The organism is Cyclobacterium xiamenense (genome assembly GCF_009467825.1).
Taxonomy (GTDB): domain Bacteria; phylum Bacteroidota; class Bacteroidia; order Cytophagales; family Cyclobacteriaceae; genus Cyclobacterium; species Cyclobacterium xiamenense.
Genome location: NZ_WIOK01000028.1, coordinates 1 through 57,671 on the forward strand (window position 1 = coordinate 1; position 57,671 = coordinate 57,671).

The 57,671-nt window shown below is 48.5% G+C and carries 48 protein-coding genes (1 of these 48 running past the window's edge); 37 read left to right on the forward strand and 11 right to left on the reverse strand.

All coding sequences use genetic code 11. The features are described from left to right. Nucleotides 1-92 precede the first annotated feature (92 nt). Nucleotides 93-296, reverse strand: coding sequence for a hypothetical protein (locus GCU44_RS17915; protein WP_154858293.1), 204 nt, complete (start codon nt 294-296; stop codon nt 93-95). Between the two features lie 391 nt (nt 297-687). Between GCU44_RS17915 and GCU44_RS17920 the strand changes: the two genes are divergently transcribed. The 9 genes from GCU44_RS17920 (at nt 688) to GCU44_RS17960 (ending at nt 9,171) form a co-directional block, all read left to right on the forward strand. After that, on the forward strand, nt 688-1,311 hold the full coding sequence (locus GCU44_RS17920) for a Crp/Fnr family transcriptional regulator (RefSeq protein ID WP_154858295.1): 624 nt from the start codon (nt 688-690) through the stop codon (nt 1,309-1,311). A gap of 464 nt (nt 1,312-1,775) precedes the next feature. After that, on the forward strand, nt 1,776-2,351 hold the full coding sequence (locus GCU44_RS17925) for a DUF4256 domain-containing protein (RefSeq protein ID WP_154858297.1): 576 nt from the start codon (nt 1,776-1,778) through the stop codon (nt 2,349-2,351). 213 nt (nt 2,352-2,564) lie between these two features. Then, a complete protein-coding gene (locus GCU44_RS17930; protein ID WP_154858299.1) occupies nt 2,565-3,377 on the forward strand; it encodes an HpcH/HpaI aldolase family protein in 813 nt (270 codons plus the stop codon). Continuing rightward, on the forward strand, nt 3,374-4,324 hold the full coding sequence (locus tag GCU44_RS17935) for an aldo/keto reductase (protein WP_154858301.1): 951 nt from the start codon (nt 3,374-3,376) through the stop codon (nt 4,322-4,324). Before GCU44_RS17930 ends, GCU44_RS17935 begins: the two co-directional genes overlap by 4 nt. Nucleotides 4,325-4,330: 6 nt before the next feature. Continuing rightward, complete coding sequence (locus tag GCU44_RS17940; RefSeq protein WP_241685009.1) at nt 4,331-5,266, forward strand: Gfo/Idh/MocA family protein; 936 nt, start codon at nt 4,331-4,333, stop codon at nt 5,264-5,266. Between the two features lies 1 nt (nt 5,267). Further along, complete coding sequence (locus tag GCU44_RS17945; RefSeq protein ID WP_154858303.1) at nt 5,268-6,044, forward strand: SDR family oxidoreductase; 777 nt, start codon at nt 5,268-5,270, stop codon at nt 6,042-6,044. Between the two features lie 254 nt (nt 6,045-6,298). Then, nucleotides 6,299-6,688 (forward strand): RidA family protein, encoded by a 390-nt coding sequence (locus GCU44_RS17950; RefSeq protein ID WP_092178367.1) that lies wholly within the window; start codon nt 6,299-6,301, stop codon nt 6,686-6,688. After that, on the forward strand, nt 6,685-7,770 hold the full coding sequence (locus GCU44_RS17955; RefSeq protein ID WP_154858305.1) for a dipeptidase: 1,086 nt from the start codon (nt 6,685-6,687) through the stop codon (nt 7,768-7,770). The genes GCU44_RS17950 and GCU44_RS17955 overlap by 4 nt, the downstream gene beginning before the upstream one ends. A gap of 36 nt (nt 7,771-7,806) precedes the next feature. Further along, on the forward strand, nt 7,807-9,171 hold the full coding sequence (locus GCU44_RS17960) for a hypothetical protein (protein ID WP_154858307.1): 1,365 nt from the start codon (nt 7,807-7,809) through the stop codon (nt 9,169-9,171). 70 nt (nt 9,172-9,241) lie between these two features. Here GCU44_RS17960 and GCU44_RS17965 read toward each other — a convergent pair whose 3' ends face one another. Further along, entirely contained in the window at nt 9,242-9,649 is a 408-nt protein-coding gene (locus GCU44_RS17965) for a c-type cytochrome (protein ID WP_241685010.1), read from the reverse strand. A 146-nt stretch (nt 9,650-9,795) separates the two neighbouring features. Between GCU44_RS17965 and GCU44_RS17970 the strand changes: the two genes are divergently transcribed. Next, nucleotides 9,796-11,094, forward strand: coding sequence for an amidohydrolase (locus GCU44_RS17970; RefSeq protein ID WP_154858311.1), 1,299 nt, complete (start codon nt 9,796-9,798; stop codon nt 11,092-11,094). Nucleotides 11,095-11,227: 133 nt separating this feature from the next. Here GCU44_RS17970 and GCU44_RS17975 read toward each other — a convergent pair whose 3' ends face one another. Then, the gene (locus GCU44_RS17975) at nt 11,228-12,910 is read right to left on the reverse strand and encodes a LamG domain-containing protein (protein ID WP_161993968.1); all 1,683 of its coding nucleotides are present in this window, start codon (nt 12,908-12,910) and stop codon (nt 11,228-11,230) included. A 240-nt stretch (nt 12,911-13,150) separates the two neighbouring features. Here GCU44_RS17975 and GCU44_RS17980 point away from each other — a divergent pair, with 240 nt between their 5' ends. The 11 genes from GCU44_RS17980 (at nt 13,151) to GCU44_RS23090 (ending at nt 30,518) form a co-directional block, all read left to right on the forward strand. Beyond that, nucleotides 13,151-16,321 (forward strand): SusC/RagA family TonB-linked outer membrane protein, encoded by a 3,171-nt coding sequence (locus GCU44_RS17980; protein WP_241685011.1) that lies wholly within the window; start codon nt 13,151-13,153, stop codon nt 16,319-16,321. A 13-nt stretch (nt 16,322-16,334) separates the two neighbouring features. Then, nucleotides 16,335-18,104, forward strand: a complete 1,770-nt coding sequence (locus GCU44_RS17985; RefSeq protein ID WP_092178355.1) for a RagB/SusD family nutrient uptake outer membrane protein — start codon at nt 16,335-16,337, stop codon at nt 18,102-18,104. 130 nt (nt 18,105-18,234) lie between these two features. Then, nucleotides 18,235-19,698 (forward strand): neutral/alkaline non-lysosomal ceramidase N-terminal domain-containing protein, encoded by a 1,464-nt coding sequence (locus GCU44_RS17990; RefSeq protein ID WP_154858315.1) that lies wholly within the window; start codon nt 18,235-18,237, stop codon nt 19,696-19,698. Nucleotides 19,699-19,750: 52 nt separating this feature from the next. Then, nucleotides 19,751-21,151 carry a neutral/alkaline non-lysosomal ceramidase N-terminal domain-containing protein gene (locus tag GCU44_RS17995; protein ID WP_154858317.1) on the forward strand — a complete coding sequence of 467 codons (1,401 nt, stop codon included), beginning with the start codon at nt 19,751-19,753 and terminating at the stop codon, nt 21,149-21,151. Between the two features lie 272 nt (nt 21,152-21,423). Beyond that, entirely contained in the window at nt 21,424-24,090 is a 2,667-nt protein-coding gene (locus tag GCU44_RS18000) for a heparinase II/III family protein (RefSeq protein WP_154858319.1), read from the forward strand. A gap of 86 nt (nt 24,091-24,176) precedes the next feature. Beyond that, nucleotides 24,177-25,520, forward strand: a complete 1,344-nt coding sequence (locus GCU44_RS18005) for a DegT/DnrJ/EryC1/StrS family aminotransferase (protein ID WP_154858321.1) — start codon at nt 24,177-24,179, stop codon at nt 25,518-25,520. 161 nt (nt 25,521-25,681) lie between these two features. Continuing rightward, nucleotides 25,682-26,602 (forward strand): amidohydrolase family protein, encoded by a 921-nt coding sequence (locus GCU44_RS18010; protein WP_241685012.1) that lies wholly within the window; start codon nt 25,682-25,684, stop codon nt 26,600-26,602. Further along, complete coding sequence (locus GCU44_RS18015; RefSeq protein ID WP_154858323.1) at nt 26,592-27,377, forward strand: amidohydrolase family protein; 786 nt, start codon at nt 26,592-26,594, stop codon at nt 27,375-27,377. Before GCU44_RS18010 ends, GCU44_RS18015 begins: the two co-directional genes overlap by 11 nt. A 72-nt stretch (nt 27,378-27,449) precedes the next feature. After that, nucleotides 27,450-28,853 (forward strand): neutral/alkaline non-lysosomal ceramidase N-terminal domain-containing protein, encoded by a 1,404-nt coding sequence (locus tag GCU44_RS18020; RefSeq protein WP_241685013.1) that lies wholly within the window; start codon nt 27,450-27,452, stop codon nt 28,851-28,853. A gap of 45 nt (nt 28,854-28,898) precedes the next feature. After that, entirely contained in the window at nt 28,899-30,200 is a 1,302-nt protein-coding gene (locus GCU44_RS18025; RefSeq protein WP_154858325.1) for an SMP-30/gluconolactonase/LRE family protein, read from the forward strand. A 78-nt stretch (nt 30,201-30,278) separates the two neighbouring features. Then, the gene (locus tag GCU44_RS23090; protein WP_162533412.1) at nt 30,279-30,518 is read left to right on the forward strand and encodes a hypothetical protein; all 240 of its coding nucleotides are present in this window, start codon (nt 30,279-30,281) and stop codon (nt 30,516-30,518) included. A 285-nt stretch (nt 30,519-30,803) separates the two neighbouring features. On the opposite strand, the gene GCU44_RS18035 is transcribed toward GCU44_RS23090, so the two are convergent. Then, nucleotides 30,804-31,862, reverse strand: a complete 1,059-nt coding sequence (locus tag GCU44_RS18035; protein WP_154858329.1) for a substrate-binding domain-containing protein — start codon at nt 31,860-31,862, stop codon at nt 30,804-30,806. Nucleotides 31,863-32,319: 457 nt separating this feature from the next. Between GCU44_RS18035 and GCU44_RS18040 the strand changes: the two genes are divergently transcribed. The 3 genes from GCU44_RS18040 (at nt 32,320) to GCU44_RS18050 (ending at nt 34,603) form a co-directional block, all read left to right on the forward strand. Continuing rightward, a complete protein-coding gene (locus GCU44_RS18040) occupies nt 32,320-32,940 on the forward strand; it encodes an RNA polymerase sigma factor (protein ID WP_092178339.1) in 621 nt (206 codons plus the stop codon). Next, entirely contained in the window at nt 32,921-33,709 is a 789-nt protein-coding gene (locus GCU44_RS18045; protein ID WP_154858331.1) for a hypothetical protein, read from the forward strand. Before GCU44_RS18040 ends, GCU44_RS18045 begins: the two co-directional genes overlap by 20 nt. A 114-nt stretch (nt 33,710-33,823) precedes the next feature. Continuing rightward, the gene (locus GCU44_RS18050) at nt 33,824-34,603 is read left to right on the forward strand and encodes a hypothetical protein (RefSeq protein ID WP_241685014.1); all 780 of its coding nucleotides are present in this window, start codon (nt 33,824-33,826) and stop codon (nt 34,601-34,603) included. 9 nt (nt 34,604-34,612) lie between these two features. Here GCU44_RS18050 and GCU44_RS18055 read toward each other — a convergent pair whose 3' ends face one another. Both GCU44_RS18055 and GCU44_RS18060 read right to left on the reverse strand, forming a co-directional pair. After that, a complete protein-coding gene (locus GCU44_RS18055) occupies nt 34,613-37,351 on the reverse strand; it encodes a CHAT domain-containing protein (RefSeq protein ID WP_161993969.1) in 2,739 nt (912 codons plus the stop codon). Nucleotides 37,352-37,434: 83 nt separating this feature from the next. Next, nucleotides 37,435-38,271, reverse strand: coding sequence for a hypothetical protein (locus GCU44_RS18060; protein WP_154858335.1), 837 nt, complete (start codon nt 38,269-38,271; stop codon nt 37,435-37,437). 295 nt (nt 38,272-38,566) lie between these two features. On the opposite strand from GCU44_RS18060, the gene GCU44_RS18065 reads away from it, so the two are divergent. Then, a complete protein-coding gene (locus GCU44_RS18065) occupies nt 38,567-39,484 on the forward strand; it encodes a mechanosensitive ion channel family protein (RefSeq protein ID WP_161993970.1) in 918 nt (305 codons plus the stop codon). A 163-nt stretch (nt 39,485-39,647) separates the two neighbouring features. On the opposite strand, the gene GCU44_RS18070 is transcribed toward GCU44_RS18065, so the two are convergent. Then, a complete protein-coding gene (locus GCU44_RS18070) occupies nt 39,648-39,845 on the reverse strand; it encodes a CsbD family protein (RefSeq protein WP_154858340.1) in 198 nt (65 codons plus the stop codon). 79 nt (nt 39,846-39,924) lie between these two features. Between GCU44_RS18070 and GCU44_RS18075 the strand changes: the two genes are divergently transcribed. The 7 genes from GCU44_RS18075 to GCU44_RS18105 all read left to right on the forward strand — a co-directional run bounded on the left by GCU44_RS18075 (nt 39,925) and on the right by GCU44_RS18105 (nt 46,728). Then, a complete protein-coding gene (locus tag GCU44_RS18075) occupies nt 39,925-41,010 on the forward strand; it encodes an AI-2E family transporter (RefSeq protein WP_154858344.1) in 1,086 nt (361 codons plus the stop codon). After that, nucleotides 41,000-41,926 (forward strand): tetratricopeptide repeat protein, encoded by a 927-nt coding sequence (locus GCU44_RS18080; protein WP_154858346.1) that lies wholly within the window; start codon nt 41,000-41,002, stop codon nt 41,924-41,926. The genes GCU44_RS18075 and GCU44_RS18080 overlap by 11 nt, the downstream gene beginning before the upstream one ends. A 330-nt stretch (nt 41,927-42,256) precedes the next feature. Further along, complete coding sequence (locus GCU44_RS18085) at nt 42,257-42,583, forward strand: rhodanese-like domain-containing protein (protein WP_092178323.1); 327 nt, start codon at nt 42,257-42,259, stop codon at nt 42,581-42,583. 81 nt (nt 42,584-42,664) lie between these two features. Further along, on the forward strand, nt 42,665-44,086 hold the full coding sequence (locus GCU44_RS18090) for an MBL fold metallo-hydrolase (RefSeq protein ID WP_154858348.1): 1,422 nt from the start codon (nt 42,665-42,667) through the stop codon (nt 44,084-44,086). Nucleotides 44,087-44,192: 106 nt separating this feature from the next. Beyond that, nucleotides 44,193-45,590: a hypothetical protein gene (locus tag GCU44_RS18095; RefSeq protein WP_154858350.1), complete on the forward strand. Its 1,398-nt coding sequence runs from the start codon at nt 44,193-44,195 to the stop codon at nt 45,588-45,590. A gap of 24 nt (nt 45,591-45,614) precedes the next feature. After that, nucleotides 45,615-46,196: a YeeE/YedE family protein gene (locus GCU44_RS18100; RefSeq protein WP_154858352.1), complete on the forward strand. Its 582-nt coding sequence runs from the start codon at nt 45,615-45,617 to the stop codon at nt 46,194-46,196. Between the two features lie 43 nt (nt 46,197-46,239). Next, nucleotides 46,240-46,728 carry a DUF6691 family protein gene (locus GCU44_RS18105; RefSeq protein ID WP_092178315.1) on the forward strand — a complete coding sequence of 163 codons (489 nt, stop codon included), beginning with the start codon at nt 46,240-46,242 and terminating at the stop codon, nt 46,726-46,728. A gap of 66 nt (nt 46,729-46,794) precedes the next feature. Here GCU44_RS18105 and smc read toward each other — a convergent pair whose 3' ends face one another. Further along, nucleotides 46,795-50,358 (reverse strand): chromosome segregation protein SMC, encoded by a 3,564-nt coding sequence (gene smc, locus GCU44_RS18110; RefSeq protein ID WP_154858354.1) that lies wholly within the window; start codon nt 50,356-50,358, stop codon nt 46,795-46,797. A gap of 136 nt (nt 50,359-50,494) precedes the next feature. Then, on the reverse strand, nt 50,495-50,923 hold the full coding sequence (locus GCU44_RS18115; RefSeq protein WP_154858356.1) for a response regulator: 429 nt from the start codon (nt 50,921-50,923) through the stop codon (nt 50,495-50,497). Between the two features lie 697 nt (nt 50,924-51,620). Here GCU44_RS18115 and GCU44_RS18120 point away from each other — a divergent pair. Next, nucleotides 51,621-52,058: a bactofilin family protein gene (locus GCU44_RS18120; RefSeq protein ID WP_161993971.1), complete on the forward strand. Its 438-nt coding sequence runs from the start codon at nt 51,621-51,623 to the stop codon at nt 52,056-52,058. Between the two features lie 28 nt (nt 52,059-52,086). Here the strand turns inward: GCU44_RS18120 and GCU44_RS18125 are convergent, their stop codons facing one another. Next, complete coding sequence (locus tag GCU44_RS18125; protein ID WP_154858360.1) at nt 52,087-52,626, reverse strand: redoxin domain-containing protein; 540 nt, start codon at nt 52,624-52,626, stop codon at nt 52,087-52,089. Between the two features lie 311 nt (nt 52,627-52,937). Here GCU44_RS18125 and GCU44_RS18130 point away from each other — a divergent pair, with 311 nt between their 5' ends. The 4 genes from GCU44_RS18130 to GCU44_RS18145 all read left to right on the forward strand — a co-directional run bounded on the left by GCU44_RS18130 (nt 52,938) and on the right by GCU44_RS18145 (nt 56,871). Beyond that, nucleotides 52,938-53,447: a hypothetical protein gene (locus GCU44_RS18130; protein WP_154858362.1), complete on the forward strand. Its 510-nt coding sequence runs from the start codon at nt 52,938-52,940 to the stop codon at nt 53,445-53,447. A gap of 54 nt (nt 53,448-53,501) precedes the next feature. Then, a complete protein-coding gene (locus GCU44_RS18135) occupies nt 53,502-54,698 on the forward strand; it encodes an Nramp family divalent metal transporter (RefSeq protein ID WP_092178303.1) in 1,197 nt (398 codons plus the stop codon). Nucleotides 54,699-54,779: 81 nt separating this feature from the next. Then, nucleotides 54,780-55,796, forward strand: coding sequence for an NAD-dependent epimerase/dehydratase family protein (locus tag GCU44_RS18140; RefSeq protein ID WP_154858364.1), 1,017 nt, complete (start codon nt 54,780-54,782; stop codon nt 55,794-55,796). 16 nt (nt 55,797-55,812) lie between these two features. After that, nucleotides 55,813-56,871: a dihydrodipicolinate synthase family protein gene (locus tag GCU44_RS18145; protein WP_154858366.1), complete on the forward strand. Its 1,059-nt coding sequence runs from the start codon at nt 55,813-55,815 to the stop codon at nt 56,869-56,871. Here the strand turns inward: GCU44_RS18145 and GCU44_RS18150 are convergent. Beyond that, on the reverse strand, nt 56,868-57,671 hold the 3' portion of the coding sequence (locus GCU44_RS18150; RefSeq protein ID WP_154858368.1) for an SGNH/GDSL hydrolase family protein. It continues 1,005 nt past the right edge of the window; 804 of the gene's 1,809 nt are visible here — the last part of the coding sequence; the start codon falls outside the window, past its right edge — the gene reads right to left on this strand; the stop codon is at nt 56,868-56,870. The two genes, GCU44_RS18145 and GCU44_RS18150, sit on opposite strands and share 4 nt — an antisense overlap.

Below are 57,671 nucleotides of genomic sequence, written 5' to 3' on the forward strand. Positions count from 1 at the left end.
ACTGTGAACGGGCAATCCTTATTGATTTTTCACCTCACTTTGAATAATTGGGGTAAAACTGTTTTTGTAGCAACTACAATGGCCTTATCTGCTCAATAGAGCACGTTTTTCGGAATTTGAGTTAAGTGATGAAACAGCAAGCCGGCAGCAATCATCCACATACCCGGACCGATGTTTTCCAAATGACGAATGAGATTGGTATGGGGATCTTTAATAAAAATGATCAAGTGCAGGACAAAATAGACGCCTGCACAGCTCAGAAAAACATATTTCATCAGGTTCAGTAGATTTTTCATGGTTTCTATTTTCTATTCATGCGTTCGTTGTCGATGCTTTCCTTTCAGCTATTTGGCAATCCACCTTTTCACTCCGAAAAGGATGAGGTCGAATTGCATGTGGGACATGCTATCCTGAATCAGAAAGTCGGTGCCGGCTATCCAATTCGTATGCCGGATTCCTGACCCATAGTCTCTAGCCCATCCAAAAACGGAAGGATTTATCCAAGCAATACCGAGCAAGCAATAGCCCATAACCCTTTTAGGTTTCTGAATTTACCGAGTAGTTTCTCGCTATTACCGTTCGTGGGTGAGTCAAAGGTACCCGCTTTTTGTATCCGGTGAATTGACCTATGTTAAGTAAATACGTACCTTGAGGGCGAAGCTAACGGTAAAAATCATTCTTACAGGTATGTCATTACCACAAACGTTTCTTTCCCAAAAGGAATACAAGCAGCACCTTCAAACCGCCAGGGAATTATTATCCGTTTATTTACCCATGAACGACGTGCATTGGGAGGTATTTAAGCAGGGATTTAAAATTCGAAAATACGCGAAGGACGATTTTATTCTGAATGAAGGCGATACAGAGAAGTACCTCTCGATCGTACTTGTCGGTAGTACCCGGCACTACTTGACGGCCAACGGGGAGGAAAAATCCTTTGATTTTTCCTTTCAATACGAGTTTAGCTGTTCGTATTCGAGTTTTATTCAACAAGAACCTTCGCAGTTTTGCGTACAGGCAATGGAAAAGAGTGTCCTGGCTTCGTTATCTCACCCGTTTTTACAGCAATTGTATAAGCAATATCCGGAAAGCAATTATTTTGGGAGGACAGCCGTAGAGCAGTATTACCTGTGGAGAGAAAAAAGGGAAATTTCCCTGATGGTAGACGCTGCCCGTGAACGGTATGTTAAACTGCTTGAGCAATACCCGATCTATTTGGAACAAGTGCCTTTGAAATACATGGCATCTTACCTAAACATCAAGCCGGAATCCCTGAGTAGGATTAGAAAACAACTGGCCGGCTCTTCCTGAAGTGACGCAGCCATTTATTTGGCGATTCAAAACAAGGTTTGCTACGGTGCCGCGAATGCAGCGGCCTGTCTTTGCGGATACTACAGGTAACGCGATTTTTCTGCGAGACTTCCATAGCCAGGCGCCTGTCCGGTTGTAATCGAGGGTTTCCGGAACGAAAGGTGTTTCTTTTCGACTGCACCTATAGCTCGGCTGGGGAGAAAGAATGTGTCGATTGGATTGGACGATACCTTTTCTTTATAATCGCGAACGAATAAGGCCGAATTGTGTGCAGCGGAAGTTGGTAGGCAGAAATTTTGTCTTGCGTTCCGATTTTTATAAACTTGGAGAATGTATGGCGGCAGTCTCAGACAGCAAGAGTCTGCAGGTGAAAGGTTGGCGCCGAAACAACCTCATCGGGCGCCCCTGGTTTTTATTAACTGCCGTGGTGACGGAGTAGTATTTCCCATCAATCCAAGTGACGCATGACTACAGAAAAGGTTGATTTAGAAAGGTGGTTTTCCAACGAGGGAAAGGCATTGCTGGAATGTTTGAAAAAACGGTTTGAAACCAACACCTCGCGTCACGAAACCTGTGACTGGCCCTCCGTGCAAAAAAGACTAGAAGACCGGCCGGAAAAACTTTGGTCGCTCCAGCAGATGGAGCGAACGGGGGGAGAGCCGGATGTGGTTGCACAGGACTCAGCTACAGGCGCATTTTTGTTTGTTGATTGCGCAAGGGAGAGTCCAGCGGCGCGTCGGAGCCTTTGTTACGATCGGGCAGCCCTGGATTCCAGAAAAAAATTCCCTCCCCAAAATTCCGCGCAGGACCTGGCCCGGGAAATGGGGGTTTCGCTATTGACCGAAGAACAATACCTGGATTTGCAGAAATTTGCCCCGATCGATACCAAAACCTCAAGTTGGTTGGAAACGCCCGAAGCCATACGAAAACGTGGAGGGGCTTTGTTTGGTGACTACCGCTTTGGCCGTGTTTTTATTTATCACAACGGTGCGGAATCCTATTACGCGGCCAGGGGCTTCCGGGCGTCGCTTCTGATCTAAACGGTAAGTTAACCAAAAGGTTGATTGTTGATGCCCGATAGGTGTAGCAGACGGTGAAACGGAGGGATGGGTCACCGGTTTTTTTATTCCATCCAATCCTGTAAATTGGTAACTAGAGGGGTAGGCTTACTGAAAAAAAGTACCATAATTTCCGATAAAAGTAATGGTTTTCGGCAAGTCGGTTCCGTATATTTGAGTCACAACCTTTCGCCTATGACGCTCTCGATGAAACCTAGCCTGGTCCTGCAAAAACTGCGAGCAGGCCAACATGTGGTCTGTTTTAAATCCAATCTGGCGGATGCCAGGGTGGTGGAAATTGCGGCCCTTTCCGGCTTCGATTGCATCTGGCTGGATCAGGAACACATTGGTCAGGACTGGTCCATTTTGGCAGCACAGATTTGGGCGGCACAGGCGCAGAACAAGGACACGCTCGTGCGCGTGCCCAGGGGAAGCTATAGCGATTACGTAAAACCTTTGGAATTGAATGCCTCCGGTATCATGGTGCCGCATGTCATGGGTCCCGAAGACGCCCGTAATGTGGTCCGAATGACCCGATTCCATCCTGTAGGTATTCGAGCCATCGATGGAGGCAATGCAGACGGAGCTTACACGGCAGCCGATTTCAAGCAATACCTGCAGGACGCGAATCGGCAGCGGTTTGTTATCCTTCAGATCGAAGATCCGGAACCCCTGGAGCAATTGGAAGAGATCGCCCAAATCGATGGGTTCGACATGCTGTTTTTCGGTCCAGGTGATTTTAGTCAGGCCATTGGTGCTCCCGGAGAGATGGATCATCCCAAGATCAAAGCCGCCCGGCACAGGGTCGTGGAGGTGGCAAGAAAATTCGGCAAATTTGCCGGCACTACCGGAAGCCTGGAAACACTGGAAGACTATCAGAAAATGGGCTATCAATTCCTTAGCCTCGGCGCTGACGTGGTTGGACTTAGCCGGTATTGCGCCGAATTAATGGCGGGTTTTTACCAAAGAAAACAAGACGGAGCTGCATCCGGGTATTACAACGCATGAAAACGCGGCTCCTTGGAAATACCGGCATCACGGTTTCGGAACTGGCCTTTGGCGGCGTGGAAATCGGCATGCCCTACGGGCCGGGGGTCCGCAGTGAAACGGACATGCTGCAGGAAAAAGAGGCCCTTTCTCTGCTTCGGACCGCGCTGGATGCTGGCGTTACCTTTTACGATACTGCCCGCATGTATGGCAGGAGCGAATACCTGATGGGCAAGGCTTTCCGGAACAGGCGGCAGGACGTACAACTTTGCTCCAAGTGCCGGCATCTGCGGGATGCTTCGGGTAGGTTACCGGCTTCGGCAGCGCTGGAAAGTAGGATTCGCAGCTCCGTTGCAGAAAGCCTATCCGCCCTGGGTACGGACTATCTGGATGTGCTCCTCCTTCACCAGGCGGACGAAGAAATTTTGGCGCATGAAACGATCTGCCGGGTCTTTCAAGACTTGCAAAAGGAAGGGTTGGCACGGGCCATCGGCGCGTCTACCTATTCCCCGGCCGAATCGGAATGGGCCATCCGTTCGGGGATTTGGCAAGTCGTCCAGTTGCCCTACAACCTGCTAGACCAGAGGCAGGATGCAGTTTTTGGACTTGCTTCCGAAAAAGGGGTAGGCCTTGTGGTACGTTCGGTGCTGTTGCGGGGGTTACTGACAGAGCGTGGAAAGGATTTGCAGGCACCGCTGGCAGCCATCGAAACACATATCCGCGGGTACGCGACATTGGTCGAAGCAAACGGCATTTCGCTTCCGGAGTATGCGATGCGCTTCGCGCTGGCTCGGCCGGAAGTTTCTTCAGTATTGTTAGGCATCGATCGCCGGGAATACCTGAAACAGGCTCTCCAATGTCTGGGGAAGGAGCCGCTGTCTAATAGCCTAATAGCGGGCGGTATCCCATTTCCCGATCCTGAATTTGTAGACATCCCTCATTGGGACCGAATGGGCTGGTTAACGTAAACGAGAATGACACCAGAAAAAATGCTTAACATTGGTATCATCGGCATGAGCCCGGGCAATGCCCATCCCTATTCCTGGTCTTCCATCATAAACGGTCAATACGACCATCAACGCATGGCGGATGCCGGGTACCCTGCTGTGGGCGATTACCTTCGGGCCAATCGCGATACGCTTGGTATTCCGGGCGCCAAGATTAGTCACGTCTGGACCCAAGACACCCAGATCTCCCGGGACATTGCGCTGCATTCCGGTATACCCGGGGTCGTGGACAGTCTGGAAGAAATGGTCGGGCAGGTGGATGCCGTTATTCTGGGCCGGGATGACCCCGAAAGCCATGTGAAAATGGCTCATCCCTTTCTGGAAGCAGGAATACCCATTTTTATCGATAAACCGCTTGCATTTACCCGAAAAGACCTGGATTATTTTGAACAGCAGCACGCATCGGGAAGATTTCTCATGTCTTGTTCTTCCATGCGCTATTCTGGTGAATGCCGCAGCCTAAAATCAGAGTTGGGTGGTCTTGGTCCGCTTCATCTGGTCACGGCAGTAGGGAAAAAGGATTGGAAAAAATACGGGGTACATTTGGTAGAGGCTCTTTTTAGCAGCCTGGACGATCCCCAACCCCAATGGGTGCAACACCTGGGGGAGCGGCACCAATCGGTCGTGCTGATCGGGTTTGAGGGGGGGCTAAAAGCCACAATACAGGTGTTTCAGGACATTTGTGGTACCTTTCAACTTTCCTTTTTTGGTTCGGAGGGATGGCGACTGGTGGAAATAAAGAATTCCTATGCCATGTTTCGGGAAAACATGAGCGAGTTTATCCGCTCGGTGGAAGAAGGATCCCCACGACTGGATTTTGCAAAGACCCGTTCCATTATCCAAACGGTCATCGCTGCTCAGGAAAGTTACGAAAAGGACGGAAAAGTAATTTCATTACGGTAAGATGCACATACAGGAATTATTCAGTTTGAAGGAAAAAGTAATCGTGGTAACCGGCGGCTCGGGTCTCTACGGGAAATGCCTGGTGGAGGGGTTAGCGGAGGCAGGAGGCAGGGTCATCACCACCTCTCGAAATCTGGAATCGGCGGAAAGAACGGCCGCTGAATTTCAGAAAAAGGGGCTGGATGTTCAGCCCATGCAAGTGGACCAGGCAGAGCCAGATTCCGTACTAACCTTTACCCAAGCCCTAGAAAAGCACTACGGTCGATTGGATGTATTTGTCAATAATGCGGTAGCTCGGCCCATGAACGGGTACAACGGGTCCCTGGAGCAGTTTGCCGAATCCATGCGGGTGAATGCAACCGGCATGTGGGACCTTCTACGGGCCATGATCGAGCAGATTATCGCCTCCGGTGGAGGTTCGGTAATCAATATCAGTTCCATGATGGGGATGAAAGGACCGGACCTGTCGAATTACGAAGGCACAGATATGGGAGACCTTCCACCGGATTATTTCTTCCACAATGCCGGATTGATCAACCTGACACGATTCCTGGCCAAAATGCATGCCGGAAAAAACATTCGATTCAATTGTATTTCGCCGGGCGGGCTATTCAACCATCAACCGGCGGCATTCGTGCGGAATTATTGCAAGAAAGTTCCTCTGGGACGCATGGCTGCCAACGACGATATAAAGGGCCTGGCAGTACTTCTGGCTTCGGACGCAGGGGCCTACATTAACGGGGAAAATATTCTGATGGACGGAGGCTTGAATGCCTGAAAACCGGTAGCATGCGGAAAAGCAATGTTTTGTAGCTGGCAAGCAAATAGGGTTCATTGGTGGTGCCAGCTACTGGGGCCGGGTGGTGGAGGGCTTGCGTTAGCGCGTCGGTAATTTTCGTTGCGCCGATCTTTCGAACAAAGCTTTTTGTTTTTTTCCGTCCGTCCCCCGTTACATCACCGCTCAAAACTTGCTCGTTAACGGCAGCTGGACCAAGTTAATAAAAGCAAACTACGTACTAAAAAGAAAAATTGATGAAAAAGATTAACCATCCAAAAAGAGCAGAAAACTTTGACACCGGCGCCTATTCGGATGCCATCCTCACGGGTGGCATGCTGTATGTCTCCGGTCAGGCTTCGGTAGATTTTGAAACATCTACCTTTAAATTGGGCACCATTGAGGAAGAGACCCGGCAAACGCTGGATAACATCAAAGCAATTGTGGAAGCCGCCGGTGGAAGCATGGATCGGATCGTAAAATGCACGGTACACCTGGCCGATATTCGCGATTTTGACCGTTACAATACGGTCTATGCCAGCTATTTTAACGCAATCAAGCCAGCCCGCATCACGGTACAGTCGGTGCTGGCAGAAGGGCTAAAGGTGGAAATTGACTGTATTGCCAGCATACCCGAAGCCTCATGAAAAAAAGATTGATCGTGGATGCCCATTTGGATCTGGCCATGAATGCCATCGAGTGGAACCGGGATTTGCGCTTACCCTTGTCCGAAATCAGGAAAGCAGAGATGCACATGTCCGATAAGCCCGACCGGGGACGGGGAACCGTTTGTCTTCCCGAATTGCGAAAAGGCAGAATCGGGCTGGTGGTAGCCACCCAATTGGCTCGGTATTCCCCACCGGACTCCCCGTTGCCTGGTTGGAAATCTCCCCAGCAGGCTTGGGCCATGACCCAGGCACAACTGGCCTGGTACCGGGAAATGGAGCTCTTGGGGGAAATGAAGCAGATTACTACGCGATCCGATTTGCACCAATTGGTATCCCTTTGGCAGGACGAATCGCTTCCTGACGAAAACAAACCCATCGGCTACCTGCTCAACCTGGAAGGGGCAGATTCGTTGGTAAGTCTGTCTTATCTGGAGAAAGCGTATGCCTATGGGCTGCGGGCGCTTGGACTTTCCCATTTTGGTCCGGGTAGGTATGCGCCAGGTACCAAAACCGAAGGCCCGCTCACCGCGCTGGGAAAGGAACTCCTGCAGGCCATGGAACGGTATCGCCTGATACTCGACGTGACGCATTTGACCGAAACAGGATTTGAACAGGCCATGGATGCCTACGCCGGCCCCATCTGGGCAAGTCACCACAACGTGCGGAAATTTGTACCGAATCAGCGGCAACTTACCGATGCGCAGCTAAAGAAACTGATCAGCAGAGGAGCGGTCATTGGCGGGATGCTGGACTGTTGGGCCCTGGACATTCGTTTTATCGATACCGTATCGGATCCCTGGCAGTTGGATATCCGTCTCGAAAAACTGGTGGATCACTGGGACCATATTTGCCAGCTGGCCGGCAACTGTCTGCATGTAGGTATCGGTAGCGATCTGGATGGGATTTTCGGTACCGAGCAGTCTCCCTGGGATCTCAATTCCATCGCTGATTTGCAGAAATACGAGGAAATTCTGGACAAGAGAGGCTATAGCTCAGAGGATATAGACAATCTATTTCATGGCAATTGGCTCCGGTTTTTAGGAGAGGCGCTTCCGGAATAAGTCCGAAAACAATTGTTTACGTAAACCCTATTTTCGATGAACCTGACTTTTAATCTTTTGGCTGGCGCAGCTCGTTTGGACATTACCCCTCCCCTCGGGACCATAATCAACGGTGATTTTGTCACACATTATGCCCGATCCATTCACGATCCGCTTTTCGCAAAAGCACTCTGGCTGGAAACGGCCCGCGAGGTACTCGTAATTGTGGTGGTCGATATCTGCGTGATGGGCCAGGAACTGATCGATGAAGCCAAAGGATTGATCCAGGAGCAGCTCTCGGTGCCCCCCGGTGCCATCCTGATTAGCAGCACCCATACCCATGCGGCAGGTTCGGTTGAGGAAGTGCATCTGGTACCTGCAGACCTGAGTTACCGTCAGCGAATACCCGTTAGTATTGCCCGTGCGGTAAAGGAGGCGGCAAAACGAAAACAGCCTGCCAGGCTGGCTTTTGGTTCCGCACAGGCGCCGGAACACCTGCTCTGCCGACGTTTTTGGATGCAGGAGGACTATTACCCACGCAATCCCGTCACCGGAGGAAGAGATGCCCTAAAAACCAATCCTTTTGGGGCCGAAAACCATATAATTGGTCCGGTTTCCGACCCGGATCCGGAACTGGGCTTCCTGGCTGTGCAGGGCATACAGGGAGAATGGATCGGTCTGCTGGCAAATTATTCCCTGCATTACGTGGGAGACTGGGATAACGGTACCATCACAGCCGATTATTTCGGTGCATTCAGCGAAGCCCTTCGGCAGCAGCTGGGAGCCCACGAATCTTTTGTGGGGATGCTTTCCAATGGTACCAGCGGAGACGTCAATATATGGGACTTCCGTAACGAAAAACAATACCCGGAAACGCACTTTTCCAAAAGCAAGTACATCGGGGAAGCACTGGCAGCCAAGGTGCGCGCTCAGATTGACACCTTGCGATGGGAATCCGATCCGGAGCTCAGCTATCGGTACGAAGCAGTCCCAGTAAACCGCCGATTGCCGGATAACGCTGCAATCCAACAGGCAAAGGAACTGGTGGCAGCGGCCGATTTTGAACGGCTGATTCCAAACCCGGAAGGGCTGCGGTTTTTATATGCGAGGGAGCAGGTTCTTTTGGCGCAGTTCGCTAAAGTGGCAACCTGCCCGGTCCAACTCTTCTCGATTGGCTCGGGCAGGATCGGAGCCCTGGCAGGGGAGGTATTTGCTGAAACAGGGCTGCAGATTAAGCGGGCGAAAGGTGGCCGGCCCTATTTTACCATCGGGTTGGCAAACGGCAATCTGGGCTACCTGCCGCCGGCACGCGAATTGGAACGGGGAGGCTATGAAACCTGGCGTTGCCGGATCAGTAACCTGGACGGCGAGGCCGAAGAGGTACTTCGGATGAAACTAATCAACTGGATTTCCGGTAGATAGGTTGAAAAAAGAGCGGCTTTCGATAAAAAAATCGAAACGACCTTCGTCTCCAGCAGGACCAGGACAACCGCTAGTGTACCGGACGGTATTTCAAGGAAAGAATGTAGTACACCATGGTTTGGGCATCTTCCATGCTCACATCCGGATGGGGACTCATGACGGGATTTCCCCAGGAACCAAAGCCGCCGCTAATAATTCTTCTCGCCAATAGGTCGCGGTATGCCGGTTGAATCGGGTACCGCTCTGCAATGTCCGAAAAAGCCGGCCCTTTTGATTTCTTTTCTTCCCGGTGACAATCGTAACAGTCCGAATAGGCGATTAGGACTTCACCCCTGGACACGACCTCTTCCGGAACGGGTTCGTTTTCACCCGGGATTTTCCGGATGTATTCCTTTCTTCGATCCACCGTGTTCGAAGTGGCGGCTGGTTCTTTTCTGCCGCAGGCAACAAGCCAACCAATTACGAGCAGCCAAAGCAATAGTTTACCTAAAAGGACTGAAAGCAAATGCATGCCCAAAACTACTAAAAAAGATAAATTTATCCGTATTTTTTTAGGGAAAAAAGACAGCCAGAAATCGAAGGGAACGGCCAAAACTTTTTACATTTGAATTTAAAGGAAAGACCATGAAAAAATACATCGTACTTAGTTTCAGCGTTTATTTGGGGGTAATGACTGCCTTCGCTCAGGGTAATCTGGATTCCCAAATCGTGGACCGGGCAGCAGAGGTGGAAGACAAGGTACTGTCCTGGCGAAGGGACTTTCATGCCCATCCGGAGCTCGGTAACGAAGAGACACGCACCGCCGGTATTGTCGCGGATCACCTGCGGAGCCTGGGAATGGAGGTAACGGAAGGTGTCGCTGTCACAGGCGTGGTGGGCATATTGAAAGGAGGGAAACCCGGACCTACCGTCGCTTTGCGGGCAGACATGGATGCCTTACCCGTCACGGAACGAAATGAGTTGCCTTTTCGCTCGCAGGTGCGAACGACCTATAATGGGCAGGAGACTGGTGTCATGCATGCCTGTGGGCACGACTCGCACGTGGCCATTCTGATGGGGGCAGCTGAGGTACTGGCTTCCATGAAAAAGGATTTGAAAGGGACGGTTAAATTTATTTTTCAACCGGCAGAAGAGGGATTGGAGGACAAAACGGTCAGCACCTGGGGAGCGAAGCAAATGGTGGAAGAAGGCGTGATGGAGGATGTGGCAGCGGTATTTGGGCTGCACATCAATTCCCAAACCCCTGTTGGGGTTATAAAATACAAGTCCGGTCCCGCTATGGCGGCAGTAGACAACTTGGAAATACGTGTAAAAGGCCGACAGGCGCACGGGGCTTACCCCTGGTCCTCCGTAGATCCAATTGTGACTTCCTCCCAGATTGTCATGGGCTTGCAAACCATTGTTAGCCGAAACGTTAAGATTATCGAGATTCCGGCGATTGTCACCATCGGTGCGATCCATGGTGGGGTCCGACACAACATCATTCCGGAGGAAGTGGAAATGATCGGCACCATTCGTACCTACAGCGAGCCCCAGCAATCGTTGATTCACCGGCGAATTCGGGAAATAGCGGGAAATATAGCGGAAAGTGCGGGAGCAGCGGCAGAGGTCTCCATAAAAAAGATGTACCCGGTGACACACAACGACCCGGAACTTACGGAAAAGATGCGGCCGACACTGGAGAAAGTGGCAGGAAGTGAAAATGTCCGGCTACACGATCCGGTCACTGGGGCAGAAGACTTCAGCTTCTTTCAGAAAGAAAGACCCGGCTTGTTTATTTTTCTGGGCGGCATGCCCGCCGACGGCGATCCGGAGACCGCTCCTTCTCACCATACTCCCGATTTTTACCTGGACGAGAGTGGTTTTGTATTGGGTGTCAAAGCCTTGAGTCAGTTGGCGGTGGATTACATGGAAATGAATTGATTGATCGGAAGGGCAGTACACTTGGATTCATACCGGGCAATGGAATACCATCGGACCCGGAGCGACGAGGTGGCGCTGCTGAAAGCCACCCTTGTTCAGTCATTGCCGCCATTCCCAGGGTGCAAAAGGGTGCTTACAGGTTGTCGGGATCGGCTAAAAAAACAATTTCCAGGGGATTCAGTGCCCGTTGGTACAGGCGCAGACTGGCCATCTTTCCGTTAAAATAATTGTTTGCACCAAAGCCGATCTTTAAAGGTACGTCGGCATCCAGGTCATACACGTCGGCAGGGTCAATTTCCGAGCTGGCAACTAGCTCGCCGTCCAGGAAAAGAGCGAGCTTGTTTTTTGATTTTACCGCTGCCAGGTGGTGCCAACCGCCCGATAGGGGGCTTGGACTCAGGACATTTTTGCCCAGTTCAAAACCGAATATTTTTCCGGAAGGAAGCGTGCTGCAGTACAAGGTACCCTGATTTTCGGCCATGGTCCAGGCCCTGCGGTACCGTACATCGGGCGTACGATCGAGACGCGTAAGTTTTTTCCAGGTGGTATCCCCGGCATAGGCATACACCTCAGCGAGCGGAAGCGTGCCTGCCAGCAAGGTGCCATTGTGTACCAACATGCCCATTACTTCCAGTTCGGTTCCCAGCCGGCCCACATCCGCCCAGTCGTTGAGGCCATCAAAGCGGTATACCCTTCCGCTGGGCCAGGTGCCCACATACAATTTCCCGTGGTACACCACAAACGAATAGGTCTGTGTGTTGTCCCCGAGTTGGCCACAATCGGTCCAGGACTGCCCGTCGTAGCGGTATACGTTTCCGCTATCGTAGCTGGACGCATAAATGTATCCGTCGTATACCGCCAAAGCAACCACGCGTTTTCCTTCCGGGGTGCCGCAATCTACCCAGTTATGGCCTTCCTCCATTCTGAAAAACCCGGCGGGATGGTAAAGCGAACTTGCATACAGGGCACCTTTATACACAACCAGACCGCCGATGGCCTCCGTATCGGGCAATTCGCCCGCAGGGATCCATTGCCCGTTTTTTGCATACCGCATGATTCTACCGCCTTTGGTCAGGTTTTCGGACTCGGGAAGGGAGGACCCCGCGAACCGGTATTTTCCGGTACCGGCGTACAGTTCGTCGTTAAAGACAGCCAGGGCCATGACGCTGTTGGACCCATCAGGTGAGCCGCAGTCTATCCACCGATTGAGGGAATCCAGGCGGAATACGTTTCCGGACTTATCTTTTTCCGGGTGGGACAGGCCTGCATAGAGCGAGCCTTCAAAGCTTGTCAATGAAAATGCCCCCAGGGTACTGTCCGGGCTGCCGTAGTCCTTCCAATCGGAAGCCTGATTGGCATTTATCCCAAAGTGAACCTGATTGAAATTGGCAAGACTGGTGGTGACCGCCTGCGTCTTCGTACTCAGGTGAAAGCCCGTTTGGTTAACGGAATCAAATTGGCTCAGGAGATCGCCCGATACGTCCTGATCGTTTTCTCGCAGATTTATCCAAACCGAAATGGAAAAATCTCCGGTCCCTAGTCGGGGCGCTTCATCCGAGGCAAGTTCCAGCCATGCCTTTTTGCCAGTAAATTCCACAGCGGTACCCGATTGCCCGGTTGGCCCCTTGGCATTAAAATTCATTTCGCCGCGAACAAGGGCATGCCGGTTGGCCCCTGAATGGTCCCGGGCATCACCGGCAAATTTCCAGTGGGCGAATTGCCCTTTAGTTAACGAACGGGAATCTCGCTCGCTGCAGGCCCAGGTCAAGAAAAGAAGTAACAGAAAGGGTGAGATTTGGTAAATATGTCGATTCATCGCTACGTTTTCCAGGCTAGGTTTCCATCTGGAGGTACCAATATAACCAAGAATCCCGTATCCTGCGAAAATTTTACAAGGGAGATTTCCTTGAAACTTACTACTGCAATTTTTCACCAAATAATAGATGTAAAACATTTTGATCTTGTTGAATAAAATTTTATTTTTAAGGTAACGTACACGTAACGAATAGCCTTAAACCTAAAGTAACTTTTTGTTCATCCTTTAACACACTACATCATGAAACAACATTACGCAATGCTGGGCAATCGGGCGAAACGGTTGCCAGACTCCAGTAAAAAGAGGAAATTCTCCATTCCTCCAAAAATTTTAATACTTTCCCTGATTGCAACGATCTTTTGTTGGTTTTCGGGCAATTTTGCCAGCGCCCAGCAGGGGACGCAGATCACCGGGCAGGTTTTTGATAATTCTTCCCGGGAAAGCTTACCAGGCGTCAACATTTTGATCAAAGGGACGTCCACTGGTACCGTTACCGACATCGATGGTTCCTATTCCATCCGTGTGCCGAATGAAGATGCCGAATTGGTGTATTCTTTTGTGGGGTATTTGACCCAGGAAATACGGGTAGGTAATCGAACCACCGTCAATGTGGACCTGGTTGCAGACCAGACCCAGTTGGAGGAAGTGGTGGTAGTCGGGTACGGTACGGTGAAGAAAAGCGACCTTACCGGCTCGGTGGTACGTGTAGACCCGGAGAGCTTTAAAAATCAAAGTAACGTACAGCTTACGGACATGTTGGCGGGAACCGTTGCGGGATTCAATGCCAATCAGGGGACCTCAGCTGCAGGCGGTAGTTCCCTGGAAGTACGGGGCCCTACCTCACTGAGCGCAGGGACCGAACCCTTGGTTGTTTTGGATGGGGTGATTTTCAACGGAAGCCTCCGGGACATCAATCCCAACGATATTGAATCCGTGGATATACTCAAAGATGCCAGTTCCGCAGCCGTTTTCGGGGCACGGGCGGCATCCGGGGTAATTTTGGTGACCACCACGCGGGGCACCGCTGGCAAACCAACGATTAATTTCACCACGAAGTTGGGAGTCGCAGGACCGACCAGTGATGCGTTCGCCGTCCGTGGTCCGCAGGGTTACCTGGATTTCAGAAGAGACTATTTCCGGACACTGGGGCAGGCCCAGCCTGATTATTTTTGGTTCAGTCCCGAAGAATTGCCCGAGGGTGTTACGCTCGAGCAGTGGCGGGCCTCCAACAACAATCCAAACCCGGATGACACCAGAGAGTGGCTATCGCGGTTGAATTTCTTCCCAGACGAGGTAGAGGCATACCTGGCAGGGGAAACCATCAATTGGCGAGACGAAGTAATGAAGCCCGGCTTGCGGCAGGAATACGACCTCAGTGTAGGTGGAGGAACGGATAAAGTGAAATACTACTGGTCCCTCGGGTACCTGGATAACGAAGGCATCATTGTGGGGGACAAGTTTTCCACGATACGCTCCCGGGTAAATCTGGATTTTGAGCTGACCGATTGGATGAAGGTGGGGCTGAATTCCCAGTTTTCTTCCCGGGACGAAAGTGTGGTGCAAGCCAATCTCACGGGCATGTACCAAACCGGTCCCTATGCACAAATGTACGAAGAAGATGGATCCGTCAAGTGGTTTCCTCATGGCTATATTGGTGGACAAAATCCATTGATCAATTACCTGGGTCAGGATCGTTTCCACAAGCGGAACAGCTTTTTTTCCGCACTCTATACCGAGTTCAAGCTTCCGTTTGGGATCACTTTTCGGTCTTCCTACCAACCAAGGCTTGAAAGCGTAAGGGATTACAATTATTGGTCTCCAGAGACCATTACAGGTGGGCAAACCTTTGCCGGAGGCAGGGCAACCCGCTTTGAATCCAATACATACGAGTGGATGGTGGACAACCTGTTGAAATGGAACAGGGAATTCGGTATCCACAGTTTCGACGTTACCTTCCTGTACAACCTGGAGAAAAACAGGATATACAGTTCCAGTATGGCCAACCAAACCTTTCTACCGAGCTCGGTTTTAGGGTTTCACGGGATGCAGTTTGGGGGTGACCCGACGATTAGCACAGACGATATCACCTATACCGGGGACGGCTTAATGGGTCGGATCAATTACACCCTCATGGGAAAATACCTATTCACGGGCTCCCTGCGCAGAGACGGTTTCAGTGCATTTGGACGGGAGAATCCCCGGGCCATATTTCCGGCGCTTGCATTTGCCTGGCAGATTTCCGACGAGGCATTTTACAATTCCAGTCTGATCGATCAGCTTAAGATGCGCCTGTCCTGGGGTGTCAACGGAAACCGGGACATAGGTCCGTATTCTGCGTTTGCCCAAATGGGTAGCAACCAGTATTTCAACGGTTCGCAGGTGCAGATGGGGATTTTTACCTCAACCCTTTCGAATCCGGGACTCTCCTGGGAAGAAACCGAATCCTATAACCTGGGTTTTGATATCGGCATTTTGGCGAATCGAATCAACCTGACGCTGGATTATTACGACATGAGCACGGTTAATCTCCTGGTGGACCGTTCGCTTCCACGGGTTACAGGTTTTGAAAACGTAACCACCAATATTGGCGAGCTGGCCAATAGGGGCTTTGAAGCCACGGTGGGAGCGGTAGCCGTCAACCGGCCTAATTTCAGCTGGAGGACCAATGTCAACTATTCCATGAACCGAAACGAAATCATCTCCCTTTTCGGGGATACCGGCGAGTATACCCTTCAGGGACAATCCATTGTCGGGGAAATTCCGGATTTTGAAAACGAATGGTTTATCGGTCAGCCCATCGATGTGGTTTGGGACTACAATATTTTGGGCACCTGGCAGGTAGAAGAGGCCCAGCAAGCTGCCGAGTATAACCTCAGCCCCGGAGACATCAAAGCAGAGGATGTGGATGGAAATGGTGTGTACGAAGCGCTGCAGGATAAAAAATTCATTGGATTCAGCCAACCAAGGCACCGGATTGGCTTTCGGAATGACATCACTTTTCTTCGAAATTTCACCGCTTCGGTTTTTATCCGGGCAGACCTTGGGCACATGCGGCCGTTTTCACCATCTGTAGCCGGATGGTCTACCTTTGACAGAAGGAGCACCGCCAATTACCCGTATTGGACGCCTGACAACCGCACCAACGATTATCCCCGGTTGAGTGTGAACGATTCACCCTTTGGTGGCGGCGTGATGCCGTACAAATCCTCTTCCTTCGTGCGGATTCAGGACGTTTCGCTATCCTACAATTTACCCACCCCAATTTCACAGCGATACGGTATGCAAAATTTACGCATCTTTGGGTCGGTCCGAAACCTGGCTACTTTTTCCAGTTGGCCGGGCTGGGATCCCGAGTCCGGACTATTGCCCATGCCACAAATAGTCACTGTTGGATTTAATTTATCACTGTAAAATTGCCGAAGAGATGAAACGATATATCAATGCATACCTTATATTAACGCTGCTGTTTTTTACGACCACAGCTTGTAACGAGGATTTTCTCGAGCCCCAGCCCCTGTCCTTTTTTACCACCGAAAACGTATTCGTAGACAGGGCTGGTTTTGAAGCGCTTTTGGTAACGATGCGCAAGGACCTTACCCGGGAACAAACCGCGCAAAAAAACTTCATGGCCCACCAATGGGCGGCGTCTGAAGCCGGTGTTCCCTGGCTACAAATGGACTTTACAGCCCTTACCCCCAATTCCGACCGGTACCAGCAGTTCGTTACCCAGATCAACGATATCTTTGAAATGGTGAAGAATGCCAATGTGGCCATTACACGGATTGACGATCTGGAATGGGCCGATCCGGAGGATCGAAACGAAGTCCTCGCAGAAGCCTATTGGCACCGTTCCTACTGGTATTACCGGTTGATCGGAAACTATGGGGATTTGCCCTTCTTAAAAGAAGAGGTGCGGGGAGTCCGGCTTGATTTTCAGACCCACAGTAGATGGGCCATTCTGGATCAGATTCAGTCAGACATGGAGTTTGCGGTGCAGCATTTGCCGGTTTCGGCTGCACCGGGGATACCGACCAAGGGAGCAGGGGATCACCTGCTCACCAAGATTTACCTGGCCAATATGGAATTCGACAAGGCCATCGCTTCGGCAGACAGGGTTATCAATGGCCCCTATGCCCTGATGACCGACCGATTTGGCGTGGAGGCAGATGACCCTTCTAAAAACGTAATCTGGGATCTTCACCGACATGCGAATAAGAATAGCGGGCAAAATACCGAGACGATTTTGGCTTTCGTAGACAGGTGGGAAGCACCACCAACGGCACGGACCCCCGGCTTGTTTACCATGCGGGTGTACAACTGTTCCTGGTGGCATTCCTCCATCGGTAAAGACAAAGACGGCAACCGGGGGACCATCGATAGGGGACCGCTTTACGATTCGCTGGGAAGGGGCAATCCGGATGTGGCCTTAAGTGATTGGCACAGTTACGAGATTTGGGAAGAGGCCGGTTTTGATTATACCACCACCCCCGATTTGCGAAGGGCCGATATTAACTGGTTTGACCGAGAGGAACTGTATTACAACAATCCTGCTTCCTCTCAATACATGGAACCATTCGACCCCGAAAACATGGATATTCCTTCCGAATATTGGGCCAGGGTGTACCCGTCTCCTTTTTACAAAACCTATTCCCCGAACGCGCCAGATCAAACCAGCATTCCCATGGGAAGTAACGGGGACTGGTACATCTTTCGACTGGCAGAGACTTATCTCCTGAGAGCCGAAGCGTATTATTGGAAAGGCGATTTGGCCAGTGCCGCCACAGATATCAATACCGTCCGGCAACGGGCCAATGCTCCCGCAATCGGCGCCAGTGAGGTGACCATCGATTTCATATTTGACGAAAGGGCCCGGGAGTTGTTTGCCGAAGAGCCCCGGCAAAACGAATTGAACCGGGTGTCTTACATCATGGCTGCCAGAAACGAGGGTGGATACAGCCTGGAAAGCCTCCACGAAAAGAACTGGTATTATGATCGTGTAAGAACCTTGAATAACTTCTATGACCGTACCGATGAAATCATCCTCCTGGGTCAGCGGCCCCGAATCATGCCCTACCATTTTCAGTGGCCCATCGACGACGACATGGTCAATTCCAATACCCTCGGAAGGATCAATCAAAACCTGGGATATACGGGTGCTGCCAATAATGTCCCTCCGCTGGAAGTGATCGAGTAGTAAAAACCAAGTAGCCCAATGGTCATCCCCCACTGCCACGCGTCGGTTCGATCGGTAGGTAGTGGGGGATTCATCGGGTCTGGCCGCAGCGAATGCCTGCTGTCAACCCAGACCAGTTCATCAAGCAAACATGAAAAAAAACCGGACCATCGACCGAAGAAAATTTATCCAATCCCTTTCAACAAGCGCATTTGGACTGGCATCGGTTCGCGTTTTTCCAAGCGAAAAAACGGCCTGGAACCGAGGGAAAAATGCTTTTGGACTATCGGGTAAATCAAACACATCCCATGATGCCGGATGGCAAATAGGCATCGGGAAGGCGGTCATTACCCCTACCAACGGTGTTTGGCTGGCTGGCTATGGCAGAAAACGAGTGGCCGACGGAAAAATACACGATCTTTGGGCAAAGGTGATCGCGTTAAAAGACGCAGTTGGCCGGCGTGTGGTTCTGGTTACCACCGACCATATGGGTATGTCTAAAACCATTTACGAAAGGCTGTTCCGAGTGGTACAGCAAGAATTTGGATTGGCCCGGTCGGAGTTCATGCTAGCCTTTTCCCACAACCATTGCGGGCCTTGTCTGGAAGATGATTTGGTGGATTATTACCCCAGCGATGAAAAGCAGCGTGCGCAGGTGATCGAATACACCGGTTGGATGGAAAAGAAAGTGGTGGCTGCAGTAGCGGAAGCCCTGGCCAACTGGCAGGATTGCGCGCTGCTACATGGAGAAGGAACCTGTACCTTTGCGGTAAATAGGAGAGACAATAAGGAGGCGGAAGTTCCGGAAATGCTCGCCAAAGGCCTCCCGCTGAAAGGAGCGGTAGACCATTACGTGCCGGTTTTGGCAGCAAAAGCACCGGGAGGAGACTACCTGGCTGTTTTGTTTGGCTATGCATGCCACCCTACCACCCTGGATTTCACTACCTGGTGTGGCGACTACCCCGGATTTGCCCAAATCAATTTGGAAGAAAACTACCCAGGCACCGCCGCCTTGTTTTTCAATGCATGTGGAGGGGATCAGAATCCGCTACCGCGAAGAAAGGTGGAGCTATGCAAAAAATACGGAGAAATGCTGTCCACTGCCGTGGAAGAAGTCCTGCGAACGAAAATGCAGTCCATTTCGCCCGTCCTATCGCCCGCCTTTAGCTACGTGGATTTGGCCTACGAGGAACTGGTTGATTTGGAGAAATTGAAACCCATAGCCAGCGGTAGTCGCCCCTTGCAGGCGCGGTGGGCTAATCGCATGATAAAAAAAATTGAAGCCGGAGAAAAGTTTTCCAATCGCTATCCCTTTCCGGTGCAAGCCTGGAAGATGGGAAAAGAGTTGCTGTTTATCGGAATGGGAGGAGAGGCGGTGGTGGATTATTCCCTCCGGTTTAAGCAGGAGTTTCCCCAACGGACCTGGGTGTGCGGGTATGCCAATTACATGGCCGCCTACATCCCCTCCAGACGTGTATGGGAGGAAGGGGGCTACGAGGGCGGTCCGCATCTCGATGAATACGGCCACCCGGCTTGGAGATGGAAGGGAGATATCGAAGACCGGATTACCGGAGCCGTCGCGAAAACTGTGAAGCAAACACAGGATACCGGTTGAGGCCGATCCTTTGCAGCGAATGCATTCGAAAACCAACGAAAAACCCAGCACTATGAAATCAACGACTGATCGCTTAACCCTTTACTTTATCTGGGCACTCGGATTTTTCGGGATCTGCCAGCCTGCTTTTTCACAGCAGTCCCCTTCCGGTTGGAGGGCCGCGGTGTCTTCCGTGTCCATTACACCGCAGGAATCCATGTGGATGGCTGGATATGCCGCCAGGGACCACCCTTCGGAAGGTATACGGCACGATATCTGGGCAAAAGCCCTGGTATTGGAAGATCGTTCCGGAAATCTGGCGGTACTTGTCACCACCGATCTGGTGGGTATACGGCAGGAACTTTCCCGTAGAATACGTGATCGGCTAATGGGGGAGTACGGATTGTCCAGGCAACAGGTGATCCTGAATAGTTCCCATACCCATACCGGACCCGAAACCGATTACGCCAGGTATCAATTCCAACTGGATCCGGTGCAATTGGATAAAATCAAAAGGTATGCGGAAGATCTGGAGGAAAAAATCGTTGCCTTGGTAGGCCAGACCCTACAATCGCTGGAACCGGTTCACCTGTACGCCCAAAACGGTGTGACTCGTTTTCAGGTAAATCGGAGAAATAATAAGGAGGCCAGCCTGGTACATCAGGCGGAATTGAATGGTCCAAATGACTACGCCGTACCGGTATTGAAAATAGCGAACCAGAAGGGTGAAATGGTGGGCCTGGTTTTCGGTTATGCCTGTCATCCGACTGTATTGGCGGACTATTACATTTCAGGAGATTATGCCGGCTTTGCCCAGATGGAATTGGAAAAGCAGTATCCTGGAACCACCGCGCTCTTCTTTCAGGGCGCAGGTGCCGACCAGAACCCCCTGCCCCGACGGACCGTTCCCCTGGCCCAACAATACGGTAAGGAATTGGCCGCTGCGGTAGAACGGGTGCTTCACGAAGAAATGAGACCATTGGAAAGTGAATTGGCCACGGCTTATACTGAAATTGAGCTGACGTTTGCCAAACCTTCCCCCAGCCGGGAGGAATTGCTGGACATTACGAGTGAAAACTCCGGATATCCCGAATACCTGAAGCAAAATGCGAAAGTCTTAATCGCCAAACTGGATAATGGGGAATCGTTGATCACGTCCTATCCCTATCCGGTCCAGGTTTGGAAATTGGGAGACCAGCCCCTTTTCTCTTTTGGCGGGGAATTGTTGGTCGGATACGCCCTGGCATTGAAACAGTTGTTTGGCCCGGATACCTTTGTTATGGGGTATTCCAACGATGTCATGGCCTATATCCCTACCAAGACCGTGTTAAAGGAAGGGGGTTACGAGGGGACGCGCTCGCCCATCTTTACCACTCCCTGGGCCTTCGATATTGAAGAACGGATCCTGTCGGAGGCAGTAAAGTTGGCAGTAAACATCGGGATAAAGGCGAAGGAGTATCCTTTGATTCAATAGGTGTCCACCCGGCTATGGGTGGGGAATTCGATCCTTGCCGGTTCTACTTGTTTTTGGTCGTTCCAATTAACCGATGGCCGCTATCTCATTCAGGAGATTCTGGGTAAAAGGAGTTTACCAAGGCATAGCTACCCAACAGGCTTTTGGATTCGCTTTGCATGAAAATAACCAGTAATACCGCTTATTTCACTGAAATTAACCCTGTAGTGATCGAGATTGAGTAGTCGTCCGACAGGGATCGGATGATCGGTTAAATGAATTAGTTGTATCCCATGACAAAAGTGCCTAAAAATCGACGAGAATTTTTAAAGCAGGCTTCGGTATGGAGCATGGGGATGTATCTTGGCGAGCCACTGTTTTCTGAGCGCATGCCCCGGATACCGCATGGCTCCCCTGCCGATCCTCTTTTAGATTGGTCCGACTGGAAGAAATACAGGACTTCGGTTCAACACCCCTGTCTGACCATTAAGGAGCAAAATGTCGCCAATGCAAAGGAAAACATCCGAAAGTATGATTGGGCGAAGGTACACGGTACAAGGATTCAGGATGTTATAGAGAATCACGTAGGACTGATTACGGATGATTTTTTGGAAATGATGATCGAAGAGACCACACCGGGGGACCCACTGTGGACGCCTTGTCCTTCTTGCAGAGAGAAAGGAATGCCGGTCCATCCCCATGGTTTGTGGCACTGGGATGTGGCCTTGCCCCAACAGATAACCTGTACGGAATGTGGCGAGATTTTTCCAAATAGTAGATATCCCGAGAACATTGTCTTAAAAACCAACTGGGGCAAACCACAAACGATCAAATTCTACGGGGGAGAACCGTTTCCGGTTTTTGGGTATAAAGAAGGCAGACCTGCTTTCAGTGCGAATATACGATCCCGGAAGGTTCAATGGATAGCAGGGTTTAGCAAGACGCTGGCGGAGGGTTTTCAGCTTTTTGGAAATCTGGAATATGCGTTGGCTTGTCGTAGAATCTTGCTTCGCCTTGCGCATTGCTATCCAAATTGGCTGGTTCATGTAGGATACGGTGAATATGCAGACATCGATCCGAAGATAGCGGCCATGACCATCAATAATCTGCCCAGGCCTGAATTGTGTCCTCCCCCGAATAAGCCTGACCACAGTCTTTGGACCGGATATTGGAGTGCCGGAAGGGCGAGCGGTGTAGGTTTGGAATCAGATTTTATACGAAAAACAGTCGCTGCCTATGATCTTACCTGCAACGCAGGCTATCCGGATGGTAGCCCTGTGTATTCCACTGCTGAAAAAACAGCTATTGAAAGGGATTTATTACTGGAAAGTACGCTTCTGTTGGTCGGAGACAAAGGATTGAATAACAAATCGGTAAGCAACCGGACTGCGGTGGCTTTGGTGGGAAGGTGTTTGGGACATCCGGGCTTGTTCAGGTTTGGACTGGAGGGATTCAAAAAGACGGTAGATGAATGGTTTTTACCTGACGGTGCCACTAGCGAATCGCCTTTCTACGGCCTGATGACCTTGGGGGGGATTTGGGATATGGCCCAGGCTTCCCTTGGCTATTCGGATCCAGCAGGTTTCAGGGATAATGAAGGAACGCGCATGGATGATCTAAACCTTTATCGTGACACCAACTATCACCGTGTTTGGGAAGCTTTTTTTAATGGCTTGCAGGGGGATTTAGCTTACCCGCCCTATGCTGATTCATTTACCACCACGGGACTTGACGTGGCTTATGTAGAGCTAATGGTAGCCAACTACCCGGAGAAGGCTTCCTACCGATCCCTTTTGAAAGCATTGTGTACACCAACGCTCTCTCTCCATAGCGGATCGCCTTTATTTACTAATTCGTTCAATACCACTACGGTAGATCCTGTTCTTACCTTGCCGTATGATCTTACCAAACCCAACGGATCTTCTTCTTTTTCCCTTTACTACCGCATCCCTGGTCTTGAGCGAAGGGCCGATGACGCGTTGAATTTACCAGATTGGTGCCCTCCTCACCTTCGGATAGGGCATTTGCGGTCCGGGAAGGACGGCAGAGAAAGTTTACTGTTGCTAAGTGCAAGCCATTGGGGAATTCACCATGAACAAGACAGCCTAAACCTTTACTACTGGAAAAAGGGAAAAGAATTGCTCTCGGACCTGGGTTATTTATGGGACCATCCCAAGAAATCTCAAAACATACGGACCCTGGCACATAACACAGTAGTCCTGAACGAAAAAGACCAGATCAAAGCGGGTAGGGGAGGTGAACCAGTGCATTACAAAGTCTTTGAAAAAATAAAGATAATGGAGATGGCTTCCTCGGCATATGTCGAAGTAAGTACCTACAAGCGTACTTCTGTATTGGTTGATCACGGAAACGGTCATAATTATGCGGTAGATTTTTTCCGGGTAGCGGGTGGGGAAATTCAGGATTACGTGTTTCATGCTACCGGAGAGATTCACGAAATAAATGGCATACCGACAAGCTCCTGGAAAGAATCCTCCATTTACGACTTTTCAGAAGTGAAAACCGCTGAGGGAAATCACGTATGGGTTACCAAATGGAAAGCTGGGGCCGATTTAACGGTCGCGGCCTGGTCGGTGGGACAGCTCGGAGAGAGGGTATTCCTTGCCAACGGTTGGGGCCAGCGGGACTGGAAGAATGCAGATATTGGTGCGACCATCCCCTACATTGTCCGAAGGACAAAAGGAAAAGGCCTCAAGACGTTTATGTCAGTTTTTGAGGGCTTTGAAGGAAACCTGCCCTTCGTGAAAAATGTAACCTGCCTGGAGGGATCGGGCATCATCGCCATCGATACCCTCGACGGCAGGGACTATATCATGTCCTGTGATGATTCCGGTGCATTAGCATTTGAGACGGCGAAGGGGATTCAAGTCCTCACTGGCCATTTTGCCGCCGCGTCGGTTCGAAATGATCAACTGGTCTGGATGGAATCCATTGACTAAGTGCAGGGTAAACCGAAGGTTTGGTCACGTTGAGAGGAACACGATGGACTATTTTCGTCAAAAGGATACTAAAACCGATAGAAACTATGAATTGCCACCTAGACCGAAGAAAATTTCTAAGCGCCATGACTTTGGCTAGTGCCGGAGTTACCCTCGGAGGACCTGCTTTTGCGTACCTCCCAAGTGAAAATAAGAAGCCGGCTCTCTTGGGCGGGCCCAAGGCACACCCGGATCAGTTTCCGAGATGGCCTGTTGCTGGAAAGAGTGATGAGCAGGGGCTGGTTGACGTTTTGAGAAGCAAAAAATGGGGTAGATTAAGTGGAAATTCGGTGGCTACTTTTGAAAATAAATTCAAGGAATTGACTGGTGCCAAACACTGCTTAGGGGTTTCCAGCGGGACAAACGCCCTGTACACTTCTTTGGGAGTGTTGGATATTGGTCCAGGGGATGAAGTAATCATTCCGGTATACACCTTCATTGCCACCTATAACGTTGTTGTGTTGAATTACGCGTTACCGCGATTTGTGGACACCGACTTAGAGAGTTTTCAAATTGACGCCACTAAAATCGAGCAGGCAATATCTCGAAATACCAGACTTATTATGCCCGTCCACATTGGAGGATCTCCGGCGGATATGGACACGGTCATGGAAATTGCAGGCAGACACGATATTCCAGTCATCGAGGATGCTTGTCAGGCACATTTGGCTGAGTGGAAGGGACAAAAAGTGGGGACGATTGGAATGGCCGGCGCATTCAGTTTTCAATCGAGTAAAAACCTAAATTCAGGAGAAGGCGGCGCGGTTCTATCCAATGATGATGCGTTCGCAAGGAACGCGTTTAATTTCCAGAATCAGAGCCGCGGAACCGATTCGGATTCAAGTACCTATCGATCCACAAGGGGGTCGAATCTGAGGATGACAGAGTTTCAGGGTAATTTATTGACGACACAAATGGACATGTTGTCGAGTCAGGCCAGGACACGTTCGCAGAATGCAACGTATCTTACGGAGTTGTTACGTGAAATACCCGGGATTTATCCAGCAAAATTGTATTCGGGTGTAACCGAAAGTGCCTATCATCTCTACATGTTCCGATACGACAAGCGTGAATTTGCTGACATGCCGCGATCGAGGTTTTTGCAAGCGCTGGCTGCGGAAGGTGTTCCTTGTTCCGGCGGGTATCGAAGTATGAATAAAGAAGATTACGTGCAGCGCTTGGCAAAAAACAGGCACTATTTGAAGCTATATGGTGAAAAAGCCATGCAGGAATGGGTTGAAACCTCTAGTTGTCCCCAGAACGATTTACTTTGTGAGCAGGCAGTATGGTTTACGCAATACATGTTACTCGGAACCAAAAATGATATGGAGCAAATCGCGGAGGCTCTGGTAAAAATAAGAAACCATGCCGGAGAATTGGTTAAATCCTGATCCCTGAAAAGGGGAAAAGGAAATGAATGACTACTGTATGAAAGGAAGTTTTCGTTTGGCATGTACGAGGATAATGAATCGAAAGACAATGTCTGGCTTTGCTTTTCAAAACAACTGTCCAGGAGGATTGAACTCTTTTCTTGCGTTAAATAGAAACGGTTATGTCTAAAAATATTACCCGAAGAAAATTCTTTTCCCACGCCGCGGCCACTGCTTCCGGCCTTGCCTTAGGTAGTGATTTGATTGATTTTTCAGGTACAGGCGAGACCCTGGATGAAGCCACGGATTTGATGGATGAAGTGCTAAAGTACCGAAAAATTGACTCCCATGCACATGTATACTTTACCCCCGACAGCCCTGAAATTCAGATTGATTTTGCAGATCGACTAGGAATCGAAAAGCTGGTTATTTCCAGACCCATGTCTCCGGGAAGCAAGGGATTGCCGGAAGAATTCGTTCGATGCAACAACCTGATACTAGGTGCGGTGTCAAAATTTCCTGATCGTTTCATTGGACAGGCCACGCTGAATCCGACCTACCTTCAAGAATCGATGGATGAAATCGATCGGTGTATGGATCATGGGATGGTGGGATTGAAGCTATACAATCACGTTAAATTAAGCGACCCTTTATTTTATCCCATAATTGAGAAGTTCATTGATTTAAAGATGATCATTTTGATGCATATGGGAATCGGCAGATCACGGGTAGTTTTAGATGCCAGAGAGCCTAAAAATGTTTCTACCCCCGAGGATTTTGTTATCGCTGCGGAACGCTTTCCCGAAGCCATGTTTCAACTAGCGCATTTAGGAGGGGGAGGAGATTGGTTGGATGCTTGCAAGGCTGTAAAACCGTATAGCAATGTATACGTGGACCTTTCTGGTAGCAACAATGAGGCAGACATCATTCCTTTTGCATTGGAGCAGTTGGGTGAAGACCGCTTATTATTTGGATGCGATAACAGTTTTTATCAGGGTGTAGGCCATGTTTTGGCAGCTGAATTAAATGAAAATCAGCGAAAAAAGATATTTTTTGATAATTACAACTCGATTTTAAAAAAATCAGGAAAAAATGTGGATTGACAGCAACGCATACGTGGGTCATTGGCCCTTTCGTCAGGTAACGAATAATTCCTGTAAATCCGCCGTTGAACGAATGGAGAAGTTTGGGGTGGACATTTCCCTGGTGACCAACATGAATGGTGTTTTTTATAAAAATACACAAGCTGCCAACCAGGAACTGCATGCTGAGATCCGTTCGAACGGCCGGTGGAAGGAACGATTACTTCCTTTCGCCGTCATCAATCCGATTTATTCGGGTTGGAGAAGAGATATGGAAGAAAGTCTTTCGAAATTAGGAATGAAAGGGATTCGACTATTTCCCAAATACCACCGGTATGAATTGACCAATCCTCATTGTGTCGAGTTGGTTAAAAGAGCGCGCGATAGGGGGGTGCCTGTCGGTCTCACTTTGCGAATGGTGGACAGCCGACCGAGTTCCTGGTTGGACATCACCGACGAATGGACATTGAAGGATATTTTGCCCATCATCAAAGCGGTTCCGGATGGCCAATTTATGATTTTAAATATTGCCAATAGTACCGCCATGGAACAGGAAGGCTTGTCCTTGATCAAGAGGGCTAACGTTTTCATGGATACCTCCGGGAGGAATATAGTCGATCTGGGAGGATTGATGAGCACCTTTGGAAAAGACAAATTCGGCTTTGGCAGCCATTCGCCCATTCTGGATTACAGAACCGGGGCCTTAAGGATTGCTGCTCTCCGGGAAGAAGAGGCAAGTCCTGCGATCCGGCAGGATCTAATGTCAGGTAATATTGTAAGGTTTATGAGGCTTTAAAAAAATGGAATCTAATACACCGCTTCAGTCAGGCATCGAAATAAAGGAAAGTAGATTAAACCAAATCAACTCATGAAAACAATAACATCTTTAGTATTGATATTCTCCATGGCCTTACTCGGTATGAAGGCCGCATATGCCCTTGTAGGAAAAGATCTGGATTCCATGCAATGGAAGGCCGGTGTGTCCAAAATAGACATCACACCGAAGGATCCGATATGGCTGGCTGGTTATGGCGGAAGGAATCATCCATCGGAAGGCATGCTTCATCCCATTTGGATCAAGGCACTCGCCTTGGAAGATGCTTCCGGTAAGCAAGTAGTGCTGATCACATCAGACCTGCTTGGCATGCCAAAAGGCCTATCGGATCGCATCCGATCTGGGTTGAAAGAACGATACGGGCTTGAAAAATCCCAGATCATTATCAACAGTTCCCATACCCACTCCGGTCCGGTACTGGAAAATTCCCTCTCCGATATTTATCCCCTGGACGAAGCACAAAAGAAACGGGTAAGCACGTATTCTGAGGAGCTGGTTGCCGAGACGTTGCTGTTGGTGGAGGAAGCGCTGGATTCGCTTCAACCGGCGCATTTGTTTGTGGAAAATGGCGTGACCCGGTTTCAGGTAAACCGGAGAAACAACGCAGAGAACAGCTTGCTGCAGCAAACCGAGCTGCGGGGACCTAACGACTATGCGGTACCGGTAATCAAGGTAGCCAATGTGGCGGGAGAGATCCTGGCCATTGCATTTGGTTATGCCTGTCATCCGACGGTGTTAAGCGGCTATGCGATTTCTGGCGATTATCCGGGTTTTGCCCAGTTGGAACTGGAAAAAAATTATCCGGGCGCCGTGGCCCTGTTTTTCCAGGGAGCAGGGGCCGACCAAAATCCCCTCCCGCGAAGGACGGTTTTTCTCGCGAAACAATACGGAAAAAGCCTGGCTGCCGCCGTGGAACGGGTGTTGAGCGAGGGGATGCGACCCCTGGAGGCACGTATCCAAACGGCGTATTCGGAGATCGATTTGGCCTTGTCCACTCCGCCAAGCATGGAAACGCTGACGGCATTTATTTCCACCGCTTCGGGTTATCAGAAGCGGTGGGCGACCCGCATGAAGGAAGAGCGCGAGCAAGGACTGCCGGTTTTGACTTCGTATCCTTTTCCTGTTCAGGTGTGGACCCTGGGAGATCAGCCGATCATGACCTTGGGAGGGGAAACCGTAGTCGCCTATGCGCTGGAGCTTAAAAAGGTTTTTGGACAGGACCTGATGGTCATGGGCTACTCAAATGATGTAATGGGCTACATCCCCTCCACCACCATCCTCCGGGAGGGGGGCTACGAAGGAGCTTCTTCCCAAATGGTCTACGGGATGCCAAGTACCTGGGCGGCTACCCTGGAAATCGAGATCTTACATGAATTTCATCGGCTTGCGGAACAGGTCGGTGTTCACCAGGTGCAATCCGGTCTGTTACCCAATTAGATCCTTTATTTAAACCTCTCTTATCATGGATAGGACGCATTAAAAATGGCAATCGACACGACAAAAAATACGGGCCAACAGTTGGAGGCAAAAAAATACTTTTCTGGTTTTAAACTGGCGCACGACACCTACAATGCCATTTCCTGTGCAAGCAATGGCAGTATTTACTACATTCTCTCCTCCGAATCCCTGGAAACAGGAGGCCGATTCTATGAATACAAGCCGGGCGAGGATCGAATCGTGTATATCGGAGACTTGACTGAACTATGCGGCGAAGGCTCCAAGAACGCCGTTCCCCAGGGAAAAAGCCATGTTTCGTTTTACGAGAGACAAGGGAAGCTGTATTTTGGTACACATGTCGGTTTTTATGAACTGGTCGACGGTATCGAGCGGATGCCGGAGAATCCGCCAAATGGCGTTTCCACCTATCCCGGAGGACATCTTTTGTCCTACGATCTAGCCAGCCGGGAGGTGGAGGATTTGCTAGTGTTACCTGGGGGCGAAGGAATCTTGTCCATGACCATGGATCTGGACCGCGCTCAGATTTATGGCATCACCTGGCCTACGGGGCGTTTCTTCCACTACGATACCGAAGCGAAGACCCTACAGGACCTGGGGCCGGTTTCCGGCCTTGGAGAAGCGGGAACCCCCGGGAAGGATTTCAGGACCCTTTGCCGTTCCTTGTTTGTAGATCCCCGATGCGGCAGCGTTTATTTTTCCACCGCCGATGGAGCTATTTTTCGATACGATCCCCAGCAGAAAAAACTGCTGCAGGAGGAAGTACACCTGCGTTTGGATTATTTTGGGCAATATGATCCGACCCGACCGGGAAGTATGGCGTATAACTGGCGAAAGATTTTCTGGCACGAGTCCGAGCAAGTTGCCTATGGTGTGCATGGCAATTCCGGCTACCTGTTCCGCTTTGATCCCAGAAAAAAAACCGTGGAGCTTGTGGAACGGATCGTCTCCGAACCTTCCCGAAAAAGCGGAATGTTTGACCAGTTCAGTTACGGTTACCTGGGTTTCGACCACTGCATCGACAACGACACCATTTACTACCTGACCGGAGGACCCATCTATAAAAATGGAAAACGGGTCGAAGGTGTTGAATCAATTTCAAAGGGCGCAGCGAAGGGTCTCGAAAACCTGCATTTGGTTACGTTCCGAATACCGGATGGCAACTACATCGATCACGGACCGATTCTGTACGCAGATGGAGCCATCCCGACTTATGTCAATTCCATCGCCATCGGAAAGGATGGTTACATTTATACCCTGGCGAGGTTTGATCAAGCGGGGACAATCATTCAGGACTTGATTAAAATTAAAGATCCGTTGCAGGGGTAACCCGGGAGAAATACAGCTACTGGCGATGCCGAGGTCAGGGCCAATATGCCGGGGAAGGGCCCCAAAGCCGATATGCCGGTGGAAGGAAGGCATGGCGGTACTTTCGCAAATTTTTGGGATTATTCGGTTGACCTGCATGCGGATATCCCTACCTCCGATGCAGCGGGAACCCGGGTCTTGTTTGATAGGGCAGCCCTTTGGGGAGTTTTTATTGGGAAAGAATTTGAAGGAGCCTCTACGAAAATTAATGTATGGCTTTCGGCCTTGTTTGCCTGCTTTATTACCGGTTTGTTACTGATCATTTACGCCGGCGCATGATTAGAAAAATGTGTTCCGACACGCAACGCGTTTGCTGAAAGACCCGATAAGCCCTGTCGTATTGAGGATCCGGTGGGAATGGCCATTTGGTCCGATTCTGCCACTAATCTTTCAAGCAGGTGAAGCCATACATTCGTGTCTATCGATACAGGTACGTGTACATTTTTATTGCTACCTGCGGCTTATGAAATCACTCGGCAGGAATGGATCGGTGACAGGTAAACGGATTCAAAAAAACTGGGGTGCTATATCTACCGGTCATGGACAGCTAGGAGCATTACTCCGTTACCGATAGAAATCCTGGTTTTCCTTGGTGACAATATCGATAGGCATGAAATACACTTGATCCACCGGAAGGTTAAGGGCCAGGTGATGGTACAGACTCATAAGTCCCCGGTATCCTTGTTCCTCCGGCTTGTGGCATATGAGGAAATCGATCAATCCGTTTTTTAGGTAATTTTGGTTTTCTTTGGAAAAATCATAACCAACGAGATGAATCTTTTTGTGTTTTTTTGATTCCAGAAACTGCGCTACCGAAAACACCCGGGAATTGGTTACAAAAATGACCTCAATATCCGGATGCTTCACGAAAGCCTTTTCGAGGTTCCGAAACACAGATTCTTTTTCCGTGTCTGTGATCGTCAGTTTGATCAGTTGGTGGTCTACGTCATTTTCGAAAAAATAGTTTTTAAATCCTTCTTCGATTTTGGAGTAATTGTACCGGTTCTTTTCCTTGGAAATGGTGATAAACAAAATCTTTTTCGTGTTTTTCATACCAAAGGTACAGAGGCGAGCTCCCAGGAATCCGCTTTGAAAAAGGGGAGGACCTATGTAAGAAAGGCTCCCATTTACCTCAATATTGCTATCGATAAAGACAAACGGTATGGAATGCTCCTGGCAGTACCGTGTGAATGAAATGGATTCTTTGACGAAGGAGGGGGCCATCAGGACCCCGTCGAAGCGTTTTTGCTGCCTAATTTTTTCGGTCGACGCGATAAAGGTGCTTTTGTCATTCAGGTCAAAGAAAAAGGTGGCTACAGAGATACCGTATTGCCTGATTTCTTCCTCCGCCCGTTTGATGCCCTTGAGGGGGGTATCCCAGAAGTCGGTTCTTTCGGATCCTCTAGGGATCAGTACCGCAAGCCGATAAACCTTTCCTGAAGCCAGTCGGCTGGCTAAGATATTAGGCTGGTAGTTAAGCTGCTTGATGATGTTCTCTATTTTCGATTTGGTCTTTGCGGAAACACCCGTTCGGTTATGGATGACCCGGTCGACGGTACCTATAGACACATCGGCTAATCTGGCAATCTCTTTAACGCCGGATAACTTTTGATATTTTTTCATTCCTAAGGTATAACCCAATAGAGTAATTGGCTGTTTTAGCGGTCGAATAGTAAGATTTAGTGTAACTTGGCCAAGTTAGGAAAATATATTTAAAGTCTTCCGTTTGAGGATTTGATCGATTTTATCGGTGGGTCTTATCCCGTTTCCCTTTTTCAATGGAGGACGGGTGGTTCGATGTTCAGGTTTTTACCACTACAGTCCATGCAGGCATTGTCAGAAGTTCGGTATATTATTTTTATAGTCCTTTTTTTTGCTGCCATACGTACGCAAGGTCTTGCCATGGTTTCAAAGGGGAATGGTCTGGAAAACAGGATTGGAATGGCGTGCGCGGAGGGGTTATGCGCGGTAAAAAGGGCGTTTTTTTCCCAAATGGAATCCCGGTGCCACGGGCAACCTAATTTTTTTCTCAAATTTGGTTACATTGGTTACATTTGGTACCACTAAGAAACGGATACTTATGAAAAAAGGTACGGTTTGGACTGACCAGGAACTACTTGACGCACTTGCTGGATCCAATCAGGTAAACGAAGCCATTCTGCAGCTATATCAAGGTTATTACGCCGTTATGGAGAATTACATCGTTCAGAATAGCGGAACAGCAGCGGATGCCGCAGATACCATACAGGAGACCATGTTGGTATTTCTCAACATGGTGCAAACCGGAAAATTTCGGGGAGATTCCAGTATCAATTCGGTATTGTATGGTATCAACCGCAACATCTGGCTGACCACGCTAAGAAAACAAAAGAGTAGGGCTAACCGGGACCGGGCGTATACGAGTGAACAGGAAAGGGAAGTGAAGGATATCAGCAAAACGATGGAGGAAATGGAAGGCTACCAATTGGTTTTGTCCCTCTTTGAACGCCTTGGGAGCAAGTGTAAGCGTTTGTTGCACTTATTTTATTACGAAAGCATGTCGATGAAAGAGATCAGCGAAGCGGAGGGGTATACAAACGAGCAAGTGGCCAGGAATACAAAATACAAGTGCATGAAACAATTAATTGATCGCATCGAAGGCAATCCCCAACTTTACCAACTGGTAAAAAACGCATTGGAAAATGGAAAAGAAATACGATGATCCTTATCTGGTAGAATACCTGGACGGAAACCTCACGTCCGACGAAAAAGAATTGTTCGAGAAGGAACTGGAACGTGACCCGTCGCTTCGCGATCGGGTGAACCTGTATCGCTACACGCTCCGTGCCATAAAATCCAAAGGATATGAAACGTCTATCAAGGAGATTCAGCACGATTTTTTGAAACAGCGCATTGAAAACAAGGATTTTACGTCCATTTCCACCCCCAAACTCGAAAACAAGGTACGTCCCTTGCATTTTTGGGGGAGGATCGCAGCCAGTGTAGCCTTGTTGGGTACCCTGGGTTATGGGTTTTTCCTGCTGCAAAATGACGGCAATCAACTTTTCGAAGCAAACTACCTTTCCTACGAAATCACGGCGGACCGGGGAGTTGCCGAGCAGGAAAATTTGCTCGAATCGCTTTATTTGAAAGGAGATTTTAAGAACATGTTTCAGGCAATCGAGGGGAGTGAACCGGAAGCATATAGCTCGATGGAACTATTACTATTGGGTGCGGCCGCTTTGGAACTAAATCAGCCATCGGAGGCGTTGCGTTACCTACAAACGCTGGAAGCAGAGAATGCCAGCAACCAAGCCGATAATTTTCAAGACGAGGCGGACTTCTACATGGCACTTGCGTATTTGAAACAGGAGGCGTATGAAGACGCGCTACGAATGATCAAAAAAATAAAGGGAGACGATCAGCACAAATACCGCTCCAGCTTTTCCTGGACAGAAGAGTTGAGCGTTCGCCTGAAAACCCTTCGTTAGGTGTCCCAGAGGCCGATCCAGATCAGTATCTAAAATTTTTTCATTTTTTTTTCGGATAGTGGTTACATCTTTCTGCCTGGGTACAACCAAAGGAAAACTAAACAACGTAAACAAATGATACACAAACAAAAAAATCTGATTTCGGCAATTGTTCTGATGTTGTTCTTCGCCTCGATAGGCTGTACTCCCGAGGAGGATATCGTACCCGGAACCGGGGACGGAACCATGGGACTGCTTTTTAAATTGCAAGGAAATTCGACTACGGCCGCCAATGCCAGAACAAACGCAACAGGGCTACACTTTACCGATGGGTTTATTCAGATCCAGGAACTTGAATTGGAATTGGAAGGGGATTTCGATACGGAGGGTTTACCTGCGGCCGGGTCCTTCGATGACGATGACGACGAGGATGGAGACGAGTGGGAATACGAAATCGAGTTTGACGAAATCAAAAAGGTTACATTTGACCAATTTGACAGCGATGCGGATTTCTTTATTCAGATTCCGGAAGGCATTTATGAGGAAATTGAAATGGAAATAGATCTGATTGACTATCAAAACGAGCCTTCCATTCAATTAAACGGCACCTACACAAATGGTGACAATGAGGAAGTTCCATTTAGGTATGAATATTTTGGTGACGAAATCGATTTTGAAGTGGAAATTGAGGCAGAAAATGGTGGTTTTCGGGTCGATCGGGTTAACAATCCACTTATTCTCTTCGAGCTTATTCCTTCCCGTTGGTTTTCCACGATCAGTGGCGCGGAACTGGACGATGCCGATTTGGATGAAACGGGCGTAATGGTCATCAGTCGAACAAGTAACGTCTCTATTTATAGAAAAATAAGCGATAAGATCGCGGTAGACGCGGAAATTGAAATTGAGATTGATTGATTTGCTTGGTTACCTGTTAAAAAGTCCGGGTTTTCCCGGGCTTTTTTTCGACAACCACCAAGCGAAGATGAGAGGAGCCGGCAAAAGCGAAAGGTACCAAAACCGGATCCATGCGGGAGCCGGTTCGGTGCTGTTACCAATAAATACCAAATTAGCCCAATAGTACGGATGATGAAATTGAGCCATTTCGGGATCATTTCTCAGGGCATTTTTGGCCCGCTGCAATGCAACTGGAAAGCTGTATCCCCGATCCACCCAACGATAAAACTCCTGGCTAATATAAGCGGTAGCTTTGTCATTGGCTTTCCAGATACTGCTAACGACGTTGGAACATCCGGCGTACGAAAAGGCCCGGGACAAACTAATCAAGCCTTCGCTGGCGATCAAGGTGCCGGTGTGCGTTTGGCAGGCGCTTAGAAATACCAGTGACGTGTTTTGAAGGTTTAATTGATACAATTCTTCTGCATACAGCAGGTGGTCGGTTTCAGCGGGCGAAAAAACGATGAAGGGATCCGTGCCGGGTTTGGATGAGGAAAACGCGTGGGTAGCCAGATGGATCAGCGAAGCGCTTTCGGAATGTTTTAGAAATTCCGTTTTGGTAGCAGATTGGCCGGTGAAAGCCAGACCCGCCAGGACATCAATTTCGGATCCGGAATAGGGTAGTGGTTCGAATGCAGGATGGGGCATGGAATCCTGACCGGTGAAGGGAGCAAAGCCCAATCTTTGACCTCCGGCCGGTTTTTCTGAATCCTCGTGAAGGAATTTGCCAGAATAGAGGTACGAGAGGGCATGGTTTTCGACCAGAAATTGTCCTGCCGGATCCAGCATCATGTCAAAAGGAACGTGAACGAGAATCTGATCCGGCAGGATGATCCAATCGCGGTAGTCTTCGATCTCCGTGTAAGCTTCGGCAATCACTTGTTGGAACGCTTTGGTAGCTGCCGATTCCAGGTCTTTTCGGCGATTTCCTCTGGAATTGAGTACAGAGGATTGGAGTGTTCGGATGGTCGAGGTGACGGTCGCTTTTTCGCTGCTCTCGGCTAGTTTCAACCCCTGCGGAGTCAGGGTAAAACAAAAAACATCGTCCGCCGCGAAGAAGTACGAAAGAACTGCTAGATTGTTCGAATTCACGTGGGACTGAAGCGCGGAAAATTCAATGCGCTCGGCAGCTATCTTTTCGGAAAAATACACGGTAAAATCGTTATAGGAAGCGTACAGCCGACTTAGCGCCAGCTTGCTATCTCGTACGGCGGCCTCGAGTTCTTCGGCCCGTTTGGGAGAATAGTTTTCCATCAACTGCCTATTGGCACGGGTCAGCTGAAATTTTAGGGTCTTTTCTTGTTGAAGAAGTTCGGGTGGAATGCCGGCCTTTTCTTTTATTCGGGCCTCGTTACGTGCGAGTTCCAGTGCGGTGGCTTTGCTTTCTTCTGCCCAGCTGAAGCCTTGAATTAAATCATTGGGATCGTTGGTTTGTTTGTAACGGTCTATGGCGGCCGCTACTGCCGATTCGTAGCCTTTGCGTACGGCCTCGCCCAAAAATATCCGTGCTTCTTCATTGTCGTACAAATTATTCATGTAAAACACCAAATCGAAAGCCGTTTGGTAGGTGTGAAAGGACAGCCGATGCAGCGAAACTTCCTGGGTTTCCTTTGCCAATAAACCCGCGGTCTCTGCTTTGAGTAAAAGGGTCTCAAAGAGGTCGGTCATTCCCCAGTTTACATTTCCCGGCATAGGGTTCTGAAAAACATCCGTTTGCTGGAAGCTTTCATCAAAACTTAGTAGGGCAAGGTGGAATGATTGAAGCGCTTTCTTGTATTGTTTTTTTTGATGCCATGCTTTTCCCAGTAATTGGAATGATTCCCCGTTTCGGTAATTGTTCGCAGTTGGCGTGTTCGTTCCGGGGTTCATTTCTTTTGTTGCCGCATCTTGCAGCAAATCGATCACTTTATCGGGCTGATTTGTCAACAGGTAAATATCAGCCAGGATATTCTGGTGGAGTCGATTACCGGCGGCCGCTTGTTGCTCGGTCTGTTGCAGGTAATAAAGTGCGGTGTCCGGCGCATTTTTTTCTACATATAGTGCGGCCAGCTTGCGCATGATTTCATCCCTGTCAATGGTTAGCTCCAATGCCTGCGTGTATAGATCGGCCGCTTTGGTAAAGGCGTTTAGGTTGGTCCATGCGGCTGCTTCGTTGCTGAGCAGGCTAAATAAGGCGTATTCTGTGGCGGTAGAATTATCCAGAGACCGGTCCTCCAGCAGGGCTGACTTTGCCTTGGAGAAGTAATTGACAGCCTGGGTGTAATTACCCGATTCGTAGTAGATAACGCCGAGAGAGTTGTAGAGCCTCCCCGTTTCGTTTTTATCGGCTTTGGTGCGTAAGGCTGCTTCCGCGCGGTTCAGGTAAAAAATACTGCTATCCGCCTGATTCATTAAAAAGAAGTTTTCCCCCATAAACAAATAGGAATGGAAGAGCAACGAGTCCGATAGGTTGTTTTTCCTGGCAGTTAGAATTCCCTTTTTAAGGGTTTGTATGCTTTTTTCCGGCGCGTTTTGGATTAGGAAAAGCGTGCCTAGCTTTTCGTAAGCGTCTAGCAAAACGGTGTCTGGTACCATCCCGTCTGCCTGGGCTTCAATGATCCCCTGGAACAAGTGCATGGCGCTACTGTCGGTTTTTGCGTCCGGGACTTCGGCATAAAAATAGGAAACAGCTGCCTCGTAGTTCTCCAACCAATCGCTTTCCTGTCCCATTCCTGCAACAGGTAGAAGCAGGAAAAAAAATGATAGATAGTGTATGCACCGGGTTTTATCCATAAAGCCATTTGTCGCCGCAATTACCGCGCGAGGCGCGAAACAACGACCAGGTAAGGCGGCCTAGGTCTTCGTGTTTCGGGCGAAAATCGGCGGGTTGTTCTGGGTGTGCTAAAGTTAAAACGCATGGTTGATGCAGAAGGTTTGGCAGATACGATTTGCCCTTGTTTTTCCTGGATTTCGTTGATGAGATCCTGGGGCACATCGTCCATGGTTTCGAAATAAAAGAATTTTATTCCCAACGAATTCAACGCGCGCATGCTGCCATCGCTGAGCCGGTAGTAGAGGGTAACGTCTTTTTCGGTGCCGTTTACTGGTTGGACTCCAAAGAAATTATTTTCAAGGCTTTGTTGGAGGTCAATTATCCCGGTTTGATTCCCTACGATCAGCCCTTGATCCGCCAGGCGTTCTCCGCCGGGACCCACTTCGTCAAACGCACACTCGTCGTCATCGCTATCCTCGTCATCGCTATCCTCGTCATCACTGTCATCATCGTCATCGTCATCATCATCGTCGTCATCCTCACATACGGGCAGCGCAGAAGGAGTTCCATTAAAAACAGGTACTACCGTCGCAGCGCCCTGGTCCACCACATAGATACCATCCAGGTAATTGATACCGCCTATGCTTACAAAAAACTCACAGGTAGTTTCACCCTGGCTAAAGCTAACCTGGTATTTCAATCCGGTTTCGCTGGCATTGATATCGATGGTGCCGGTTTGGGGATCAATGACCAACCCTTCTGGAAACACCGAAAAAGTCCCCGATCCTTCAATACCTACCGGATTGACAAAATTATCCCCGGTTTCTGTAATAAAGAAAAGCGTATCCGGATAGGCGAAGCCCGTACAATCTTCCATAGCAGGACCGTTTCGAAGATCGGCCTCTGTCTGCTCGGGATCACAAGATATCCAGGTTAAGCAAAGGAGCAAAAGAAAATAGACGAAATAGCTGTGAGAAACCATGGGTAGTTTTCTTGTATGTCGCATCGGAATCGAATCATGTAACCAGAAATCTCATAAAAAAGATCATTTTGGTGTAATAATTGTAGCCATTTTTTTTGTGTGAGTCAAATACAATGGATGAGAAGCTGCCTTTTTTTGGTTAGGCTATATTTTTTTGAACGAAAAGCTACACCTAAAACAGATGGATGCAATGAATACCCCCAAATTACTTGAAACAGTACTGGATAAGCTGGAAAAATGGCTCACTGCTTTGGTAGCCTATTTACCGAATCTTGTCCTGGCTATTTTAGTTTTTATGGTTTTTCTTTTCTTCGCCCGTTTCGTCGAGCGTTTTTCTAAGAAGCAGCTGATCAATGTACATCTGGATGAAACGATTAGCCGTTTTTTGAGCCGCCTGATCTTCCTTGGAATAATGGTAGGAGGACTAATGCTGGCACTGTCTATCTTAAACCTTACCGGTACAGTCACGTCCATTCTTGCCGGACTTGGGATACTTGGCCTGGCTCTGGGATTTGCCTTTCAGGACACGGCGGCCAATTTTATGTCCGGTATTTACATTACGTTTCAGCAGCCCTATGCCATCGGGGATGTGATCGAAACCCACGACGGCATCATGGGTAATGTGGTGGACGTAAACTTGCGGGTGACCAAGGTAAAAACATTTGATGGTCCGATGGTGTACGTTCCAAACCGATTCCTTTTTCAAGAAAATTTCATTAATTATACGGAAGCAGGTAGAAGAAGAATACGGATAGATTGTGGGGTAAGCTATGGAGAGGATTTGGAGCTGGTAGAGAGAGTAGCCTTGGAGGCCGTCAGTGATGTGCCCGGAAAAATAGAGGGGGAGGATGTTTCCCTTTTTTGGAAGGGGTTTGGCGATAGTTCCATAGATTTCTCGGTCAATATTTGGCTGGAATACACCCGTGAAAACCGGGCCTATATTGTTGCAAAAAATCAGGCGATTAAGAATATCAAAAAAGCGTTCGATGAACACGGGATTACCATCCCTTTCCCCATTCGTACGCTGGATTTCGGCATCAAGGGAGGAGAAAAATTCTCCGAACAATTGACCAATGCCCAGGTTTCCTTTCGCAATAAACCGGACTGATTCAAACGATGCGGTCGGTAACCCGCAGTGGGATCCGTTGACTCGCCGCACATGTCTTGTAAAAGGGAGAAGTGATTACGACCACAAGGGATCAAGCAAAAAAAAACGGGTCCCCAATTGATGGTGGACCCGTCTTTAACCTACGATTGTAGAAATCAGTGGTTTATTTTTCTTCTTCCGCGAAGATCATTTCCTTCAGCTCTTCTTTTGCTACCCCGGTTTTTTGCTGGAGTTTACCGATTAATTGGTCCTCCTGACCTTCAGCGTACGTGAGGTCGTCGTCGGTGAGCTCTCCATATTTGGCCTTAAGTTTGCCCTTTAGCTCGTTCCAATTTCCTTTAAGTTTCAATTGATTTGACATGTGACTATTGGTTTTAATGAAAAATTATTTTCTAATTTGTATACGATTAGTACAATAACTGTTCCAAACCTCTTGCTCTATGACAAAAATAAAACTGCCGGGCCATTTAAAAGCGCTTACCATATTGCTTTTATTGATCGTAATCATTTACATTCTGATCATCGGCAGAAGCTTACTGATTCCGATCATACTTGGCGGATACATCGCCATGCTTTTAATTCCGGCCTGTAATTGGATGGAAACCAAGCGATTTCCCCGTCCATTGGCAGCAGTAGTGGCATTGTTGACTTCACTTGCCGTATTGGTTGGATTGATCTTACTGGTAATCTTGCAGGTCAGGAGTTTTTCAAGGGATTTTGAGGATGTTTCGGGGCGATTGAATCAATACCTGGCCGATCTGGACCAAATGGCAACGGATGTTTTTGGCGCCAATTTGGGCATTGAAAACGGTGTCGATAAGACCCAATTGTACGAGTTACTGGAATCAAACAGTGAAACCGTTTCTAATTTTTTACTTTCGACGATCGGTTCGCTTTCGGGAGTGGTGCTATTGCCGGTTTTTATATTTTTTATGCTTATCTACCGGGACCACCTGGCAAATTTTATAGCCAAATTTTTTGTATCAGAGGAAGAAGAGCATGTCAAATCAACGATAAGGGACTTGCGAAAAGTAGTGCAATATTACATCATTGGCATGGTGAAGGTGATGGGGATTTTAGCAGTTCTCAATACAGTGGCGTTATACAGCATCGGGGTCGAGCACGCTGTTTTTTTTGGGCTTTTTGCAGCCTTGTTAAATATTATCCCTTACCTGGGGCCATTTCTGGGCGCAATACTTCCCTTTATTTTTGCTTTTCTGACCATGGACGGGTTGATTTATCCCTTAATGGTGGTGATGACGTTTACCGTTATTCAGCTGATCGAAAGTAATTTTCTTACACCGAAAATCGTCGGAGGAAATGTCAATTTGAATGCCCTGGTAACGTTTTTAGGCTTGCTGATAGGTGGGGCGATCTGGGGAGTCATTGGGATGATTCTCATTATTCCGACGCTTGCGATTTTAAAACGGATTTTTGAATTGAAAAATAGCACCAAACCCTTTGCGTATTTGTTTGGAGAAGAAGAGATCAAACCGGTATTCAAAAGTGAAAAAAATGAACGTTAACTGGCCATTTTTTCTGACGGTAGTCACCATGCTTTCCCTCTCCTGTGCCTCCGAGGCGGACAAAAAGGGGAGGTTCTTATTGAAAGGAAACAATGAAATGGCGGAAGGGAACACCAAGGGGGCTATTTCCTATTACGATGAGGCCCTGGCCATCGATCCTTTTTTTAAGGAAGCGTATTATAATCGGGGACTGGCCAAGCACGGGCAGCTGCGCTATGCAGAAGCCATAGCTGATTTTGATAAGGCGATCGAACTGGATGAAACCTACCGAGACGCCCAGCTTCAACGCGTCATCGCTTATCTGGATTTTGGAGAAAACTACAAAGCCTTAGAGAGCAGCAATGCGTTGGTAGCGCAGAACAAAGCAGATGCCCAAGCCCATTTTGTAAGCGGTCTTAGCCTTACGGCTTTGAAGCGGTATCAGGAAGCAAAACAGGCGTTCGAGCAGGCACGCGTGCTGAATCCAGAAAACGTGGAGCTTTATATCAACCTGGCCACCGTAAATTACCACCTGGGCGAATGGGATAAGGCGACCGAGGATTTAACCCGGGCAGAGGGACTGGACCCGGGCCACAGCATGATTTACAACCTGCAGTCGCTGATTCATTTTGAGCAGGGTGCCTACCAAAAGGCGTTGGATAGCGTGGAGGAGGCCATATCGCTGGAAAAAGATCAGGCGTTTTATTACAACAACAGGGGTTTATACCGCCTTTACCTGGGTGATCTGGAGGAAGGTTTGAAGGACATCAATTTCAGCCTAAAGCAAAACAGCCGCAACCTGTATGCGCTGCGCAATAAAGGTATTTACTACTATAAAAAAGGAGAGATGAAACTGGCAGAACGATTTCTTGGCGAAGTGTCGGAGAAAGATCCGTCGATGCCCTTGGTGGAGGAGTACCTGCCTTCCGGCGAATAGCGATCCGCTTTCGGTCCCCACGGGCTATTCGGATAGGCCTTTTTTGGTACGGCGCCATATATGGCTCCTGGAAGCTTTTTTTGTAAAGCGGCTGGCGGATTCCCTGCAAGAGGCAGGCCGTTTGCCTGAATCGTAACCGAACCATTCACCCATACCTAGGACGAACCAACACAGCGTGCCCGCCCCCTACCGTGGGTGAGGCAGGTGGTTGGTAGGCTAGAAACAATTTCCGGTTTCAGTTGGATTGCGCCTCGCTTCAATGTGACAAAAATTACTTTTTCTCCCTTTCCCTTTCCCTACTTTTGTTAGGTAATTTGACAAAAGAAGAAGATGTTTAACTTATTCCATAAAAAAGCAAAAGCGTACAGCGATCTCAGTGCCGAAGAATTTTATCAAGGCATGAAACAAAAAAATGCAGTAGTAATTGATGTTCGGACCGCAGGTGAATTTCACGGCGGCAAACTGGCTGGAGCCAGAAATCTGGACATGATGTCTCCCGACTTCAAAAAACAGGTACAAAATCTCCCAAAGGACAAAGCATACTACCTGTATTGCCGGAGTGGTAACCGAAGTGGCCATGCGTGTGCTACCATGGCCGGATTGGGTTTCGAAAACGTGTACAACCTCGCGGGAGGCATTGTTTCCTGGCCCTATTAAATCACCTATGTGACCGAAGTCATACAGTACTTGGGGCACCACCCATACCTTTGAATAATCCATCATTAATCTATAAATGCCATGAAAGTAGAACAAATTTATACCGGTTGTCTTGCCCAAGGGGCCTATTACATCGAATCCAATGGTGAAGCAGCCATCGTAGATCCGCTTCGGGAAGTACAGCCTTATATAGAGAAAGCAGAGCGAAATGGGGCTACCATTAAATACATCTTTGAGACGCATTTTCATGCGGATTTTGTTTCCGGTCATCAGGACTTATCGGCAAAAACAGGTGCTAAAATCGTTTTCGGTCCTACCGAGATGCCAATGGGTTTTGACGCAATCGTAGCCAAAGACAATCAGGAATTTCGCGTAGGAGGGGCCACCATCCGGGTGATTCACACACCCGGCCACACCATGGAGAGCTCGGTTTTCTTGCTTTCCGATGAAGCAGGTAAAGAAGTAGCGCTATTTACAGGTGATACCCTCTTTATCGGCGATGTAGGAAGACCGGACCTTGCACAAAAGGTGATCAAAGACCTTACCCAGGAAAAACTTGCGGCTCATTTATACGATTCCCTGCGGGAAAAGATCATGCCATTGGCCGACCATCTGATCGTTTACCCTGCGCACGGGGCGGGAAGTGCTTGTGGGAAAAACATGAGTAAGGAGACGAGCGATACCCTTGGAAACCAAAAGAAAACGAATTATGCCTTGCAGGAGATGAGCAAGGAAGCCTTCATCAAAGAAGTTCTTACGGGGTTGACGCCTCCTCCGGCCTATTTTCCGCAGAACGTGTTGATGAATATCCAGGGGTATGATAGCATTGATGAGGTACTGGATAGGGGACAGCAGGCTTTGTCGCCAGCGGCGTTTGAAGCGGCTGCCAATGAAACGGGTGCGGTAGTACTGGATACCCGTGCCCCCGAGGTTTTTGCGAAGGGATTTATTCCGAATTCGATAAATATCGGAATCGACGGAAGTTTTGCCGTATGGGTAGGTACCCTGATACCGGATGTGAAGCAAGAAATTCTGGTGGTAGCAGACGAAGGAAGAGAAGAAGAGGTGATCACGCGATTGGCTCGTGTGGGATACGATCATGCACTGGGTTACCTCAAAGGCGGTTTCGCAGCCTGGCAGGAAGCAGGAAACGACACCGATCGTATTCCGGTGGTTTCTGTGGAGGAGTTGGCCGAGTTGAAATCAGCAAATCCAGCCCTGAATGTGCTGGATGTGAGGAAAGCCAGCGAGCACCAAAGTGAACATGTAATAGGTGCCGGGAATGTACCACTCGACTACATCAATGAAAACATGGCGATGATCAAAAAGGACCAAACGTACTATGTGCATTGTGCAGGAGGGTATCGCTCCATGATCTTTAATTCGGTGTTGAAGGCGAGAGGCTACGACAATCTGGTGGATATTCAAGGCGGTTTTGACGCGATCAAGGCCTCTGGAAAATTTCCGGTCAGCGACTACGTTTGCCCAACCACCTTATTGTAAGCCCATTTTTGGTTGATGTTTTGGTTGTGATGGCAGGGACCTGGTCCCTGCCATTTTCGTAGAAAGCCACCAAAGGTGACAAGGGTCACAAAAAATCTGAAAAAAAATGAATTGGTTTACAGTTGGTTTTGTGGCAGCGACGTTCCTTTTGTTCGGAAATGCTGCCCGTGGGCAGGAAGTAACGGATACCGTTGCAAGGGATTCCGAAAAGCGGAATCTGGCCTCCTTTGTAAAAAGTGGGGAATTTGACTTTCATGTGCGGAGCGTTTACATGCAAACGATCAACAAGGGGGATTTAACAGACTATTCTACCTGGGCATTGGGTGCCGGTATGGGCTATTACAGTCCGTCCTTTAAAGGATTTCATGTAGGGTTCAGTGGTTTCTTCGTCTTTCAGATGTATGCGCAAAATTTGCAGTTAGCGGATCCCCTCACCGGGAATCTAAACCGGTACGAAATTCTGTTGTATGACATGAACGATTTTGAAAACACCAAGGATCTGGACCGGCTCGAAGACTTGTACCTGAGTTATCTGAATGGAGATATAAGTTTCACCTTCGGACGGCAGAAAATAACGACTCCTTTGCTTAACGAGCAGGACAACCGAATGCGACCGAACATCTTCAGCGGATTAACGCTGCGGTATAACCCGGGCAAATGGAAGTATACCCTGGCCTGGTTTGATCACGTTACCATGAGAGGTACCGTGGATTGGTACGGCGTCGGAGAATCCTTTGGTGTATATCCGTTTGGTAGAAACGTGTGGGGGGAAGCATCGAAATACAAGGGGAATATCGAATCAAAGGGCATTGGTTTGCTGGGTATTTCAAACAGCAGTGAAAAGCTAGGACGCCTGAAACTCTGGAGTTATTTCGCAGAAAATGTGTTTGGGTTGCAATTTGCGCAATGGGATAAGACCCTTCCGCGGGGTAAACTGAACCTTGACCTGGGCCTGCAGGGGTTTTACCAAACCGCTCTCGAAGCGGGAGGGAATGGTGATCCGGCAAAAGCCTACATGCTCCCAGGAGAACGTAGCCACGGCTTCGGCATGAAACTGGGTATTTCCGACAGGCAGCAGGGAGTGTCGGTAAACGTATTGCGAATCGCAGCGAGTGGAAGGTTCTTGTTTCCCAGAGAATGGGGGCGAGAGCAGTTTTATGCCAGTCTTCCGCGCGAACGATTTGAAGGAAACGGAGGTTTGACAGCCTTGGCGTTAAAATACGATTGGTTTCCAGAAGATAAACCTTTTCGTGGGAATTTGGGCCTGAGCAGGGTAGCCGCACCGGAGACAAACGACTACCGAATGAATAAATACGGCGTTCCCTCCTACTTTCATGTCTCAGCGGGGCTGGATTTTCCCCTTAAAGGATACCTGGAGGGAATGGACGTAAAATTTCTGCTGGTAAACAAGACAGCGACTGCCCCGGAACGTGTAGCAGAAGCTAGTAGAATTAATCGGGTGGACTTATGGAACATTAATGTAATTCTCGATTATAGATTTTAACAAAAAAGAAAAAACGATAGAAAAATGGAACAAATGATTGAATGGATCAAGCAGCCCTGGCCTTGGTATGTGGCGGGCCCTTTGATAGGACTTACCGTACCGGTTTTATTGATTATTGGGAATAAGTCCTTTGGGATATCTTCTTCACTGCGGCATGCATGCGCAGCCTGTATTCCGGCAAAAATTCCTTTTTTCCAGTACGATTGGAAAAAGGAAAACTGGAATCTGGTGTTCGTTTTGGGGGTGTTTTTGGGAGGAGGAATAGCTTCGCTTTTCCTGTCCAATCCGGAGGCAATTGTGGTAGCGGAGAGTACCCAGCAGGATTTGGCCCAATTGGGGATCACAGATTTTAGAAGCCTTTTACCGGCAGATATCTTTTCCTGGAGTAATTTATTTACGTTGAAGGGTCTTTTCTTCTTTGTTATAGGGGGATTTCTGGTAGGATTCGGAACCCGGTACGCCGGTGGATGTACTTCCGGGCATGCCATAATGGGGATAAGTAACCTACAATGGCCTTCCATGGTAGCGACTATGTTTTTCATGCTTGGCGGGTTTGCAATGACCCACCTGATTTTGCCCTATATCATGCAATGGGTCGGGCTTTAATAGCGCAGGGTAACAAAAGACATCATTTCAAACAAAACAGACAATGAAAGTTAAAGAGATAATTGAAAGCAACCCCGTAGAATGCGAAGCACCGAACATGCGGAAGGACCAGGAATCAGGCTGGAAGCTGTTGAAATACCTGATTGTGGGCATTTTATTCGGAATTGTATTTGTAAAGGCAGAGGTAATCTCCTGGTTTCGGATTCAAGAGATGTTTCGGCTGCAATCCTTCTTCATGTACGGGGTAATTGGCTCGGCTATCCTGGTGGGGGTACTATCCATACAGGTAATCAAGCGGTTGGGAATAAAGACCCTGGCTGGAGAACCCATAAAAATTGCCAATAAGGAATTTCGGAAGGGACAGGTTATTGGAGGTTTTATTTTTGGCCTGGGTTGGGCACTTACCGGTGCCTGTCCAGGGCCCTTGTTTGCCCAGATAGGATTTGGCTACTCGGTAATTGTCGTAACCCTGCTTAGTGCCATTGCCGGTACCTGGGTGTACGGAAAATTCGCCGACAAGCTACCCAATTAGAAACAATCCACTTGCAGGGAAGCAGGCCGGACCGGAAGTACATACGTACGCTGGTCCGGCTTTTTTTTAGGGGGTTTCCCCGCCTTCCTCCTCCACCAATTCCCTCAAATCTACGGGTACCACCCGCGACACACCGGCTTCGATCATGGTTATACCGTAGATGATATCCGTACTTGCCATGGTGCGTTTGTTGTGGGTAACGATGATGAATTGGGATTCGTTGGAAAAGGTCTGAATGATCTGGTTAAACTTATCGATATTGGCATCGTCCAGGGGTGCATCTACCTCATCAAATATGCAAAAGGGGGCTGGTTTTAGCAGGTAAATGGAAAAGAGCAGGGAGGTGGCTGTAAGCGTTTTCTCTCCTCCGGATAGTTGGTTGATGGATAAGGGCCGTTTTCCTTTTGGCTTGGCGATGATTTCGATGCTGCTTTCCAAGGGCATGTCCGGATCGGTTAGTTTTAGGTCACAGTCATCCTCTTCTGTGAAGAGCGAACGAAATACCTTGATAAAATTCCCCTTAATTTTTTCAAAAGCATCCAGGAAGGTTTCTTTCGCTACCTGATCAATTTCGTTAATGGTCGTAATGAGCGATTCTTTTGCTTTTAGCAAATCTTCTTTCTGTTCGGTAATGAATTCATGCCGCTTTTTGATCTCGTCAAATGCTTCCATTGCCATGGGGTTAATGGGGCCCATTTTTTCCAGCTTGTTTTTTGCTTGTTGTACCTCTTCCCGAAGACTGGCTTCGTCTTTGGTAGCAAAAGCTTCCGATTCTTCGGGGTCTTCCTGAATTAGCTGATCCAAATCGAGTTCGAATTCTACACTGAGGCGTTCCTTCAATCCATTTAATTTGAGGTTGATTTCATTGGCCGCCTGTCTGAATTCCATGATCAGGGCGTCTACCTGCTCTTTTTTTTGCTGGATTTCGCGGATGGCTTTTTCGGCCTGGTCGATTTCTCCCCGAAGCGCATAATAGCCCTTCTCTGCCTCACTGACCCCCAACTCAATCTGCTCTTTCTCGGTGTAGAGCTCGATCAGTTCGTCATCCTTTATTTCGTTATTGTCAATCAGGGATTTTATTTCCAGATCCGTCTGGGTAAGTTCCCGCTGTGCTTTTTCGATGCGCTCACGGCTATTCTGGAAGGTACTTTGCTTGAACCCAATTTCCTGCTCAATGCTCTGCAACTTATTCAGCTGTTGGTGGAATTGTATGTTTTGCTCGTTGTATTCCGAAGACCGGCGGGAAAGCTCATCGGATGCCTCCTGCAACTGCTCGTTAACCTCGCGAATGTCCGCCTCCAAGGATGCGAATGCCTCCTTTTCTGTGCCCAAAAGTGGGCCTATTGCGTCCAGTTCTTCTGTCAGCTGCTGGATTTTTTCCTGGATATCCTCCTTCTTGTCGGCATTCGACGTCAGCATTTCTGCCAGTTGTTCTTTCTTTGTACGAACAGAGACGAGCTCCTGGTTTAGCTCGTTGACCACGGACTGCTGTTCTTCCAGTTCCGTTTTGAAGGTGATGGCTTTCAGCGCAGAAAGGTCGGCAGATTTTCTGTCCAGATTGGCTTTTATCTCCGTGATGGTTTTTTGGTGGGACTTGATCTCTTTTTCCAGTTTTTCGAGATTTTTAGCCCGACCGATCCTTTTTCCTTCGAAGAGCCCGACCGATCCGCCCGAAATGGTAAACCGCCGGTCGATAAACTTCCCGCTTTCGGTGATAAAGATAGCCTCCTGTGTTTTGGGTACCTGGTGGATGTCTCCCTTGAAAATGTAGACATCGTCTAGCAAGTAGCCTACCAGTCGCGCATATTTGCTGTCGTATTCGATGATTTCGGTGGCAGGTACCGCGTCCGAAAACAGTTTATTCTGGGTAGGGCGAAATTTCTCGAACCGATCCAATACAAAAAAATGTGCCTTGCCCTTACCCGCGTCACTCAAGAGTTTAACGGCATCGATCGCCTCTTTTTCGCTGTCCACCACATAATAATTCATGTAGTTTTCCAGGAAGTTTTCGATGGTTACCCGGTATTTTTCGTCGGTGGTCAATACATCCGAGAGCAAGGGGGTATTTTTTCCCCATTTGCTATTTTTTTTCAGAAACTTGATGGCCTCCGGATATCCTTCCAGGTTGTCTACCAGTGATTTGGTAAGCTGGAATTCGTTGTTTTTAGCATCCAGCTTCCGGTTAACCTGCGTCAACCCTTCCCGGATCAATTCCAGGGTGTGCGTGGCCTGCTCTAGTTTTTGTTGGTGGTCGGCTTCTTCTGCCTTCAGGCGAAGCAGCTCTCGTTTTTCTACCTCCAGACGTTCCTGGATTTGTTCCAATTTTTCCTTAAACCCGGCCAGACTCTCCACCTGACTGCTGTCATCCGTAGCGGTCTTTTCCAGTTCCTGTTTTAGGGTAGATACTTGAATTTGTTTGATCTCCTGGCTTTTAGAAAGCTGGTAGACGGCGTCTCGTTTGCTGGCATACGTCGTTTGCAACTGCTTTTGCTTTTCCTGCGCAGCGCCATGTTGGGTCTTTTTGTCCTCGTACACTGTTTTCAGCTCCTGTACCAGTTGCTCCTTCTCGGCAATTAGTTTTTCGGCAATTGTCTTTTCCTGTTCCAGGGAGCGTATGCTGAAGCCAGCCCGTTCGTTACTCTTTTTATCTTCGTCGATTTGTGCCCGTAATTCCTGGGATTTGTCCTGAAGGAAGCGCAGCCGTTCGTTTTTAATTTTTTTATCACTTTCAAATTGCCGAATTTTCAGCACGTGCTCATTTAACGTTTTTTGCCTACTTGCTAACAATTTCTCTTTGTTGACCATGTCAGCTTTCAAACGTTCGAGAGCGGCTTCTTTGGCGCCCATGGCCACATTCAACTGAATTTTATGATCGCTCTCCTCTTCGAGTTTCCGGTTCAGTCCGATTAGGTTATCGCGGTGCTGCAAAACGCCTTTCTTAGCCAGTGCAATACTGGAGGCCTTATATGCTTTTTTTATTTCAAAGTAACGCGCCGCCTGCCGGGCCTGTTTCTCCAGTGACTTCAGGTTTTTATCTATTTCATACAGTAAATCTTCCACCCGGTCCAGGTCGGCATCGGTGTCTTCCAGTTTGCGAAGCGTTTCTTTTTTACGGGTTTTGAATTTGGATATGCCGGCTGCCTCTTCGAATAATTCCCTTCGGGAATTGTTCTTGTCATTGAGAAGCTCGTCGATCATCTTCAACTCGATGATGGCATAACTGTTCGAATTGATACCTGTATCCATAAACAGGTTGGTGATGTCCTTTAGCCTACACGTGATCCCATTTAACAGGTACTCGCTATCCCCGGATCGGTAGTACCTCCGGGTAATGGTCACATGGGTATATTCGGTTGGAAGAAGGTTTTTTGTATTTTCAAAAGTAAGGGAGACCTCTGCCATGTTTAGCGGTTTCCGGTTTTTTGTCCCGTTAAAAATGACATTCTCCATTTTGTCTGAGCGGAGCATCCGCGTTTTCTGCTCCCCCAATACCCAGCGGATCGCATCTACCACATTGGATTTACCGCAGCCATTGGGCCCTACGATCCCGGTAATGCCCTTGTCGAAATGAATCAGTACCTTGTCACCGAAACTTTTGAATCCCCTGATTTCTAATTTGGAAAGCTGCATGTAGCTAGAGTTTATGCCAAACAAATTTAACCCAAACGAACCAAATAGCAAGGAAGACCGGGTTTGTTATGCATCAAAAAAGCCAGTCTTCCCTTCGGTAGACTGGCTGGACCTGTAGTGACAGGAGCTTAATCCATTAATTGAGGTTTTTTTTATTTTTTGTCAGGACAATGTTTTTATCAAATAAGTCGTATATCTCTGTAAAAACTTGTGGATAAACCGGCTTTTCCAGATACCCAATCACTTGCGGATATTTGTTTGACTTTGCCTTGTCTGCCGGGTCGGTAGAAGAGGTCACCATGACTACTTGTATTTTGTCTTTATAGTCCTTCTCCTGAAGCATTTCCAAAAAAGACCATCCATCCATTACAGGCATGTTGATGTCCAGAAAAACCAAAATGCTATCAAAATCCGCATTTCTACTCTCCAGTACATCGAAGGCAAGTTTGCCGTTTTCTGATGTGTGGATGGGCCCACCTATGGGAGAGGTCTTGACAATCTTTTTGATGTAATGCAAGGTCAAAATATCATCATCCACGATGATCGTTTCAAGTTTTTGTTTCATTCCCTAGCTTAGTTTAGTTGACCTGGAAATTTATCGGAATGTCCGTTAAATCTCTGTCATTCGAATTTATCACTTAAATCAAGATAATCAAAACGGAAATTAAAAAAATAAGGTACAGATTCATAAAACTAACCCGATACTTATTTAATAAAATATTTGGAATATTTAGTAGTAAAAAACCTATTCCTTCTTATCCAATAAATTGAGATCAGGTCGGTAAATCCATCGTTTTTTGTCGTTCAAATGGGATTAAATAGAGTTGATCCAAGGCGGAATCTACCACGCTATCTTTCTGAATTCGAAGCTCCAAAAAGTAGTTGAATTCTAGTTAAATGCCGTTGGTTTGACCTAATTTGTCTTTCAATCTTGAACTATTGGTTTGGTAAAATAAAATCATTAAAAAATGCTAATTTAAATCAATGGATCTAATCCGACGCGTTATAATTAAAAAATTAATAATCGTAAATTGTGCCGATAAATTAATTAACGGTAATATATACGGAAATAATTACTTTAATTACTTTTAAATGCTTTGTAAAAATTTTTGTTGCACCATGTTTTTTTTATCTCTATGTTTATACAATTGAAAGAGATACTTGTAATATTTAAACCTGTATCTCGATGGATTTCGGATTTACTGTTTATCAAATTAAAAAATTAAACCATGTGGACCTCAGAAAAAAAATCAAGCCAGTCTATGGCTGAGCCAAGTACAACTTCTTTTTTTGCTCCCGGATTCAGGATGAATGGTGACATAGATTCCAACAACGACGTGCGGGTAGAGGGGATTATCCAGGGAAACCTGACAACTACCAAACGCATCATTATTGGCAAAACCGGGCAGGTTATCGGTAATGTGAAAGGAAGCCAGGTATCGATTATGGGAGAAGTGGTCGGAGAGGTCATCGCCACGGACATCACCGTTATTGGAGAAACAGGAGTTGTCCACGGTACGGTACTAACGAACAAAATCAAAATCGAATCCGGAGCAGAAATAGAGGCCTGCATCAAAAAATACAAAGAAACTCCGGAAACGGAAGCGATTCCGTCCGAGACGAAAAAATTGGATCTCCACAAACGGAAAGAGCACGTATTGCAGCAGTCCGAACTGGCTAAAATCAGCATGGAAAACTGACTCAGCCAGGTGCTCGATCGCCAAGGGATTAATTGTCCCTTAGCGATTGACCAAGTTGCAATGGCTGTTCGGACAGCACCAGTCGGGAGGCTTGCTCAACAATACGGTCCAACGTATCGTTTGTGGCCCGAAAGCCTTCCAGAACTACCCGGGTGCATCCGGTTTTGTCAAGGAAGTAAACCGGGTTCCGTAGCGTTATTTCCTTACCTAAATCCCTTTCAAGACAGGTTTTCACATCGTTTTTAGGCTGGTAGAACACCGGGAAGACCAAATCGTCAGTCAAATAGGAATTGATCCAGTTGATAGCGCGTAGATGCTCGTCGAACGTATTTCTATTGAATCCGATGAGGTGAAAATTCAGTTTTTTAATTTTTTTTAGTGACTGTACCAATTCTTTCCGATTTTCCTTCGTAATAGGGATCATGTCAGAAGGATTGGTAACGACAATGACGCGCTTGTTCTGTATGAGGGATCGGAGATGAACGTTTCCATGATGGGTTTTGACCAAGAGATCCGGAAAAGCAAGGTTCATCTCAAGCCGGGATGGGGTTTGACTTTCTGTTTTCATTGCAGTGGAGGGTTTATAACTTCTTAAAGTAGCATTTTTTTGTAGTAGGAATATACGAAAAAACTATTACTATATTTATGAAAATTAGTACTTTACTTTCAAAAACTGATTAAAATCATAGAATCACCCCATTAATGACGGGTTTGAACGGGTCCATAGGGCTGCCCACGGCTGAGCGCTTCCCTGGCAGATCAGCCTGATACGGGGAACCTTTCGACGTGGCTTCTTCATAAAAGGAGCTTCCCATTAAAAAATAGTACCGGGAAACGAATATATTTTGTACATTCAACCTTTGAAGAAAGTGAAAACCTATGGATTCAGGTACTATATTTTACATCATTGCCATCGTCATTTATTTCATCTATACTTCGTTCATACAGAAGAAACCGGGCAGCCCGGAGGCAAACCCCGAAAAAACCGAAGGCCCACCCCAGAAAAAAACCAGCTTTGAAGACTTATTGCGTGAAATCAGAAACGAACAGGGGCAAAGAGAACGGGATTTGGAGGGTACATCCGAACCTGAACCAGTAAAAACCGCTTCTTCTGCCACCGAAGTCGCGGAGCAAAGGGAAGCAACATACGTCGCACAACAGCAAGAGGCGGAGGGCGCTTACAAAAACCCGTACAGGGACATCAAACAACCTTTGGTGAAGTTGGATGACCAGGTAGACCTGGAAGATGGTAAAAAGATCCTTGGCGAAGTCGTAGATGTGGCGGAGGAATTTCCCGGAACCAGCAAATACGCCAGGTTACTTAAAAACACCTCTTCAGCCCGGGATGCCGTTATTTTGACGGAAATTTTCAACAGGAAACATTTTTGATCCATCCATGCGGATTTTCCTCCTATTGACTTCTGCAAAACCGGTCCTCGCCTCGTGTTAGCCCGATGGTTAAAATCGTTGGGGCCAGGCCTGATTACTGCCGCCCTGGTATTCGGACCGGGCAGCCTGACCATCACTTCCAAATTGGGGGCGGTATACGGATTTGAGCTGTTGTGGGTCATCGTGGTTGCGGTGGTGTTGATGATCACATTTACCGGAATGGGCGCCAGGATCGGCATGGCCTCTGCTGATTCGCTGATCGGATTATTCCGCCAGAAATGGGGCAATCTGGCCGCCTGGGTTGCCGGCTTGGGAATTTTCTTTGTAACGGCCTCTTTTCAGGCAGGAAATACAGTAGGGGCGGGCCTGGCGCTTTCGGAATCACTGGGTAGTTCCAATGCGGTTTGGATCGTACTTATTTCACTACTAGCCATCTCGTTACTTTTTTTCAAGTCCTTTTACCGAATTCTGGAGAAGGTCATGATTTTGATGGTGACCATCATGGTGGTCTCGTTTCTGTTTACCCTGGTTTTGGCGCCTCCTTCTTTTGCCGATGTATACTCCGGATTGGATCCAACGATCCCTACTGGATCCTTTATATTGGTGATTGCGCTGGTGGCGTCGAGTTTTTCCATAGCGGGTGCTTTCTATCAATCGTACCTGGTTCAGGAAAAGGGCTGGAAGAAATCCCAGAAGGGAGATGCGCTGCGAGAGAGCTTTACGGGGATTGTAATTTTGGGCCTTATTTCTTCACTGATCCTTTTGAGTGCAGCCACCATTTTATATCCGCAAGGAATTACCGTGGCCTCGGCTGCAGATATGGGCATGGCGTTGGAGCCGGTGTATGGGAAGTTTTCCTTCATGGTATTCATGATCGGCTTATTTGGAGCCTCTTTTTCGTCCTTGTTGGGCAATGCCACCATCGGGGGTACCTTGCTAGCAGATGCCCTTTCCCTGGGAAGGGACCTCAATAGCATTCCGGTGAAACTCCTGATCACGTTGATTGTGGTAATCGGCGCCGCTGTAGCACTGATATTTGGTAGATTGCCACTCGAACTGATCGTATTTGCCCAGGGAATTACCATTTTTGCGGTTCCATTTATTGGCCTGGGAATCTTTCTGATTGGAAACGACAAAAAAATAATGGGAAGCTTGAAGAATAAAGTTGGGTCGCAGATCTTGGGGTTGGTGGGTTTATTGGTCCTTTTAACGCTTGCGATTAGCAACGCCTACGTTTTGTTTCTTCAATAAATCTCCTTCATTTTACCACTATTGTGGGCCCTTTGCTGCCACAGCGCTGGGTGCAGTCAAACTAACGGAAACGATACATGTATGAAAACCATCGCAGAACTCGAAGAAAAACTAAGCAGGCCTTCCCGGGAATTGGTGAAGGATATCGGTAAGATCGAAGGAGATATTTTGTTGCTGGGCGTGGCCGGAAAAATGGGACCAAGTTTGGCAAGACTCTTGGTCCGGGCCATTCAGGAGGCTGGTATCCAAAAGGAGGTAATTGGCGTATCGCGCTTTTCGGACCAACGTATGAAAAACGAACTGGAAAACGAAGGCGTGCGTTGCGTTCAGGCAGACCTGCTGGATGATGCGGCCTTGCAGGACCTGCCGTTTGCCGAAAACCTGATTTACCTCGCCGGAAAAAAATTCGGTACTTCTGCAGACGCGTCCACCACCTGGGCGATGAATGCGTACCTTCCCGGCAGGGTCTCGGAAAAGTTCCGAAAATCCCGTATGGTGGTTTTTTCCAGCGGTAACGTCTACCCCTTTGTGCCGTGTGCCTCCGGGGGTGCGACGGAAGATACGCCACCGGATCCACTGGGAGATTATGCCCAATCTTGCTTGGGCCGGGAACGGATTTTTCAGTACTTTAGCCATCGGTACCAGATACCCATGCTCATTTACCGGTTGAACTATGCGATCGACATGCGGTATGGCAACCTTCTTGAAATTGGCAAAATGGTGCAGGAAGGGAAAGCCATTGATCTGCGAACGGGCCATATGAATGTGATCTGGCAGGGAGATGCAAACGAAGTCGCCATCCGGTCCCTGCTACATACGAGCTGTCCACCCAAATTGCTAAACGTGACCGGACCGGAGACCGTTAGCATTCAACAGGTGGCCGAAAAATTTGGCGAATTGATGAATACCCGCCCCCAATTTGTGAACGAGCCGGAGCAGTTTGCACTGCTCAGCAACGCTTCCCGCAGTCACCGGATGTTTGGATACCCGCGTGTTTCCCTGCTTGAGATGATTGAATTGACAGCCGAATGGATTCTAAGCGGCGGACCGACGCTGGACAAACCCACCCATTTTCAGGAACGAGAAGGAAAATTTTAATGAACAACGGTATCAGATGAATGCATTGCTAGAAAAACACCTGCAGGAGGGGACGGTTATTCCTGCGCATCCCCTTGCCTTAACCGCACAGCGAAAACTGGACGAACCACACCAACGGGCACTGACCCGCTACTACATCGCTTCCGGGGCAGGAGGAATTGCTGTCGGCGTACATAGCACACAATTTGAAATTCGCGATAAAAAATACGGCTTGTTACGACCGGTTTTGAAAATGGCCATGGAAGAGGTGGAGCAAGCCGCCCTACACCGGCCTTTTCTTAAAGTAGCAGGCATCGTGGGGGGAACCGAGCAAGCGCTGCAGGAAGCTTCGCTGGCCCGAGACCTGGGCTACGACATGGGCCTCCTCAGTGCCGGAGGATTGGGAGATTGGTCCGAAAAAAAATTAATCAAGCGAGCCGAAAAGGTGGCAGAGCTTATTCCTCTTTTTGGTTTCTACCTGCAACCCTCTGCCGGTGGCAGGCTGCTGAGCTATGATTTTTGGAGGGATTTTGCGCAAATCCCCCATGTAAAGGCCATAAAAATGGCGCCGTTTAACCGGTACCAGACATTGGACGTGGTTCGGGCCGTTTGTGCATCCGGACGTCCGGAGCAAATCGCGCTCTATACCGGGAATGATGACAACATTGTCGCGGACCTACTGACCACGTTCACGCTTTTGGTTCATGGGCAGCAGGTATCAAAACGAATCGTTGGCGGATTGCTCGGGCATTGGGCGGTGTGGACGTCCGAAGCGGTAAACTTGTTGAAAAAAATTAAACATTGCCTAAAAAACGACGGAAACGGCATGGGAGCGCTACTTACTCAGGGTGTCCAAATTACTGACGCCAATGCAGCGATTTTTGATCCCAGTCACCAGTTTAAGGGCTGTATATCGGGCATACATGAAGTGTTGCGCAGGCAAGGCTTGCTGCAGGGAACCTGGTGTCTCAACCCGGAGGAGCAACTCTCTCCGGGACAATTGGAGGAAATCAACCGCGTGTGTGCGGATTATCCCTGGCTAACCGACGACCGCTTTGTCAGGGAAAACCTGGATCGATTCATGCACGCGTCTTAGGGCACGAGGTAATACTCAAAAAATGAATAGATTATTTCGTTGGATTCAGGGGTAGGTGCATGCGTGGGACGGTTGCTCATGCCTACCCGGTTTTCGGTTTCATAAAAACCATTCGCCCGCAAGCTGTAATTCAGCGGTACCCATCGGTTTTCCGGATCCTCCGAGCCACCAGACACCAGAAATGGTCTGGGTGCCATCAGCACGTGCAACTCGTGCAGGTTCATATCGGCTTCCAGAAGTTTGGTATACAAGCCCCTCGCAGGATTTTCTTCCGTAGGAATACCCCGTTCCCGCCAGGGTTTGGGATGGTATCCGAGGTACCAGGGTTCCCAGTAGTTGACGCTTGGTTTGTCTTCCTCAAAAACTATCCCCGGATCGGACCAGGCAGCCGCTGCGAAGTTTTCAAAAAGGCAGGAGGCAAACATGGCCCACTTTCCTCCATAGGAATGCCCGGTGATGCCGATTCGCTTTTCATCCACCTCGGGCATCTGTGCGAGCAGGTGCCAGGCATTGCCCGCAGCGTAGGCCAAAAGGGACAATGGCTGCACGCTGGCGCTGTCGATGTGCGGGTAGTACAGGGAATACGTTTCGTTTTCGGTAGTTTCCGTGGTTCCCAGAGAAAGGGTAACAAATCCCCTTTTTGCAAGCTGTGCGGCGAAGTCACGGTTTGGTTTTCCCTTCCCGATAGCCGTTTCGGGTTCGTAGTACACCGTGACCACTGCAGGGTTGTTTTTGGCTCCGTAGGGAAGCAACAGGTACCCTTCGGTCAGCTGTCCAGGTACCCATTCGAACCGAACTTT

Coding starts and splice junctions, on each gene's coding strand:
- GCU44_RS17915 (WP_154858293.1), bottom strand. CDS start 296: ATGAAAAATCTACTGAACCTGATGAAATATGTTTTTCTGAGCTGTGCA.
- GCU44_RS17920 (WP_154858295.1), top strand. CDS start 688: ATGTCATTACCACAAACGTTTCTTTCCCAAAAGGAATACAAGCAGCAC.
- GCU44_RS17925 (WP_154858297.1), top strand. CDS start 1,776: ATGACTACAGAAAAGGTTGATTTAGAAAGGTGGTTTTCCAACGAGGGA.
- GCU44_RS17930 (WP_154858299.1), top strand. CDS start 2,565: ATGACGCTCTCGATGAAACCTAGCCTGGTCCTGCAAAAACTGCGAGCA.
- GCU44_RS17935 (WP_154858301.1), top strand. CDS start 3,374: ATGAAAACGCGGCTCCTTGGAAATACCGGCATCACGGTTTCGGAACTG.
- GCU44_RS17940 (WP_241685009.1), top strand. CDS start 4,331: ATGACACCAGAAAAAATGCTTAACATTGGTATCATCGGCATGAGCCCG.
- GCU44_RS17945 (WP_154858303.1), top strand. CDS start 5,268: ATGCACATACAGGAATTATTCAGTTTGAAGGAAAAAGTAATCGTGGTA.
- GCU44_RS17950 (WP_092178367.1), top strand. CDS start 6,299: ATGAAAAAGATTAACCATCCAAAAAGAGCAGAAAACTTTGACACCGGC.
- GCU44_RS17955 (WP_154858305.1), top strand. CDS start 6,685: ATGAAAAAAAGATTGATCGTGGATGCCCATTTGGATCTGGCCATGAAT.
- GCU44_RS17960 (WP_154858307.1), top strand. CDS start 7,807: ATGAACCTGACTTTTAATCTTTTGGCTGGCGCAGCTCGTTTGGACATT.
- GCU44_RS17970 (WP_154858311.1), top strand. CDS start 9,796: ATGAAAAAATACATCGTACTTAGTTTCAGCGTTTATTTGGGGGTAATG.
- GCU44_RS17975 (WP_161993968.1), bottom strand. CDS start 12,910: ATGAATCGACATATTTACCAAATCTCACCCTTTCTGTTACTTCTTTTC.
- GCU44_RS17980 (WP_241685011.1), top strand. CDS start 13,151: ATGAAACAACATTACGCAATGCTGGGCAATCGGGCGAAACGGTTGCCA.
- GCU44_RS17985 (WP_092178355.1), top strand. CDS start 16,335: ATGAAACGATATATCAATGCATACCTTATATTAACGCTGCTGTTTTTT.
- GCU44_RS17990 (WP_154858315.1), top strand. CDS start 18,235: ATGAAAAAAAACCGGACCATCGACCGAAGAAAATTTATCCAATCCCTT.
- GCU44_RS17995 (WP_154858317.1), top strand. CDS start 19,751: ATGAAATCAACGACTGATCGCTTAACCCTTTACTTTATCTGGGCACTC.
- GCU44_RS18000 (WP_154858319.1), top strand. CDS start 21,424: ATGACAAAAGTGCCTAAAAATCGACGAGAATTTTTAAAGCAGGCTTCG.
- GCU44_RS18005 (WP_154858321.1), top strand. CDS start 24,177: ATGAATTGCCACCTAGACCGAAGAAAATTTCTAAGCGCCATGACTTTG.
- GCU44_RS18010 (WP_241685012.1), top strand. CDS start 25,682: ATGTCTAAAAATATTACCCGAAGAAAATTCTTTTCCCACGCCGCGGCC.
- GCU44_RS18015 (WP_154858323.1), top strand. CDS start 26,592: ATGTGGATTGACAGCAACGCATACGTGGGTCATTGGCCCTTTCGTCAG.
- GCU44_RS18020 (WP_241685013.1), top strand. CDS start 27,450: ATGAAAACAATAACATCTTTAGTATTGATATTCTCCATGGCCTTACTC.
- GCU44_RS18025 (WP_154858325.1), top strand. CDS start 28,899: ATGGCAATCGACACGACAAAAAATACGGGCCAACAGTTGGAGGCAAAA.
- GCU44_RS18035 (WP_154858329.1), bottom strand. CDS start 31,862: ATGAAAAAATATCAAAAGTTATCCGGCGTTAAAGAGATTGCCAGATTA.
- GCU44_RS18040 (WP_092178339.1), top strand. CDS start 32,320: ATGAAAAAAGGTACGGTTTGGACTGACCAGGAACTACTTGACGCACTT.
- GCU44_RS18045 (WP_154858331.1), top strand. CDS start 32,921: ATGGAAAAGAAATACGATGATCCTTATCTGGTAGAATACCTGGACGGA.
- GCU44_RS18050 (WP_241685014.1), top strand. CDS start 33,824: ATGATACACAAACAAAAAAATCTGATTTCGGCAATTGTTCTGATGTTG.
- GCU44_RS18055 (WP_161993969.1), bottom strand. CDS start 37,351: ATGGGACAGGAAAGCGATTGGTTGGAGAACTACGAGGCAGCTGTTTCC.
- GCU44_RS18060 (WP_154858335.1), bottom strand. CDS start 38,271: ATGGAAGATTGTACGGGCTTCGCCTATCCGGATACGCTTTTCTTTATT.
- GCU44_RS18065 (WP_161993970.1), top strand. CDS start 38,567: ATGAATACCCCCAAATTACTTGAAACAGTACTGGATAAGCTGGAAAAA.
- GCU44_RS18070 (WP_154858340.1), bottom strand. CDS start 39,845: ATGTCAAATCAATTGAAACTTAAAGGAAATTGGAACGAGCTAAAGGGC.
- GCU44_RS18075 (WP_154858344.1), top strand. CDS start 39,925: ATGACAAAAATAAAACTGCCGGGCCATTTAAAAGCGCTTACCATATTG.
- GCU44_RS18080 (WP_154858346.1), top strand. CDS start 41,000: ATGAACGTTAACTGGCCATTTTTTCTGACGGTAGTCACCATGCTTTCC.
- GCU44_RS18085 (WP_092178323.1), top strand. CDS start 42,257: ATGTTTAACTTATTCCATAAAAAAGCAAAAGCGTACAGCGATCTCAGT.
- GCU44_RS18090 (WP_154858348.1), top strand. CDS start 42,665: ATGAAAGTAGAACAAATTTATACCGGTTGTCTTGCCCAAGGGGCCTAT.
- GCU44_RS18095 (WP_154858350.1), top strand. CDS start 44,193: ATGAATTGGTTTACAGTTGGTTTTGTGGCAGCGACGTTCCTTTTGTTC.
- GCU44_RS18100 (WP_154858352.1), top strand. CDS start 45,615: ATGGAACAAATGATTGAATGGATCAAGCAGCCCTGGCCTTGGTATGTG.
- GCU44_RS18105 (WP_092178315.1), top strand. CDS start 46,240: ATGAAAGTTAAAGAGATAATTGAAAGCAACCCCGTAGAATGCGAAGCA.
- smc (WP_154858354.1), bottom strand. CDS start 50,358: ATGCAGCTTTCCAAATTAGAAATCAGGGGATTCAAAAGTTTCGGTGAC.
- GCU44_RS18115 (WP_154858356.1), bottom strand. CDS start 50,923: ATGAAACAAAAACTTGAAACGATCATCGTGGATGATGATATTTTGACC.
- GCU44_RS18120 (WP_161993971.1), top strand. CDS start 51,621: ATGGCTGAGCCAAGTACAACTTCTTTTTTTGCTCCCGGATTCAGGATG.
- GCU44_RS18125 (WP_154858360.1), bottom strand. CDS start 52,626: ATGAAAACAGAAAGTCAAACCCCATCCCGGCTTGAGATGAACCTTGCT.
- GCU44_RS18130 (WP_154858362.1), top strand. CDS start 52,938: ATGGATTCAGGTACTATATTTTACATCATTGCCATCGTCATTTATTTC.
- GCU44_RS18140 (WP_154858364.1), top strand. CDS start 54,780: ATGAAAACCATCGCAGAACTCGAAGAAAAACTAAGCAGGCCTTCCCGG.
- GCU44_RS18145 (WP_154858366.1), top strand. CDS start 55,813: ATGAATGCATTGCTAGAAAAACACCTGCAGGAGGGGACGGTTATTCCT.